At 52.4% G+C, this 57671-nt stretch carries 46 protein-coding genes and 2 tRNA genes; 26 read left to right on the forward strand and 22 right to left on the reverse strand.

Annotation, left to right across the window (positions count from 1 at the left end):
- The 18 genes from CUZ56_RS09510 to CUZ56_RS09595 all read left to right on the forward strand — a co-directional run.
- A partial coding sequence (locus CUZ56_RS09510) for an EF-Tu C-terminal domain-related protein (protein ID WP_201785588.1) occupies positions 1-76 on the forward strand: 76 nt, incomplete at its 5' end.
- 23 nt (positions 77-99) lie between these two features.
- Positions 100-175 (forward strand) — tRNA-Trp (locus CUZ56_RS09515).
- Between the two features lie 98 nt (positions 176-273).
- The gene (gene secE, locus CUZ56_RS09520) at positions 274-663 is read left to right on the forward strand and encodes a preprotein translocase subunit SecE (RefSeq protein WP_126980163.1); all 390 of its coding nucleotides are present in this window, start codon (positions 274-276) and stop codon (positions 661-663) included.
- A 2-nt stretch (positions 664-665) separates the two neighbouring features.
- Positions 666-1223, forward strand: coding sequence for a transcription termination/antitermination protein NusG (gene nusG, locus CUZ56_RS09525; RefSeq protein ID WP_126980333.1), 558 nt, complete (start codon positions 666-668; stop codon positions 1221-1223).
- Between the two features lie 157 nt (positions 1224-1380).
- Positions 1381-1815 carry a 50S ribosomal protein L11 gene (gene rplK / locus CUZ56_RS09530; RefSeq protein WP_126980164.1) on the forward strand — a complete coding sequence of 145 codons (435 nt, stop codon included), beginning with the start codon at positions 1381-1383 and terminating at the stop codon, positions 1813-1815.
- The gene (gene rplA, locus CUZ56_RS09535; protein ID WP_126980165.1) at positions 1812-2507 is read left to right on the forward strand and encodes a 50S ribosomal protein L1; all 696 of its coding nucleotides are present in this window, start codon (positions 1812-1814) and stop codon (positions 2505-2507) included. The genes rplK and rplA overlap by 4 nt, the downstream gene beginning before the upstream one ends.
- A gap of 302 nt (positions 2508-2809) precedes the next feature.
- On the forward strand, positions 2810-3307 hold the full coding sequence (rplJ, locus tag CUZ56_RS09540; protein WP_126980166.1) for a 50S ribosomal protein L10: 498 nt from the start codon (positions 2810-2812) through the stop codon (positions 3305-3307).
- Between the two features lie 90 nt (positions 3308-3397).
- Positions 3398-3772, forward strand: coding sequence for a 50S ribosomal protein L7/L12 (gene rplL, locus CUZ56_RS09545; protein ID WP_126980167.1), 375 nt, complete (start codon positions 3398-3400; stop codon positions 3770-3772).
- A gap of 353 nt (positions 3773-4125) precedes the next feature.
- Positions 4126-8247, forward strand: a complete 4122-nt coding sequence (rpoB, locus tag CUZ56_RS09550; protein ID WP_126980168.1) for a DNA-directed RNA polymerase subunit beta — start codon at positions 4126-4128, stop codon at positions 8245-8247.
- 23 nt (positions 8248-8270) lie between these two features.
- Positions 8271-12518 carry a DNA-directed RNA polymerase subunit beta' gene (rpoC, locus tag CUZ56_RS09555; protein ID WP_126980169.1) on the forward strand — a complete coding sequence of 1416 codons (4248 nt, stop codon included), beginning with the start codon at positions 8271-8273 and terminating at the stop codon, positions 12516-12518.
- 250 nt (positions 12519-12768) lie between these two features.
- A complete protein-coding gene (locus tag CUZ56_RS09560; RefSeq protein WP_126980170.1) occupies positions 12769-13368 on the forward strand; it encodes a LemA family protein in 600 nt (199 codons plus the stop codon).
- 77 nt (positions 13369-13445) lie between these two features.
- Positions 13446-15344: a M48 family metalloprotease gene (locus CUZ56_RS09565; RefSeq protein ID WP_162615312.1), complete on the forward strand. Its 1899-nt coding sequence runs from the start codon at positions 13446-13448 to the stop codon at positions 15342-15344.
- Positions 15345-15593: 249 nt separating this feature from the next.
- A complete protein-coding gene (gene rsmB / locus CUZ56_RS09570; RefSeq protein WP_162615313.1) occupies positions 15594-17018 on the forward strand; it encodes a 16S rRNA (cytosine(967)-C(5))-methyltransferase RsmB in 1425 nt (474 codons plus the stop codon).
- Between the two features lie 38 nt (positions 17019-17056).
- Positions 17057-17632: a DUF4390 domain-containing protein gene (locus tag CUZ56_RS09575; protein ID WP_162615314.1), complete on the forward strand. Its 576-nt coding sequence runs from the start codon at positions 17057-17059 to the stop codon at positions 17630-17632.
- Complete coding sequence (locus CUZ56_RS09580) at positions 17629-19905, forward strand: sensor histidine kinase (RefSeq protein ID WP_126980174.1); 2277 nt, start codon at positions 17629-17631, stop codon at positions 19903-19905. Before CUZ56_RS09575 ends, CUZ56_RS09580 begins: the two co-directional genes overlap by 4 nt.
- 12 nt (positions 19906-19917) lie before the next feature.
- Positions 19918-20685, forward strand: coding sequence for a response regulator (locus tag CUZ56_RS09585; RefSeq protein WP_126980175.1), 768 nt, complete (start codon positions 19918-19920; stop codon positions 20683-20685).
- A gap of 28 nt (positions 20686-20713) precedes the next feature.
- A tRNA-Phe gene (locus CUZ56_RS09590) sits at positions 20714-20789 on the forward strand.
- A 573-nt stretch (positions 20790-21362) separates the two neighbouring features.
- Entirely contained in the window at positions 21363-22751 is a 1389-nt protein-coding gene (locus tag CUZ56_RS09595) for an anaerobic C4-dicarboxylate transporter (protein WP_126980176.1), read from the forward strand.
- 128 nt (positions 22752-22879) lie between these two features.
- Here CUZ56_RS09595 and CUZ56_RS09600 read toward each other — a convergent pair whose 3' ends face one another.
- The 8 genes from CUZ56_RS09600 to CUZ56_RS09635 form a co-directional block, all read right to left on the reverse strand.
- Positions 22880-23647 (reverse strand): TIGR03915 family putative DNA repair protein, encoded by a 768-nt coding sequence (locus tag CUZ56_RS09600; RefSeq protein ID WP_126980177.1) that lies wholly within the window; start codon positions 23645-23647, stop codon positions 22880-22882.
- A gap of 11 nt (positions 23648-23658) precedes the next feature.
- The gene (locus CUZ56_RS09605; RefSeq protein WP_126980178.1) at positions 23659-24912 is read right to left on the reverse strand and encodes a putative DNA modification/repair radical SAM protein; all 1254 of its coding nucleotides are present in this window, start codon (positions 24910-24912) and stop codon (positions 23659-23661) included.
- A gap of 352 nt (positions 24913-25264) precedes the next feature.
- A complete protein-coding gene (locus CUZ56_RS09610) occupies positions 25265-26014 on the reverse strand; it encodes a phosphatase PAP2 family protein (protein ID WP_162615315.1) in 750 nt (249 codons plus the stop codon).
- A gap of 94 nt (positions 26015-26108) precedes the next feature.
- Entirely contained in the window at positions 26109-26936 is an 828-nt protein-coding gene (locus tag CUZ56_RS09615; RefSeq protein WP_204250872.1) for a MetQ/NlpA family ABC transporter substrate-binding protein, read from the reverse strand.
- A gap of 192 nt (positions 26937-27128) precedes the next feature.
- Positions 27129-28295 carry a murein transglycosylase A gene (mltA, locus tag CUZ56_RS09620; RefSeq protein WP_162615316.1) on the reverse strand — a complete coding sequence of 389 codons (1167 nt, stop codon included), beginning with the start codon at positions 28293-28295 and terminating at the stop codon, positions 27129-27131.
- A gap of 234 nt (positions 28296-28529) precedes the next feature.
- Positions 28530-29591, reverse strand: a complete 1062-nt coding sequence (locus tag CUZ56_RS09625) for a magnesium transporter CorA family protein (protein ID WP_126980181.1) — start codon at positions 29589-29591, stop codon at positions 28530-28532.
- A gap of 183 nt (positions 29592-29774) precedes the next feature.
- Positions 29775-30746 carry a threonine dehydratase gene (locus CUZ56_RS09630; protein ID WP_126980182.1) on the reverse strand — a complete coding sequence of 324 codons (972 nt, stop codon included), beginning with the start codon at positions 30744-30746 and terminating at the stop codon, positions 29775-29777.
- Between the two features lie 43 nt (positions 30747-30789).
- Positions 30790-31650 carry a PhzF family phenazine biosynthesis protein gene (locus CUZ56_RS09635; RefSeq protein WP_126980183.1) on the reverse strand — a complete coding sequence of 287 codons (861 nt, stop codon included), beginning with the start codon at positions 31648-31650 and terminating at the stop codon, positions 30790-30792.
- A 470-nt stretch (positions 31651-32120) separates the two neighbouring features.
- Here CUZ56_RS09635 and CUZ56_RS09640 point away from each other — a divergent pair, with 470 nt between their 5' ends.
- Entirely contained in the window at positions 32121-32678 is a 558-nt protein-coding gene (locus CUZ56_RS09640) for a protease inhibitor I42 family protein (protein WP_126980184.1), read from the forward strand.
- A 142-nt stretch (positions 32679-32820) separates the two neighbouring features.
- On the opposite strand, the gene CUZ56_RS09645 is transcribed toward CUZ56_RS09640, so the two are convergent.
- Both CUZ56_RS09645 and CUZ56_RS09650 read right to left on the reverse strand, forming a co-directional pair.
- Positions 32821-34017: an aminotransferase-like domain-containing protein gene (locus CUZ56_RS09645; protein ID WP_126980185.1), complete on the reverse strand. Its 1197-nt coding sequence runs from the start codon at positions 34015-34017 to the stop codon at positions 32821-32823.
- 73 nt (positions 34018-34090) lie between these two features.
- A complete protein-coding gene (locus tag CUZ56_RS09650) occupies positions 34091-34990 on the reverse strand; it encodes a DMT family transporter (RefSeq protein ID WP_126980186.1) in 900 nt (299 codons plus the stop codon).
- 142 nt (positions 34991-35132) lie between these two features.
- On the opposite strand from CUZ56_RS09650, the gene CUZ56_RS09655 reads away from it, so the two are divergent.
- Positions 35133-36596 carry an aminotransferase-like domain-containing protein gene (locus tag CUZ56_RS09655; protein WP_126980187.1) on the forward strand — a complete coding sequence of 488 codons (1464 nt, stop codon included), beginning with the start codon at positions 35133-35135 and terminating at the stop codon, positions 36594-36596.
- Here CUZ56_RS09655 and dinB read toward each other — a convergent pair.
- Together dinB and CUZ56_RS09665 are read right to left on the reverse strand one after the other, a co-directional pair.
- Positions 36569-37765, reverse strand: a complete 1197-nt coding sequence (gene dinB / locus CUZ56_RS09660; RefSeq protein ID WP_126980188.1) for a DNA polymerase IV — start codon at positions 37763-37765, stop codon at positions 36569-36571. The genes CUZ56_RS09655 and dinB overlap by 28 nt on opposite strands.
- 31 nt (positions 37766-37796) lie before the next feature.
- Positions 37797-38159 (reverse strand): hypothetical protein, encoded by a 363-nt coding sequence (locus CUZ56_RS09665; RefSeq protein WP_126980189.1) that lies wholly within the window; start codon positions 38157-38159, stop codon positions 37797-37799.
- A gap of 203 nt (positions 38160-38362) precedes the next feature.
- On the opposite strand from CUZ56_RS09665, the gene secA reads away from it, so the two are divergent.
- The 4 genes from secA to CUZ56_RS09685 all read left to right on the forward strand — a co-directional run bounded on the left by secA (position 38363) and on the right by CUZ56_RS09685 (position 43887).
- Positions 38363-41107 (forward strand): preprotein translocase subunit SecA, encoded by a 2745-nt coding sequence (secA, locus tag CUZ56_RS09670; RefSeq protein WP_126980335.1) that lies wholly within the window; start codon positions 38363-38365, stop codon positions 41105-41107.
- A gap of 241 nt (positions 41108-41348) precedes the next feature.
- On the forward strand, positions 41349-42578 hold the full coding sequence (gene argJ / locus CUZ56_RS09675) for a bifunctional glutamate N-acetyltransferase/amino-acid acetyltransferase ArgJ (RefSeq protein ID WP_126980190.1): 1230 nt from the start codon (positions 41349-41351) through the stop codon (positions 42576-42578).
- Entirely contained in the window at positions 42575-43462 is an 888-nt protein-coding gene (locus CUZ56_RS09680; RefSeq protein ID WP_126980191.1) for an ATP-binding protein, read from the forward strand. Before argJ ends, CUZ56_RS09680 begins: the two co-directional genes overlap by 4 nt.
- A complete protein-coding gene (locus CUZ56_RS09685) occupies positions 43462-43887 on the forward strand; it encodes an NUDIX domain-containing protein (RefSeq protein WP_126980192.1) in 426 nt (141 codons plus the stop codon). The genes CUZ56_RS09680 and CUZ56_RS09685 overlap by 1 nt, the downstream gene beginning before the upstream one ends.
- On the opposite strand, the gene CUZ56_RS09690 is transcribed toward CUZ56_RS09685, so the two are convergent.
- The 8 genes from CUZ56_RS09690 to fba form a co-directional block, all read right to left on the reverse strand.
- Positions 43869-44063 (reverse strand): DNA gyrase inhibitor YacG, encoded by a 195-nt coding sequence (locus CUZ56_RS09690; RefSeq protein WP_126980193.1) that lies wholly within the window; start codon positions 44061-44063, stop codon positions 43869-43871. The genes CUZ56_RS09685 and CUZ56_RS09690 overlap by 19 nt on opposite strands.
- A 47-nt stretch (positions 44064-44110) precedes the next feature.
- Entirely contained in the window at positions 44111-44869 is a 759-nt protein-coding gene (gene zapD, locus CUZ56_RS09695; RefSeq protein WP_126980194.1) for a cell division protein ZapD, read from the reverse strand.
- Positions 44870-44991: 122 nt separating this feature from the next.
- Positions 44992-45606, reverse strand: a complete 615-nt coding sequence (gene coaE, locus CUZ56_RS09700; RefSeq protein WP_126980195.1) for a dephospho-CoA kinase — start codon at positions 45604-45606, stop codon at positions 44992-44994.
- 63 nt (positions 45607-45669) lie between these two features.
- Positions 45670-46608: a prepilin peptidase gene (locus CUZ56_RS09705; RefSeq protein WP_239442363.1), complete on the reverse strand. Its 939-nt coding sequence runs from the start codon at positions 46606-46608 to the stop codon at positions 45670-45672.
- 38 nt (positions 46609-46646) lie between these two features.
- Positions 46647-47864 (reverse strand): type II secretion system F family protein, encoded by a 1218-nt coding sequence (locus CUZ56_RS09710; RefSeq protein WP_126980197.1) that lies wholly within the window; start codon positions 47862-47864, stop codon positions 46647-46649.
- Positions 47865-47931: 67 nt separating this feature from the next.
- The gene (gene pilB, locus CUZ56_RS09715; RefSeq protein WP_126980198.1) at positions 47932-49674 is read right to left on the reverse strand and encodes a type IV-A pilus assembly ATPase PilB; all 1743 of its coding nucleotides are present in this window, start codon (positions 49672-49674) and stop codon (positions 47932-47934) included.
- 217 nt (positions 49675-49891) lie between these two features.
- Complete coding sequence (locus CUZ56_RS09720) at positions 49892-50800, reverse strand: phosphoribosylaminoimidazolesuccinocarboxamide synthase (RefSeq protein ID WP_126980336.1); 909 nt, start codon at positions 50798-50800, stop codon at positions 49892-49894.
- A gap of 149 nt (positions 50801-50949) precedes the next feature.
- The gene (gene fba, locus CUZ56_RS09725; protein WP_126980199.1) at positions 50950-52014 is read right to left on the reverse strand and encodes a class II fructose-bisphosphate aldolase; all 1065 of its coding nucleotides are present in this window, start codon (positions 52012-52014) and stop codon (positions 50950-50952) included.
- A 301-nt stretch (positions 52015-52315) separates the two neighbouring features.
- Here fba and CUZ56_RS09730 point away from each other — a divergent pair, with 301 nt between their 5' ends.
- Positions 52316-53533 carry an MFS transporter gene (locus tag CUZ56_RS09730; protein WP_126980200.1) on the forward strand — a complete coding sequence of 406 codons (1218 nt, stop codon included), beginning with the start codon at positions 52316-52318 and terminating at the stop codon, positions 53531-53533.
- A gap of 101 nt (positions 53534-53634) precedes the next feature.
- Positions 53635-54132, forward strand: a complete 498-nt coding sequence (locus CUZ56_RS09735; protein WP_126980201.1) for a single-stranded DNA-binding protein — start codon at positions 53635-53637, stop codon at positions 54130-54132.
- Positions 54133-54189: 57 nt separating this feature from the next.
- Here CUZ56_RS09735 and CUZ56_RS09740 read toward each other — a convergent pair whose 3' ends face one another.
- Together CUZ56_RS09740 and CUZ56_RS09745 are read right to left on the reverse strand one after the other, a co-directional pair.
- Complete coding sequence (locus CUZ56_RS09740; protein WP_126980202.1) at positions 54190-55842, reverse strand: NAD(P)-binding protein; 1653 nt, start codon at positions 55840-55842, stop codon at positions 54190-54192.
- A gap of 11 nt (positions 55843-55853) precedes the next feature.
- The gene (locus tag CUZ56_RS09745) at positions 55854-57365 is read right to left on the reverse strand and encodes a polyamine aminopropyltransferase (RefSeq protein ID WP_126980203.1); all 1512 of its coding nucleotides are present in this window, start codon (positions 57363-57365) and stop codon (positions 55854-55856) included.
- Positions 57366-57671: the final 306 nt, after the last annotated feature.

The raw sequence follows: 57671 nt of genomic DNA on the forward strand, positions 1-57671 counted from the left end.
AGAAGGCCTGCGTTTTGCGATCCGTGAAGGTGGCCGTACGGTGGGTGCCGGTGTGGTCGCTAAAATTATTGAGTAATTGGTTTATTTTTGAAAAGGTGTAGGGGTATAGCTCAATTGGCAGAGCGTCGGTCTCCAAAACCGAAGGTTGAGGGTTCGATTCCTTCTGCCCCTGCCAGCAACACCTGATGTTCTCTTAAAAAGAGAAGCCCGCCACAGCAGAAAATGCCTCGGCGGGCTTGGTTGTTGTTCAGGAAGCTATTTTAGGTAACATACATGGCTAATCATCCACAAGTTGAAACCGTTCATTCTGGGGCAGACAAAGCCAAGCTTGGCGTGTCGCTGTTGCTTGCTGCTGCCGCATTTGTGGTGTTTTATGTGCTTTCCGGACAGGGAGTTGCTGTCTGGGCGCAATGGCTTGCATTGATTGTATTGCTGGCCGCAGCAGTAGGTGTGTTTTTGACCAGCTCCTGGGGTAAAGAATTTGTTGGTTATTGCCGCGACTCTGTCAAGGAACTGAAAAAAGTTGTATGGCCAACACGCAAAGAAGCCATGCAGATGACTTTGTATGTTTTTCTGTTTGTGTTGGTGATGGCTATTTTCCTGTGGGCAGCAGATAAGCTGCTGGAATGGATCCTGTATAGCCAATTTCTGGGGATGAAATGAGTATGGCAGACGCAGCAGCAACCAGCGGTAAACTTTGGTACGTTGTCCATGCCTATTCAGGGATGGAAAAAGCGGTTGAACGCAACTTGCGCGAACGGATTGACCGTGCAGGCATGCAGGACAAGTTTGGCCGTATTCTGGTGCCGACTGAAGAAGTGGTGGAGATTAAGAACGGCCGTAAACGGACAACACAGCGTAATTTCTACCCCGGCTATGTGCTGGTGGAAATGGCGATGGATGATGACTCCTGGCATCTGGTGAAGCATACCAATAAAGTCACCGGTTTTGTTGGCGGCGGACGCAGCAATCGCCCGACACCGATTTCCACTGCGGAAGTCGAGCGTATCATGGGACAGATGCAGCAAGGCGTTGAAAAGCCGCGGCCTAAAATTGAATTTGAGGTGGGTGAGCTGGTCCGTGTGAAAGAAGGCCCGTTTGCCGACTTTAACGGTACTGTTGAAGAAGTGCTGTACGACAAGTCACGGCTGCGTGTGTCTGTTACCATTTTTGGTCGGGCCACACCGGTGGAACTGGAATTTCACCAGGTAGAGAAGCTGTAACAGTTTTGTGCAGATGCGCGTTTGCACCTGCTAATGCGAATAAACGCATGAATATGTTTTTCCCCTGCATATTCATGGCTGATTAAACAGGGGAATTTGAAACGGGGAGTTTGCCTGCATTGCAGGTCAAACGTTGGACCCGTAAGGAGAATCAAGCATGGCGAAGAAAATCGTCGGCTTTATCAAGCTGCAAATTCCGGCTGGTAAGGCAAACCCATCACCACCCGTCGGCCCGGCACTGGGTCAGCGTGGTTTGAACATTATGGAGTTCTGCAAGGCATTTAATGCGCAGACTCAAAGTGTGGAGCCTGGTTTGGCATTGCCCGTGGTGATCACGGCTTATGCTGACAAGTCTTTTACCTTCATTATCAAAACCCCTCCTGCTGGCGTGCTGATCAAAAAGGCGATCAAGCTGGAAAAAGGGTCCAGCAATCCGTTGAAAGATAAGGTCGGTAAGATTACCCGTGCTCAGTTGGAAGAAATTGCCAAGACCAAAATGAAAGATCTGACAGCAGCCGATCTGGATGCCGCTGTGCGTACCATTGCTGGTACGGCACGTTCCATGGGTGTGACTGTGGAGGGTGTGAAATGAGTAAAGTTTCCAAACGCGTAAAAGCCTTTGAAGGCAAAGTGGACAGCACCAAGCTGTACCCGATTACAGATGCTTTGAATCTGGTTAAAGAATGTGCCAATGCCAAGTTTGACGAGTCTGTCGACGTGGCGGTGCAACTCGGTATTGACGCACGTAAGTCAGACCAGGTGGTTCGCGGCGCAGTGGTTTTGCCCAACGGTACCGGCAAAACCAAGCGTGTTGCGGTGTTTACCCAGGGTGCGAAAGCTGAAGAAGCCAAAGCTGCTGGTGCTGATATTGTCGGCATGGATGACCTGGCTGAGCAGGTTAAAGCTGGCAACATCAATTTTGATGTGGTGATTGCGTCTCCGGATGCGATGCGTGTGGTAGGTACACTGGGCCAGATTTTGGGTCCCCGTGGTTTAATGCCTAACCCGAAAGTCGGTACGGTAACGCCTGATGTGGCTACTGCGGTGAAAAATGCCAAGGCTGGCCAGGTGCAGTTCCGTGTTGACAAGGCCGGTATCATTCACAGCACAATCGGCCGTCGTTCATTTGACGCCGAGCAGCTCAAAGGTAATCTGGCAGCATTGGTTGATGCGCTGAATAAGGCCAAGCCTGCCAGCAGCAAAGGACAGTACCTGAAAAAGGTTGCTGTATCTTCGACCATGGGCATTGGTGTGCGCGTGGATGTGGCTTCCTTGTCGGCTTAATTGCAGGCAGGTAAAGACACATGTAGGTAAAGGGCAGGCGCAGCAGCAATGCTGCGTTAGCCGTAAAGAGTTTGGTGGGCTGGTTTTGCTGGATGTGAAGCCAGGTCATCGAAGACCGTTGGCGCAAAACAAGGTGTTTTGCTTAAAACAACAGCCAACGCAGATGGCGGTCCCGCTGGAATGGATGATGACAAAATGGATCAACGTGTAAACGCCATTTTGAATTGTTCCTGAACAGAGGTCTCGCTGCAACAGGTGCATGTATGGCTTTCGGGTGATACATGTTTTGAAAGGAGTAGACCTTGAGTCTTAATCGCAGTGAAAAAGAAGCGGTTGTGGCAGAAGTCCAATCGCTTGCCGCGAAAGCTCAAACACTCGTGATGGCGGAATACCGCGGCGTTGTGGTTGGTGATATGACCAACCTGCGTGCGAAGGCCCGTGAGCAAGGTGTGAACCTGCGTGTTTTAAAGAATACGCTGGTACGCCGTGCTGTGGCTGGAACACCATTTGAAGCCGCGGCTGACCAGATGGTCGGTCCGCTGATCTATGGTTTTTCTGAAGATGCAGTGGCAGCAGCCAAAGTGCTGGCTGACTTTGCAAAAGACAACACGGCTTTGGTGCTCAAAGCTGGTGTCTATGACGGAAAAGCACTGGATGTGAACGGTGTAAAACAGCTTGCCAATATTCCTACCAAGGAAGTTTTGTTGGCACAGTTGCTGGGCTTGATGCAGTCTCCCATTTCCGGCCTGGCCCGGGTATTGGCTGCTGTGGCAAAACAGAAAGAGGAAGCGGCCGCCTGATTTTTTCAGGGGTGCCGTTTGGCGCATGTCCTGCATGGCACTATGGCCTTGCAGAATATGAAAGAACTTATAGTTTAGGAAACGATTATCATGGCATTTGATAAAGACGCATTTTTGACCGCTCTGGAGAGCATGTCCGTTATGGAACTCAATGAAGTGGTCAAAGCAATTGAAGAAAAATTTGGTGTATCCGCTGCAGCTATGGCTGTTGCAGGTCCTGCTGCTGGCGGCGGTGCTGCTGCTGCTGAAGAAAAGACCGAATTCGACGTGATTCTGACTGAAACTGGCGGCAACAAGGTTGCAGTCATTAAAGCTGTCCGCGAAATCACCGGCCTGGGCCTGAAAGAAGCTAAAGACCTGGTTGATGGCGCACCGAAGCCCGTTAAGGAAGCTGCTTCCAAGGATGATGCTGAAGCTGCCAAGAAGAAACTGGAAGAAGCCGGCGCGAAAGTCGAGCTCAAGTAAGATACAGTTGTATCGACTGGCTGGAGGCCTTTTGAGGCCCCCAGCCTTTTGCGCTTTCTTTTTTTGTATAGATTTCTGAGGATCTCAAAAAGAGCGTAGTTGAAAGATTCCTGTTTGCAGGGATTTTGCAAGTGCCCTCTTATCCGACTGCAGAGGGACGACTTTGGTCGGACTGCCCGACGGGTTTCGTTGAAAACCGTCCGCGGCAGTTGTCAGCCAGAGGTTGGTAGTGGCCAACCGCCCGAGTCTCAACCGGATTTTAACGAGAAGTGCGCGCTTTTTGAAGCGCCTGTGAGAATTTTTGCACTTTCAACCCGGTCGCCAGTCGCTTCGTCAGCCCATCGGAGAAATCAATGGCGTATTCCTTCACTGAACGCAAGCGTATTCGCAAGAGCTTTGGCAAACGCGAAAGTGTTCTGGATGTTCCTTATTTGCTGAGCATGCAAAAAGATGCCTATCGCGCATTTTTGCAAGCCGATGTCCCACCCCGTAAGCGCAAGCCCGAAGGTCTGCAGGCCGCTTTTGAGTCTGCTTTCCCGATCGTGTCGCACAACGGGTTTGTGGAAATGAAGTTTGTTGAATACAACCTGGTGCGTCCGGTGTTTGATGTGCGCGAGTGTCAGCAGCGTGGTTTGACGTTCTCGTCGGCGGTGCGCGCCAAAGTGCAACTGATTATTTACGACCGTGAAGCTGCCGAAGGCCGCAACGGCACCAAAGTTGTGAAAGAGATTAAAGAGCAGGAAGTTTACATGGGCGAAGTTCCGCTCATGACCGATAACGGCTCTTTTGTGATCAATGGTACCGAGCGTGTGATTGTCAGCCAGTTGCATCGTTCTCCCGGCGTGTTTTTTGAGCACGACAAGGGCAAAACCCACGCTTCCGGCAAGCTGTTGTTCTCTGCACGCATTATTCCTTACCGTGGTTCCTGGTTGGATTTTGAGTTTGATCCGAAGGATCTGCTGTACTTCCGTGTTGACCGCCGTCGTAAGATGCCGGTGACCATTTTGCTGAAAGCCATTGGCCTGGATTCTGAACAGATTCTGGCAAACTTCTATGTCAATGACACCATGCATCTGATGGATGCCGGTGCGCAGATGGATTTTGTGCCGGAGCGTCTGAAAGGTGAAGTGGCGCGTTTTGATATCACCAACAAAAAGGGTGAAGTCATTGTTGCCAAAGACAAGCGCATTACCGCACGTCATGTGCGCGAAATGGAAGAGTCAGGCACCAAGACGGTCAGCGTGCCGGAAGATTACCTGTTGGGTCGTGTGCTGGCTAAAAACGTCATTGATGACAGCACTGGCGAACTGATTGCCCGCGCCAATGATGAGCTGACAGAGTCGCTGCTGAAAAAGCTGCGTGATGCAGGCATTGATAAGATTGAGTGCATTTATACCAATGATCTGGATCAGGGTGCTTATATCTCCCAGACGCTGCGTATTGATGAAACAGCAGACCAGTTTGCCGCACGTGTGGCGATTTACCGCATGATGCGTCCTGGTGAGCCGCCGACAGAAGATGCGGTGGAAGCGCTGTTCAATCGCCTGTTCTTCAGCGAAGACAGTTACGATCTGTCCCGCGTGGGGCGCATGAAGTTCAATGCCCGTCTGGGGCGCAGTGAGCTGACTGGTGCGATGACGCTGTCGAACGATGATATTTTCGAAGTGGTCAAGGTGCTGGTTGAGCTGCGTAACGGCCGTGGCCAGGTGGATGATATTGATCACCTGGGGAATCGCCGTGTACGTTGCGTGGGTGAACTGGCCGAAAACCAGTACCGCTCAGGTCTGGCACGTATTGAAAAAGCAGTGAAAGAGCGTTTGGGCCAGGCAGAAACTGAAGCGTTGATGCCGCATGACCTGATCAACTCCAAGCCAATTTCTGCCGCACTGAAAGAGTTCTTCGGCTCTTCACAGTTGTCGCAGTTCATGGACCAGACCAACCCGCTTTCGGAAATTACGCACAAACGCCGAGTTTCCGCTTTAGGCCCAGGTGGTTTGACACGTGAGCGTGCCGGCTTTGAAGTGCGCGACGTGCACCCGACACACTATGGTCGCTTGTGCCCGATTGAAACGCCTGAAGGTCCGAACATTGGTTTGATCAACTCTCTGGCGCTGTACGCACGTCTGAATGAGTATGGCTTCCTGGAAACGCCTTACCGCCGTGTGGTGGATCAGAAAGTGACCGCGCAGATTGATTATCTGTCCGCGATTGAGGAAGGCAAATACATCATTGCTCAGGCCAATGCCGCGCTGGATAAAAACGGCAAGCTGGTTGACGAGCTGGTGTCTGCCCGTGAAAACGGCGAATCTGTTTTGACGACACCAGAGCGTATTCAGTACATGGACGTGGCGCCAACCCAGATTGTTTCGGTGGCGGCGTCTTTGGTGCCGTTCCTGGAGCATGATGACGCCAACCGCGCATTGATGGGTGCGAACATGCAGCGTCAGGCGGTGCCTGTGCTGCGTCCGGAAAAGGCATTTGTCGGTACCGGTATTGAACGCGTGTCGGCCAAAGACTCGGGCACCGTGGTGGCTGCACGCCGTGGCGGTGTGGTGGATTATGTGGATGCCAACCGTATTGTGGTGCGTGTGAATGACGCGGAAACCACAGCCGGTGAAGTCGGTGTGGATATTTACAATCTGATCAAGTATCAGCGTTCCAACCAGAACACCAACATTCATCAGCGTCCTATCGTTAAGCGTGGTGATGCAGTTGAATCCGGCGATGTGATCGCCGACGGCGCTTCAACCGACCTGGGTGAACTGGCGCTGGGGCAGAACATGCTGATCGCGTTCATGCCCTGGAACGGCTATAACTTCGAAGACTCGGTGATGCTTTCCGAGCGGGTTGTCGCAGAAGACCGTTATACCTCGGTTCACATTGAAGAACTGGTGGTGATGGCGCGTGATACCAAGCTGGGTGCAGAAGAAATCACGCGTGATATTCCGAACCTGTCTGAGCAGCAACTGGCCCGCCTGGATGACTCCGGCATCGTGTTTGTCGGTGCTGAAGTGCAGCCTGGTGATGTGCTGGTTGGCAAGGTAACGCCCAAGGGCGAAACCCAGTTAACGCCGGAAGAAAAACTGCTGCGCGCCATCTTCGGTGAAAAAGCCTCTGATGTGAAAGACACGTCATTGCGTGTGGAGCAGGGAACGCAAGGTACCGTGATTGATGTGCAGGTGTTTACCCGTGAAGGTATTCAGCGTGATAAACGTGCGCAACAGATCATTGATGATGAGCTGAAACGCTATCGTCTGGACCTGAACGACCAGTTGCGTATTGTGGAAGCCGATGCATTCCTGCGTATTGAAAAACTGCTGTTGGGCCAAAAAGTCAACGGCGGTCCCAAGAAGCTGGCGAAGGGCTCCACCATTGACAAGGCTTATCTGGACAGCGTGGAAAAATACCACTGGTATGACATCCGCCCGACAGATGAAACCCTGGCACAACAGCTTGAGGAAATCAAGCATACGGTTGAGCAGCAACGCCACCTGTTTGATCTGGCGTTTGAAGAAAAGCAACGCAAACTCACACAGGGTGACGAACTGCCCGCAGGCGTGCTGAAGATGGTCAAGGTTTACTTGGCTGTTAAACGCCGTTTGCAGCCTGGCGACAAGATGGCTGGCCGTCATGGTAACAAGGGTGTGGTCTCCAAGATCACCCCGATTGAAGATATGCCTTACATGGCTGACGGTACAGCGGTTGACGTGGTTCTGAACCCGCTGGGCGTGCCTTCACGTATGAACGTCGGGCAGGTGCTGGAAGTGCACCTGGGCTGGGCAGCTAAAGGGCTGGGTGAGCGTATCAATGAAATGGTGCGCAAAGAAGCCAGCCGCAAAGAGTTACAGGCTTTCCTTGAGAAAATCTACAACGAGTCCAGCGGCAAGCGTGAAGAGTTCAGCGAGTTGACCGATGCGCAGTTTAAGGAAATGATTGGCAACCTCTCAAAGGGTATTCCGTTTGCCACCCCGGTGTTTGACGGTGGACAGGAAGAGGACATCTACAGCCTGCTGCAACTGGCCTATCCAGAAGATATCGCACAGGCCAAGGGTCTGAATGAACGTCGTACCCAGACCACTTTGTACGATGGCCGCACCGGTGAGGCGTTTGACCGTCAGGTTACCGTTGGCTATATGCATTACCTGAAACTGCACCATCTAGTTGACGACAAGATGCACGCACGTTCAACCGGCCCGTACAGCCTGGTAACGCAGCAGCCTCTGGGCGGTAAAGCACAGTTCGGCGGACAGCGTTTTGGTGAGATGGAAGTGTGGGCGCTGGAAGCTTATGGCGCCGCTTACGTCTTGCAGGAAATGCTGACCGTGAAGTCTGATGACGTGCAGGGCCGTACCAAGGTGTACGAGAACATCGTCAAGGGCGAGCATGCGATTGATGCCGGTATGCCGGAGTCGTTCAATGTGCTGGTTAAAGAAATTCGTTCGCTCGGTATCGATATCGAACTTGAGCGCAACTAACAGGGTTAAGGAGAGAAGTAAACATGAAAGCACTGCTCGACCTGTTCAAGCAATTTACGCCGGATGAACATTTTGATGCCATCCGTATTGGTGTCGCCTCGCCCGAAAAGATCCGTTCATGGTCTTTCGGCGAAGTGAAAAAACCGGAAACCATTAACTACCGCACTTTCAAGCCGGAGCGCGATGGTCTGTTCTGCGCCAAAATTTTTGGCCCAATCAAAGACTATGAATGCTTGTGCGGCAAATATAAACGTCTGAAGTATCGCGGCGTGATCTGCGAAAAATGCGGCGTGGAAGTCACTCAGTCCAAAGTCCGCCGCGAACGCATGGGCCACATTGAGTTGGCTTCGCCGGTTGCGCACATCTGGTTTCTGAAGTCGCTGCCGTCCCGTCTGGGGCTGGTGCTGGATATGACGCTGCGAGATATTGAACGCGTGTTGTATTTTGAAGCTTATGTGGTGGTTGATCCTGGCATGACGCCGCTGAAAAAGTTCAGCATCATGTCAGAAGAAGACTATGATGCCAACGTGCTCGAATACGGTGACGAATTTGTGGCGTTGATGGGCGCTGAAGGCATTAAGCGTCTGCTGACAGAAATGAATCTGGATGCGGAAATTGAGCGCCTGCGCGGTGACATGACCGGTGCCGAAATGAAGGTCAAGAAAAACTCCAAGCGCCTTAAAGTGCTGGAAGCCTTCAAAAAATCAGGCATCAAGCCTGACTGGATGGTGCTGGAAGTACTGCCTGTGCTGCCGCCGGACCTGCGTCCGCTGGTGCCGCTGGATGGCGGGCGTTTTGCAACATCCGATCTGAACGATCTGTATCGCCGTGTGATTAACCGCAACAACCGCCTGAAACGGCTGTTGGAGTTGAAGGCCCCTGAAATCATCATGCGTAACGAAAAACGCATGCTGCAGGAAGCCGTTGACTCATTGCTGGATAATGGCCGCCGTGGTAAGGCGATGACCGGTGCCAACAAGCGTGCGCTGAAATCTCTGGCCGACATGATCAAAGGTAAGAGCGGTCGTTTCCGTCAGAACCTGCTGGGTAAACGTGTGGACTATTCAGGCCGTTCGGTGATTACCGTGGGTCCGGATCTGAAGCTGCACCAGTGCGGTCTGCCCAAGCTGATGGCGCTGGAGCTGTTCAAGCCGTTTATTTTCAGCCGTCTGGAAAAAATGGGGGTTGCTACCACCATTAAGGCTGCGAAGAAAGAGGTTGAAGCCGGTACGCCAATCGTCTGGGATATCCTGGAAGAGGTGATTAAAGAGCATCCGGTGCTGCTCAACCGTGCGCCAACGCTGCACCGCCTGGGTATTCAGGCGTTTGAGCCGGTGCTGATTGAAGGCAAGGCATTGCGTTTGCACCCACTGGTGTGCGCGGCGTTCAACGCTGACTTTGACGGTGACCAGATGGCTGTGCACGTGCCGTTGTCGATTGAAGCGCAGATGGAAGCCCGTGTGCTGATGCTGTCTTCCAACAACGTGTTGTTCCCGGCCAGTGGCGAGCCTTCCATTGTGCCTTCGCAGGACGTGGTGCTGGGGCTGTATTATGCAACCCGTGAAAAGGTGAACGCGCTGGGTGAAGGCATGATGTTTTCCGACATTGCTGAAGTTCAGCGTGCGCTGGATAACCATGTTGTCGAACTGACGGCCAAGGTCTGGGTGCGTATTCCGGAATACACCAAGAACGCTGAAGGCGGTTACGACAGCAAACCGGTGGCGCGCCACACAACGGTGGGCCGTGCGCTGTTGTCTCAGATTCTGCCTAAAGGTTTGCCGTTTGAGCTGATTGACCGTGCACTGAAGAAGAAGGAAATCTCCAGACTCATCAATGCATCGTTCCGTCGCTGCGGCCTGAAAGAAACCGTGATTCTGGCTGACCAGTTGCTCAATCAGGGCTATCGCCTGTCGACCAAAGGCGGTATTTCAATTGCCATTGACGACATGCTGGTGCCCCAGGCGAAGAGCGCGATCATTGGTCGGGCTGAAAATGAAGTCAAGGAAATTGAGCATCAATACGCTTCCGGTCTGGTGACTGCAGGTGAACGCTACAACAAAGTGGTGGACATCTGGGGTAAAGCCGGGGACGAGGTCGGCAAGGTCATGATGGCGCATCTGGCCAAGGAAAAGGTTGAAGATCATACGGGTAAAGAAGTTGAGCAGGAGTCTTTCAACTCGATCTATATGATGGCCGATTCCGGCGCCCGTGGTTCTGCCGCACAGATTCGCCAGCTGGCTGGTATGCGTGGTTTGATGGCCAAGCCGGACGGCTCCATTATTGAGACACCGATTACGGCGAACTTCCGTGAAGGTCTGAACGTTGCTCAGTACTTTATTTCCACTCACGGTGCACGTAAAGGTCTGGCCGATACAGCGCTGAAAACCGCAAACTCCGGTTATTTGACGCGTCGTCTGGTCGATGTGACACAGGACCTGGTGGTGACCGAAGATGACTGCGGCACATTGGACGGTGTGAGCATGCGTGGACTGATGGAAGGCGGCGAAGTGGTTGAATCACTGCGTGACCGTATTCTGGGACGTGTGGCTGTCGCCGATGTGGTTAACCCTGAAACACGCGAAGTGCTGGTTCCGGCTGGGCAGATGCTTGATGAAGATGCGCTCGACAAGATCGAAGCAGTGGGTGTGGATGAAGTGAAGGTTCGCACACCGCTGACCTGCGGTACCCGCTATGGCTTGTGTGCCAAGTGCTACGGGCGCGATCTGGGCCGTGGCTCGCTGGTGAACATTGGCGAAGCGGTAGGTGTGGTTGCTGCCCAGTCCATTGGGGAACCTGGAACACAGCTGACCATGCGTACCTTCCACATCGGGGGGGCAGCTTCCCGTGCTGCCGTGGCTTCCAGCATTGAAGCCAAGGCAACCGGCGTGATCCGCTTTAACGCTGCTATGCGTTATGTGACCAATGGCAAGGGCGATCTGGTTGTGATTTCCCGTTCCGGTGAAATGCTGATTACCGATGAGCATGGCCGTGAACGTGAGCGCCATAAAGTACCTTACGGTGCCATCATGCAGGTGAAAGATGGCGATCAGGTGAAACCAGGTGCCATTTTGGCCAACTGGGATCCGCTGACACGTCCGATCATCACCGAGTTTGCCGGGACCATCCGGTTTGAAAATGTGGAAGAAGGCGTTACCGTTGCCAAACAGATGGACGAGGTTACCGGCCTGTCCACGCTGGTGGCGATTGACCCGAAACGCCGTGGCTCCAGTAAAGTGGTGGCACGTCCGCAGGTCAAGCTGTTGGATGCTTCTGGTAAGGAAGTGAAAATTCCTGGTACCGACCACTCGGTGACCATCGGCTTCCAGGTGGGCGCTTTGATCCAGGTGCGCGATGGTCAGGAAGTTCATCCGGGCGAAGTGCTGGCACGTATCCCGGTTGAAGGTCAGAAGACCCGCGATATTACCGGTGGTTTGCCCCGTGTGGCCGAGTTGTTCGAAGCACGCAGTCCGAAAGACAAAGGTATGCTGGCTGAAGTGACAGGTACGGTGTCGTTTGGTAAAGAAACCAAGGGCAAAGTACGGTTGCAGATTACCGATCTGGACGGCAATGTGTTTGAAGACCTGGTGCCTAAGGACAAAAACATTCTGGTGCACGAAGGCCAGGTGGTGAACAAGGGCGAGCAGGTGGTTGACGGTCCGGCAGATCCGCAGGATATTCTGCGCCTGTTGGGTGTCGAAGCTCTGGCAACCTATATTGTGGACGAAGTGCAGGACGTTTACCGTTTGCAGGGTGTGAAGATTAACGACAAACACATTGAAGTGATTGTGCGTCAGATGCTGCGCCGTGTGCAGGTCGATAATCCGGGCGATTCCACCTATATCATTGGAGAACAGGTTGAGCGCTCAGAAATCCTGGATACCAACGACAAGTTGCGCTCACAGGATAAGCTGCCTGCAACCTACCATGATTTGCTGCTGGGTATCACCAAGGCCTCTCTGTCGACGGATTCGTTCATCTCTGCGGCATCGTTCCAGGAGACGACCCGCGTGCTGACCGAAGCGGCCATCATGGGTAAACGTGATGAACTGCGCGGTTTGAAAGAAAACGTCATTGTGGGGCGTCTGATTCCGGCGGGTACGGGTATGGCCTACCATCAGGCACGCAAGTACAAGCTTGAGACAGAAGAGATCGAGCGGCGCTCTGTTGCTCTGGCCGAAGCCCAGGATGCCGCAGCCAAAGAGTTGCAGGCACTGGAAGAAAGTCAGCCGACAGCGGAAAATCAGGAAGATGCAGCACCTTCGCAGGAGTGATGCCATCAACGTGATTTTTTGAAAAAGCGGTTGATTAAAGGGAGTGGAAACACTCCCTTTTTCTTTTTCCAAAATACAACATGTAATTGATTACGCGTTGATAATTTATTTAAATTCATGTAATATTGTAAAATTTAATTACATGTGCGTTTGTACGCGTTATTAAACGTGTTGAAAATTATGCATTTCTGTGTACAATGGATATATAGAAATCAATCGACAATGGGCTTAACGGAAAAGGAGAGTTGCTATGGGAATCATTGGCTGGGTTTTGTTGGCTCTGGTCGTTATTGGCGTGATCTGGGGAATTTCCTCCTATAACAAACTGGTGTTTGCACGCAATGAAATCAATAACGCGTTTGGGCAGATTGATGTGCAGCTTAAAAGGCGTTATGACCTGATTCCGAATCTGGTCGAAGTAGCACGCAAATATGTGCAGCATGAGCGCGAAACGTTAGAGGCTGTTATTGGGGCTCGCAACCAGGCATCTCAGGCACGCGATGCCATTCATGGCCAACCTTCCGGTGCGGGGATAGGGCAGATTGCCGCATTGGCGGCTGCCGATGGAGCGCTGGGGTCTGCACTCGGGCGCCTGATGGCTGTGGTGGAAGGTTACCCGGAGTTGAAGGCAGACCAGAATCTGCGCGAGCTTTCTGAGGAACTGACGACAACTGAAAACCGCATTGGGTTTGCGCGCCAGGCATATAACGATGTGGTGCTGGACTATAACAACAAGGCTCAGCAGTTTCCCGAGGTGATTGTGGCTAACCTGTTTAGTTTCAAGCCCATGGAAATGCTGCAATCCACCGAGTCACCAGAAGAACGCCAGGCGGTTAAGGTTCAGTTCTGACAATGTGAGTTCACCAAAGAAAGGTAAATGCCATGCTGTTTCGCCAGCATCAACGTGTAGCTAAACAATCAACAAGCATGCTTGTTGTATTGTTTGCTGCGCTGATTCTGGGAATGGTGGTTGTTACCAATGCAGCGCTGGCCGTGGCATGGATCATCAGTACAGCAGGCTCAACCAATTTTCCTAAACTGTTTTTTGTCGTGAATACCGGCGTGGTGCTGCTGTATGTTTTTGGCAGCTATGCCATAGAGGCATGGCACTTGAGCGACGGCGGCGCTTATTTGGCGCTTCAGGCTGGCGGAGTGGAGATCACTGAGCCTCAGAACATTTACGAAAAACGCTTGTGCAATGTGGTTATGGAGGTTGCCATTGCTGCCGGCATACGTCCTCCGCGCATTTTTGTATTGCGCTCAGAAGAGGCCATCAACGCATTTGCCGCGGGGTGGGATATTCAGGACGCCATCATTGCAGTAACCCAAGGCTCGATCGAGCGGTTGTCGCGGGATGAGCTGCAAGGTGTGGTTGCGCACGAGTTCAGCCATATTGTGCACGGGGACATCCGTTTGAATATGACGCTGATGGGCATGGTTTTGGGACTGCAAATGGTTTATAACCTGGGGCGCGCGGTGGTTGCATCCCTTCGCGACGGTATTGGCTGGATCAGAGCAGTATTGGTGTTGACTGTCGGATTTGCCCTGATGCTGGTCGGCTGGCTGGGCTGGCTGGCCGGTCGGATATTGTATGCAAGTGTGTCGCGCCAGCGGGAGTTTCTGGCAGATGCTTCGGCGGTGAAGTACACACGTTTGACAAAAGGGCTTGCCGGCGCTTTGCAGAAAATTGCCTTTCAGCAGCAAACCGAACGTGATCAGATTCAACGCAAACAAGCACAGGCGCTGGCACCGCTGTTTTTGCATTTCAGCTTGAATTCCAGGTGGTGTGCAACGCACCCTCCGATTGTGGAAAGGCTGAAACGGCTGGGCGTTTCCTATGCACAACGCAAAGAGCTGCCAGCCGATGATGTGCAAAAGTTCAGCTCGGATGAGTTTTTTTCTGCCCGCCTGGTGCCAGATGCCGCGGTGACGCCTGCATTACGTGATGTTCCGGTACAGTGGGCAGAAGATTTGCCGTATGTGGAAAATGTTCTGAAGTATGACCTGCCGGATACACCATTGCCCGAAATAGAGTGGCCGGGGAACACGCCGATACAGCAGTTTGTGGCGGAAGAGCGGCTCCAAAATGGCAGGATTTTGTTGAGCAAAGCATTGCCTGTTGAATCGCTCATGGGAGCTTTGCTGGCATTTTGGGTCATAGAAGGTGGGGAAAAACAGCAAAAAATCTGGGAAGATTTGTGTCGCAACAATAAAGGACGGGTTCAAACCCTGATGCTGGAAAGTGTGCTCAGCCTGAATTTGAAAGTGCGTGAACCGATATTTGAGGGCTTGATTACCCAGATGGAAGGTTGGCCGCGCGAGCAGCATCAGCAACTGGTTGAGCGGGCACTGGTGCTTTTGCGCAGCTATGCTTATGCGGTGCCGCGTGGTTGGCTGCGTCTGGCTGTCACGCGGTATTGGCTGCGTGAAAACAAGAAACGCCAATCCATCATTTACCATTCGTTTGAGCAAGTGAAGGATGCCGTAGCTGTTTTGAGTACATTGCTGGCAAAATGCCTGGAAATTCCAGATGAAGCGCAATGGATGAAAAAAGTCTATAGCCGGCTTAAGCTCACAGATATGCCAGAGGTTAGTATGGATGCCGATCAATTACGCACCGCAGTTTTGAAGATGCATCGTCTGGCTCTCATGGTGATGCCGACACTGATCAAGGTGTGGATGCACGAATGGGAGGCGGTGGCAACCGATCGCAACCCGATACAACTGCAGCGGGATGCGGATACCTTCCGGCTCATGTGTGATCTGCTGGATACGCCACGCCCACCGCGCTTAATTGCGTGGCACGAAACGCCGTCTATGTATTAACAATGCCCTGATACACCCTCGGCAAAGATCAGAATGAATACTTGAATGTCAGAAAGCATCTGGCGGTGTAGGCTTTAAAACATAGGGGTAACTAACCTCTATGCCTGCAAATGCAGCAGTTGGGTCCCGGTGTTGTACCTGCACTTTTTAGTTGCTTGGCGGCATCAGGTAAAATTCCAGCGTTCTGCCGGTTCAGATGCTTTCATGTGCATAGATCCCGTAGTTCACTGTAGGCCTGATGTTCTGATCATGCAGCGCCAGTTATCCAATTTTCATGACGGCTTTATGCAACCTCCTGCTCTGGCGACACAGTTACTCAAAACGGCTGAAATTGTTCGGCAGGTTACGGGTGGGCAGTCGCTGGACAAAGCGCTGGACAGCGTTGACAGTGCTTTGCGGCCCGGGGTGCAGGCATTGTCGTTTTACACATTGCGGCATCTGGGGTTGTCCCAGGCCTTGCTTGTCGCTTTGACCCAAAAAGCGCCGCCGCCAGCTGTTCAGGCCTTGTTGTGGGTTGTGCTGGCTTTATGTGCCAGTGAGGAAAGCGAAGGTTCGCAAACGGCAACGCGCTCAGGGGAGCCTTATTACAAACCATACGTTCTGGGAAGTCAGGCGGTGCAGGCGGCAAAATCATTGCCGAAAACACGTGCATTTGCGCCATTGGTCAATGGCGTTGTGCGCCGGTTTTTACGTGAGCGGGATATTTTGCTGGCACAAGTCAGGCAACATAGTGAATCAGCCAGATGGGCGTTTCAACCATGGTGGATTGCCCGCGTGCGATCAGACTGGCCGGATGTGTGGCAGGCCATTTTGCGCACGGCGCAACAGCCCTCACCGATGACGCTACGTGTCAATGCGCAATGGGGCACAGCCCAGCAGGCCGTTAAGCTGCTGCAGGAAAAAGGGATTGAGGCGCATGTGGCCGGCCCTTACGCTGTTGAGCTGCAAACGCCGATGCCTGTAGAAAGCATCCCGGGATTTGCGCAAGGCCATTTTTCAGTGCAGGCGGCTGCAGCCCAATTGGCTGGGCCGTTGCTGTTGCAGCAGGAATGGGTGCGTCGGGTTGCTCGTTTGGGAACGCCCTTGCGTGTTCTGGATGCGTGTGCAGCACCTGGCGGCAAAACGGCACATATGCTGGAGATGATGCCAGAGGGTAGTATCGATGTTGTGGCGTTGGATGTCGACGCACAGCGGCTGCAAAAGGTAGAGGAAACACTGACCCGGATTCACCGGAGCGCTGAGTTGCGCGCAGCAGATGCGGCCAGTGCGGATGCATTTGGCGCAGATGAAATGTTTGATGCCATCTTGCTGGATGCGCCATGCACCGCCTCGGGTATTGTGCGCAGACACCCTGATATCAGGTGGTTGCGCCGGGAGAGCGATGTGGCGGAGCTGTCTGCCCAGCAACAGCGGTTATTGCAGACTTTATGGCCGCGGCTGGCTTCTGGTGGCAGGCTTTTGTACTGTACCTGTTCTCTCTTCAAGGCCGAAGGGGAAGAAAACGCACAAAACTTTGTTCTGGGGCACAATGATGCCAGCAGGTTACCAGCGCCCGGGCATATTTTGCCATTGGCTGCGACAGATCAACTCCAGATGGCCTGTGATCTCAAAAACGGGGAACAGGGCGCATTGACAGCGACAGACGGGTTTTATTACGCGTTGTTTGAAAAATGAGCTTAACGGCAAATCGGCACTCTTCGCAGAATGTGGGTATGCTCACCAGGTTATGGTGCTGGTGTGGCATTGTGCTGTTTTGTCTTTTGGGCGCATGGTCTGCTGGCGTATGGTCTGCGGAGCGCAGCAGAATCTCTTTATTACAGATACAGGCAGACCAGGGTGCACTTTATTTGAATGCCGAAATTGAGCTGGTTTTGCCTGACGTGGTACAGGAGGCTCTGCATAAAGGAATCGCATTGCACTTTAATGCATCGGCTGAAATTGAACGTGTGCGCTGGTACTGGTTTGATGCTGTGGATGCACAGGAAAGCAAATCGGTACGGTTGACTTTTCAGCCGTTGTTGCAGCGTTACCGGGTGACCATCGGCGGCTTGGGCCAGACGTTTGCCACCCTACCCGAAGCATTGAATTTTGTCGGACATATTTCGCATTGGCGGATTGCCGATGCTGATGTATTGAATAGCTCTGGAGATAAAAAACTGGTTTTCATTTTTGAACTGGATCGCTCCCGTTTGCCCAGGTTGTTTCAAGTGGGGGTGGCGGATCAGGAGGAATGGGGCCTGTCTTTGAAGCAGGAAGTTGATTTGCAGATTTCTGGAGATGGTCAATGAGTGACAATGAAGACCGCTCCAGACAGTCTGTCAAAAAAGCGATGCGCTGGGTCTGGATACTGTCCTTAAGCGCGACGGCGTGTCTGGTTGCTGCGCTGCTGTTTTTGCTGGCGCAGACGACAGGGAATCAGGACCTTTACATTAATTATTTTGGCTGGCTGGTTGGTATCAATATCACCATTGCGGCCATATTGTTGCTGGTGTTGGTCTGGGCCTCCGTGCGGCTGCTGGTGCGGCTGAAAAAAGGACGGTTTGGCAGCCGGCTGCTGGTGAAGCTGGCTGCTATATTTGTGATTGTCGGGTTTCTGCCAGGGTTGTTTGTGTATGCTGTGTCGTACCAGTTTGTATCGCGCAGCATAGAAACCTGGTTTGACGTCAAGGTGGAAGGCGCACTGGACGCCGGGTTAAAACTGGGGCGGGCATCTTATGATGCGCAGTTGAAAGACCTGGTGAACAAAACACAGGTGGTTGCGTATCAGCTGGCGCAAATGTCTGAGTCTGCCGCTATTTTGCAGATGGACCTGTTCCGTCAGCAATTGGAAGTGGACGACATGGCATTATTGAATCTCAATGGTGAGATTCTGGGTGCATCCGGCACGTCCAGCTATCGGTTGCAGCCAGCTAAACCATTGACATCTGTCATGCGGGCAGAGCTGATGCAGCAACGGGTCATGTCGGGCATAGAGGATAACGAAGATGGCGCTTCACCCAAAATGTGGGCGCTGGCTATTGTTCCCATCAGCATCTATGACGTCACGGGGCAGGTTCGTGTTCTGCGGGTTTCCAATAGCATGCCAGCGGCGCTGGCAGCGAATGCCCGGTCGGTTCAGGAAGCGTACCAGGAGTATCAGGAGCGCGCACTGGGCCGTGAAGGGTTGCGCCGCATGTACATTGGAACGTTGACGCTGGCGTTAATTCTGGCGGTTTTTGTGGCGGTTGTTCTGGCGGTTGTGCTGGGGCAGCAGCTTTTACGGCCCTTGCTGATTCTGGCCGAAGGGGTCAGGCAGGTGGGGGCCGGGGATTTAAGCCCCAAACAACTGGTGCATACACACGATGAGCTGGGCGGGCTGACGCATGCCTTTGCCGATATGACGGACCAATTGCGAGAGGCGCAGATCATTGCTGAAAAAAGCCTTAAGCAGGTTGCAGATGCTCGGGCGCACTTGCAGACCATTCTGGATAACCTGACAGCCGGGGTGATTGTGCTTGACCGCGCCGGCGCGGTCCAGAGCATCAATCCTGGTGCCGAGCGTATTTTGCGCCAGAATCTGCAGCCCAATGTCGGACAAACACTGCAGGCCGTGCCTGCTTTGGAAGCATTGGGTAAACGCGTCGCGGAACAATTTTCTACGTTGCCGGTCAACCAGGATGCGTATTGGCAGGAGACGTTTGAGCTTGAGGATACCCAGTCAGGCGATAACATTACCGTTGTTGCCCGTGGCGCCTGGCTGGGGGGAACGTTGCAGTTGCTGGTGATAGACGATATCAGTGACATTATTTCTGCGCAGCGCTCTGTTGCCTGGGGTGAAGTGGCGCGCCGTTTGGCGCACGAGATTAAAAACCCGTTAACGCCCATCCAATTATCAGCAGAACGTATTGAACACAAGTTTGCCAGTAAGCTGGAGGATCAGGACCGTGCCGTTTTGCAGCGGTCGGTCAAAATGATTGTGGATCAGGTGGACGCCATGAAGCGGCTGGTCAATGAATTCCGGGAATATGCACGTTTACCAGTAGCGGAATTAAAACCACTTGATCTGAATGTGCTGGTGCGTGATATTATTCAGCTATACATAGGTGCACAGCATAAACAGCAAACGCATATCGATGTGATGCTTGCTGCAGACCTTCCGCTGATCAAAGGAGATGCGGCACAACTGAGGCAGGTTCTGCATAACCTGCTGCAGAACGCACTGGATGCAACTGAGGAAAGCCAAACGGGTCAGAAAATTGTAGTGGCAACCCAATACAAGGCGGCTCAGGAAGATGCCCAGTCCGCAGGTCAGGTTTGTTTGATTGTGCGTGACAGTGGATGCGGGTTTTCTGAAAAAATACTGAAACGGGCATTTGAGCCTTATGTCACAACAAAACTGAAGGGTACTGGTTTAGGGCTGGCGGTTGTTAAGAAAATTATGGATGAGCATGGTGCCCGTATTGGTCTGAGCAACCATGTCGATGAGCAAGGAAATATCACAGGCGCACAAGTGCTGCTATCATTTCCAGCATTAGTGATTACTCCCACGCAGCATATGCAGGCATCGCATACAATAGAGTAAACTTTAACGTATATGGCAAAGATACTGATCATTGATGACGAGCTCGGTATTCGAGAGTTGCTTTCAGAAATTCTGAATGATGAAGGACACTCGGTAGAAACCGCACAGAATGCAACAGAAGCTAGGCAGGTTTTATCTGCATTTGGCCCGGATCTGGTGTTGCTGGATATCTGGATGCCCGATACCGATGGGGTTACGCTGCTCAAGGAATGGGGCAGCAGTGGTCAGTTGGTCATGCCTGTCATCATGATGTCAGGGCACGCTACCATTGACACGGCAGTGGAAGCCACCAAAATTGGTGCGATGGCATTTCTTGAAAAGCCCATTACGCTGCAAAAACTGTTGAAGGCTGTGGACCAGGCACTGAACCCGGCAAAACCAATGTTGGGCGTTGTGCCTGCATTGGCTGCCGCGGGCAATACAAACACCGTACAAATGGCAGGGGTTGCGATGCAGTCTGCTGCGCAGGCCATGCCGCAGGCGGGCATGCAAAACATGGCGCAGCAGATGGCTGCTCCTGTTGCGGCAACCAATATGCCCGGCAGCTTTGCTGTTGAAGACGAGCGCAACCAGCCGGTGCGCAGTTTTAACCTTGACAAACCATTGCGCGAAGCCAGAGATGAATTTGAAACGGTTTACTTTGAATTTCATCTGTACCAAGAAAATGGCAGCATGACCCGTGTGGCTGAGAAGACAGGCCTTGAGCGTACACACCTGTATCGCAAGCTGAAACAATTAGGCATAGATCTTTCTCGGGCAAAACGCACAAATCAAAATTAATCTGCTATACTCCTTCTTCTTTACGTAAGGCCAGATAGCTCAGTTGGTAGAGCAGCGGACTGAAAATCCGCGTGTCGACAGTTCGATTCTGTCTCTGGCCACCAAGTAAAATCAAAAGGTTAGATCATTTTCGATCTGGCCTTTTTTGTTTGTATGCCTGCCATATAAATAAGATCAAAACGCCGGGCATTTTGATATCCTGCTGTGGGTATCGCTTTTGACCACTGTTGCGGGGTAGATGGTGTTGACCAAGGTGCCTGCAATTTTCATGCTGACCATCCATCAGAAATAATAGATTGTTGGTTGAAAAGAATAAAGACCCTTGGAGAGTGGTTTTGTATTCTTAAAAAGGCATGCATATCAATCGTCTGCATGCGGTAAAGAAAAATACACCCACGGGCCGTGAAAAAAATAATAAGATATGCATGCTCAATATAGCGATCTCATCGCATAAGAATATTCAAATTCCTCATATATAAAATTCCTGGGTACGTTTTGAGCACAATGGCATTGGACAGATTGATGCGTATCAATGTTTCTTGAAACAATAGGCGATGGTGTTGCAAATAACACTTTTTATGAGACGCTAATAGCAATAAATTGCTTTTTCTCAAGGGCGGGTATCAGTACAATTTTAAATAGCCATATTGGTTTCTCACCGTATAAGGGAGCGTGATATGAGTTTTCTAACCAGCTTGAACGAAGGCACGCAGTTTGCCCTTCAATTAATCATTGTCCTCATTTGTTTGTTTTACGGCGCAAAGAAAGGTGGTATTGCGCTAGGGTTGCTGGGTGGTATCGGTCTGGTGGTTCTGGTCTTTGGCTTCAATGTCCAGCCGGGAAAACCTGCCATTGATGTCATGTTGACGATTCTGGCTGTGGTGGTTGCCAGCGCGACGTTACAGGCCAGTGGTGGTCTGGATGTGATGCTGCAGATCGCAGAGAGAATATTAAGGCGCAACCCCAGGTATGTCAGTCTTCTGGCCCCGTTTGTGACGTTCTTTCTGACTGTATTGTGCGGAACTGGGCACGTTGTTTATACCATGCTCCCGATTATTTATGATATTGCCATTAAAAATGGTATCCGCCCTGAGCGACCCATGGCAGCGTCATCAATCGCTTCGCAAATGGGGATTATCGCCAGTCCGGTTTCAGTGGCAGTTGTTTCACTGACGGCATTCCTGATCAATGCCAACCACCCGCTGGCCGGTTTTGATGGTTATCTTGATTTGCTGAAAATAACGATTCCTTCCTCACTGTGTGGTGTGTTGGGTATTGGTATTTTCAGTTGGTTCAGAGGGAAAGATCTGGATAAGGACCCTGTGTTCCAGAAGTTCATTTCTAACCCCGAAAACCGTCAGTATGTTTATGGTGAAACAGAAACCCTGCTGGGTAAAAAGCTGCCGCGTTCCAATTGGCTGGCCATGTGGATTTTCCTGGGTGCTATCGTCGTGGTTGCTTTGATGGGCGCATACGAAGATCTGCGGCCTGCATGGGAAGGCGCTAACGGCAAGATTACCCGCCTGAATATGGTGAATACCATTCAGATTTTCATGCTGCTTGCCGGGTCGTTTATCCTGATCTTCACACCGACCGATGCGGGCAAGATCGGTAAAAATGAAATTTTCCGCAGCGGTATGATTGCACTGGTGGCGGTGTTCGGGATTTCGTGGATGGCAGACTCCATGTTTGCGGTTCATACACCGATGATCAAAGCCGCTTTGGGTGAAGTGGTGACAGAGCATCCCTGGACGTATGCGGTCATGCTGTTGATCATCTCTAAATTTGTGAACTCACAGGCTGCTGCGATTGCTGCGTTTGTTCCGCTGGCATTGAGCATTGGCGTGCCACCGGGCGTGATTGTGGCGTTTGCACCAGCATGTTATGGTTATTACATTTTGCCAACGTATCCAAGTGATTTGGCTGCGATTCAGTTTGACCGCAGTGGTACCACCCGGATCGGCAAGTTTGTGATCAACCACAGCTTTATTTTCCCAGGGCTGATCGGTGTGATCACATCATGTATCTTTGGTTATATTCTGGCTGCGATGTATGGCTACGTTTAATGAATAGCCATATTGATGATCGGAGTCATCGACTGAGAGCGTATTCTCTCAACAGATCAAGAGGCCTGTACAGGCCTCTTTTTTTATTCAGAGGGGATATTCTTTCATGGACATGATGATGCGCTGTTTTACAGACTCTGCTTTTCTGTCAGATAGCGCCAAAAGCGCCTGGGCATATGCTGCCGGTGCAGTCTGGGGTTCAGCCGTTCCTGAATGGTCAGCGCCTTAAAGTATTTCTGCCACATGGTTTGCAGCAGTTTTTCATCATCGGCTAATGCGCTGGCTTTGAGTTGTCCCTGGGTAAAGTGTTCATCCCAATTCAGTGTGATTTCGGTGATACTGTTCAAGTCGTAAAAGTAACCATAACCGCGTCCCATATCGTAGATGATCCACTTCTGGTCGGCGAAACGGTCGCCAAAATGTGAAAGCGTCAGCGGCAATGCGTTATACACCGGGTTGACCGGGGCGAAGTAAATGTCATCTACCGTTTTCTGAAAACGTACAAACTGAATCAGATGCAGTTGTTCCTTGCTGACTTTTTTTGCCAGTTGCCACAATGCCAGAATATCTTCATCGCTCAGGTTGCCTTCAACGGACATGTCATTGTCAACGACTTTTTGGATGACTCTGAACACCAGGCTGGCACAGTCTGCATCTTCCGAAAACCAGGCACACAGTAACTGGTAGCAGGCCTGGTCAGAAAGCTTGTCATGCAACACATGCCATACACGTGTTGCCTTGTGTGTGTCTGTTTGAATGTTGGTGGCGTGGCTTGTAAACAAGGGCAGCACAGCGTTGTAAGGCAGCAGTTTTTCGGGAAAACATTTTTGCCGATATGCCTCAAAAACGCAGGTCAGCAAGCCGTCAAAAGTTTCATCAAATAAAAATACCTGCATGGGCGGTACGCCTAAAAAACCAGGTCCAGTTGCTGAGCAATCGGACGGACGGATTTTGTTTCGGTTAACTGCCGTCTGATTTGCAACGGATTGATATCAAGCCGGGATGATGCAGCAGAGCCGGGGCAGCGAATAAAGTATCGGGCACGTTTGGTAACGACTCCAATTTTGCGCAGCGTTTCCAGTGTGAGTGTGCCATGCCGTCTGGCGTTGATGATGATTTTGGCAGATCTCACACCAATACCGGGAATCCGTAAAATCTGCGCATAATCTGCCCGGTTGATATCGATGGGGAATATTTCCGGATGCCGAAGTGCCCAGGCCAGCTTGGGGTCAATGTCCAGATCAAGCTGGGCGGAATCGCCATCGACAATTTCAGCCGCATCAAACTGGTAAAACCGCATCAGCCAGTCGGCCTGATAAAGGCGGTTTTCGCGCAGCAAAGGGGCTTGTGTTACCACTGGCAGGCGCTTGTCATAAGCGTTGACAGGAATGAAGCCAGAGTAATAAACGCGCTTCATGCTGGCGCGATGGTACAGTGCAGAGGAAAGCAGCAGGATGTCCCGGTCTGTTTCCCCCGAGGCGCCGACAATCATCTGGGTGCTTTGCCCGGCCGGAACGAACCGTGGGGCAGAGCGGTATTTTTGTCTGGCTTCGCGGTTTTCTTCAATGCCGCGCTGAATGTAATGCATGGGGCGGTAAACGCTTTGGTGGTCTTTTTCCGGTGCCAGCAGTTTCAGATTGCGTTCAGACGGGATTTCAATGTTAACGCTCAGGCGGTCGGCGTACAGGCCTGCTTCATTGATCAGCTCCTGGCTGGCGCCTGGAATGCTCTTCATGTGAATGTAGCCATTAAAGTGCTCTACCAGGCGCAGTTCTTTGACCACGCGTACCATACGCTCCATGGTGTGGTCGGCATTTTTAATGATGCCGGAACTTAAAAAAAGGCCTTCAATGTAGTTTCTGCGGTAAAACGCAATGGTCAGCTCCACCAGTTCTTTCACGGTGAATGCCGCACGTGCCACATCGTTGCTTTTGCGGTTGATGCAATAGGCGCAGTCATAAATGCAGATATTGGTCAGCAGGATTTTCAGCAGTGAAAGGCAGCGGCCATCCTCAGTAAAACTGTGACAAATGCCCCAGCCTGAAGCACTGCCAATTTGCCCTTGCCGATGCTTGCGCGTAACGCCACTGGACGCGCAGGAAACATCGTATTTGGCAGATTCGGCCAGAATTTCGAGTTTTTTAACAAGCGTATCTTTCATGGTATCACTTGGGGCCAATGCGCCGCTCTACTCGTTTAACCACTGCACAAGTAAAGCAAAGAGGTGATGCAGGCCAACAAACCCAGGCAACCCGGCACAGTGGTCAACGGATAAAATATACCCCATTATACTGTATATTTATACAGTATCAAGTGCTTGAAAAACAGCAATGAATATAAAAAAGCTCACCGGAGGTGAGCTTGTGTCTGGCTTGCTGAATGCTTTTAGGGACAGGGCACATTAAATAGGGCGTTGCTCAGCTTGGCAAGGGTCCTTACCATTGCCTTCGCTTCGCGCCTTGTCCTACCCCCATTCCAGCAAACGCAATCTCTCTATTTAATGCGTCCTGCCCCTAAGGAACAGGAGCGTGGAAAACCCATTTGTTCCAGCAAATGCGGGCAATGTAAATCAGGATAAATGCCAGCAGACACGAAAGCATGACATCCTGTGGCCAGTGCATTCCAAGCAGCAGGCGGCTGGCTTCAATGGCACAGGCCCAGCACATGATCAATGTCATCATGATGTAGGCTTTTTTCCGCCATAACAACAGCCACAGCATCAGCATCCACTGCGCCACAAAGATGCTATGCCCGGACGGGAATGAAAATCCGGTTTCCTTGGCCCAATGGGCCTGCTGCCATGATGGAACGGTGAATTGTGAAAAGTCCTGCCGTGTCAGAAATTCTTTGCGTTCTTCACGCGTGAGCTGGTAAAAATCGCTGGCATTGATGTGGTTGCTTTTTTCCAGCCAGACGATATAGGGGCGGGGTGCCTGGGCCACGTTTTTGAGTGTGGATTTGACAAGCTGTCCGACCCCGAGTGTTGCGGCCATAATGACGACCAGCAACAGTTTTTTGCGTGCAGGTAGCTGCGGGTAATAAAACAGGGGAATGATACCCAGGACAATACAGGTCACAAATGCATAAGGCACGGTCCCGGTCTCTGTGACAAGGTACAGCGGAAACAGATAAGCCGGAATTTCAACTGGAGGAAGCCACTGCCAGTGCAGCACAACGGCGATGCCGGGCACCAGCAAAAGCACAAGCGTTCCGATGGTGAGCAGTGTCAATGTGGTTTTTGAGTTTCCTGTATTTAACTTCATGCGCCCGCAAAAATGAGATATCTTAATGAAACAAAAGGCATGACAGTCTGTCATGCCTTAGGCGGATTATAAATAGAGCCTTCTATTTATGCACTCAGAATGCCGGAATGATCGCGCCTTTGTAGTGTTCCAGAATATATTGTTTGGTTTGTTCGCTGTGCAGGGCTTCCATCAGCTTGGCAATGGCCGGGGCGTTGGCATTGTCTGAGCGGGATACCACCACATTGACGTAAGGCGAGTCCTGGCTTTCAATCAGCAAGGCATCCTTCAATGGATTCAGCCCGGCTTGCAGCGCATAGTTGGTGTTGATCAGCGCCAGATCCATTTCAGGCAATACGCGTGGTAACTGGGCTGCATCCAGTTCGACAAAACGCAGGTTTTTCGGGTTCTCAATCACATCTTTGGATGTGGCCAGCAGGTTGGTCGGGTCTTTCAACTGGATGATCTTGGCGGCATGCAACAGCAGCAATGCCCTGGCACCGTTGGATGGATCATTGGGCAAAGCCACTGTAGCGCCATCTTTCAGGTCTTCAATGCGGGTGATTTTTCTGGAATAAGCACCAAAGGGCTCAATGTGCACGTTGCCGTTGGGTACAACGACCAGTGTGGTGCGATGTTCATTGTTGAACGTGTCCAGGTAAGGTTTGTGCTGGAAGAAATTGGCATCAAGCTGCTTGTCTGCAAGTGCACGGTTAGGCAGCACATAGTCGGAAAACTCCATGATCTGCAAATCAATACCCTGCGCTTTGAGTGTAGGTTTCACAAATTCAAGCAGTTCAGCATGTGGTACCGCCGTGGCGCCGACCTTCAGTGTGGTGGTTGTTTGTGCCTGGGTGGCAAATGCTGTGAGCGAAAGTGCAACGGCGGCAACGCCACCGGAAAGCACGCGCCAAAAGGAGCGCCGCTGGTGTAATGTATTCATTCAAAAATCTCCTTTAAAAGGCTACAAAGTGATGGTAGATGTTCAGCGGCCCGGAATGCAGTTTTTCTGAAGCGTTCTGTATGCAGGCCGGCAGGTCATTTAAAGTGAATATATTAGCGCGAAATCTGATTGTGCGGCTAGAACATGTTTTCATGAGTTTATAACTAAAAATGTTATGCGCAGCGATATGGTTTATTCGGGTTTGGGTAAAAAGGCCCACATGAAAAGTGTCTGTTTGGTGCGGCCTGCCTGTTCACCGGCTTCATGGCCCTGGCCCCAGAAGTAGTCGGCCCGAACCGCGCCGACAATGGCCGAACCGGTATCCTGCGCCAGTACCAGCCGTTGTAAAGGCTGGGTCTGTCCGGAAGGGTCTTCACTTGCAATCCATACCGGTGTGCCGTAAGGAATGGCGCGCTTATCCACTGCAATGGAGCGCCCGGAAGTCAGCGGGACGCCCTGGGCACCAACCGGCCCCAGGGTAGGGTCGTCCAGCGGGACTTCATTAAAAAAGATGTAACGCGGGTTGGACCACAGAACTTCCTGCAGCCGTTCGGGGTGTTCGTCCAGCCAGGCTTTGATGCCAGGCCAGGTGGCATCGGTAATCAGATTGCGATCGAGCAGGTATCTGCCCACACTGCCGTAGCGGTGGTTGTTGCTGGCCGCGTAAGCAGCGCGTACGCGGTGGGTGGTGCCGTCAGGTTCCGTCAGTACCAGTTGCCCCGAGCCCTGAATGTGCAGAATCAGCGCATCCAGCGGGTCTGCCAGATAGGCAAATTCGTACCCCTGGACGGCGCGTTGCGCGCGCGGGTTGGATTCGATGTCTTTGCGGCTCCAGTAAGGGTTGGTGGGGTGCAGGTCGGGCGGAGGGAGGTAAAGCGGTACGGTAAAGTCGCCCTGTGGCTGACGGCGGGCCCGGAAAATAGGCTCATAGTACGCGGTCAGAATGCCTTTGGTGTTGCCGTTCAGCGCTTCAATGCGGTAGGGCTGGAGGTGGTCATACATCCACTGGCGTTTGGTATTTTCGCTGGCGTTGGCCAGATGAATGATCTGCCCGCAGGCCTGAGCCCAGGTTGCAGATGTCTGGCTGCAGCTCCAGACCCATGCCTGCCATGCCTCACCGACACGGTCATGGTTCCAGCCTGGTAAATCAGCCCAGCGCACAGGAACCCAGCGACTGCCCGGCATGTAAATCGTGCGGGCGGTAGGTGAAACCCTGTTGTAGTCAGACGGTAGGCGCAAAGGAATATCCGGCCCGTCCGCCGCAGGATAGTGGGCATAAGGGTCTGCATCGTCATACGTCCCGGTTGGCCCCATACAGGCTTGCAGCAACAGCGCCGCAGCGGCGCACATGGTGTACATGAGCCGGCGTTGCCAGGATGGGGGTTGGGATGATGAATGAGGTACAAGCTGTATAGGCTGCCGCTTAGGGTGAATGCGCGCGGAAAGGGCAGAGGTCATTTGAAAAAGAAACATGTTGCAACTAACGCCAGGTCATCGTCAAACAAGGGATGTGGGTAGAACTATACCGCATATCAGAGGCAGGGCTGGCGATACTGACAAAGCAGGCACAACAGCAAAAACATGTTCTGGCGGCTACCCCAGGTAGTTTTTGCGGGAGAAGTAATGCACCAGCACCGCAGTGTTCACCAGCATGACCACCAGCACCAGCCAGAAGCCCCATGAGTATTTGGTTAAAAACATATCGGCAAAGTTCATGCCAAACAAACCGGTCAGCAGATTCAGCGGCAGGAAAATGGCGGTCAGCACGGTGAGTGTACGCATCACATGGTTGGTACGGTTGGCGGTGGCAGAAAAATGCAGTTGAATCGCGCCTTCTAAAGAGGATTCCAGCCGGTGTACATGGGAGCGTGAGCGTTCAATGTGCTCAATGACATCGCGCGCGCGTACCTCTAGCAGTTCGGTGTTGCTGTCGTCCCCTTCATCTTCAATGGATTCCAGCCAGGCTTTGATGGCAACGCTCTGGTCTTCACACAAATCTTCCATCTGGTGTAGCGCATTGCGGGATTCGAACAGCGCCTGCCAGTTGGTTTGGGGCTGTTCGGTACTGAGCAGTGCGTTTTGCCAGCGGTCGAGCTGGTGTGACAGGTGCCGCCGCAGATCCACATAACCGTCAATCAAAAAGTCTACCAGCCGCAGCATGAGTTCATCCGGGCTGATGGGTAAATGCAGGCCTGTACGCCGCAGCCGCCCGGTAGATGCGGTATTGTCGTTAAGTAACTTGGCGGCAAACTGGTTGCGGTGTTCAATGTCGTCATGCACCGTCAATAAGATGCGGTCGAAAATGATAAAGCCGACCGGTGCCGTGCTGATATACCGCGCAAAACTCAATTCGCACGCATCCGGGTTTTCGTTTTCGCTGTCATCCATGTTATAGGCGGTCAGGCGCCGGAATACGATGACATCGTAATAGGAGGTAAAGTCATAATGCGACGGCTGTTGTGTGCTCAGCAGATCCTGGATGTGAAAATCGAGTAACGGACGGCCATCCAGATTCGTCAGAATCTCCTGAATATCGGGCAGACATTCTTCAAATTCACTCCGGGCGCAGGACAGCCATAAAAATTCGCTGCCACTGAGTGCCTGAGGTGCCTGAGTATACTCACGTGCCGTGTTTTCAATACCAATGATACGCATAGAGAACGCCCTGAAGATCTAAAGCCTTTTGTCTGGTGCTGACCAGAAGCACAAAAATGGCATGCTGCCATCAAAAACGATCAGCCTCTAATATACATGGAATGTGCAGGAAACAGAAGCAGCAGCCCGATTTTTTGCAGTATGGCCTGTGCCAAAACCATGACAAGGCGATTTGCTTTACGCTCAAAATGCCCGCGACAGAACCTGCGTGAACAATGCTGCATCCACATTGCCACCGGATAAGGAAACGCCAACGGTTTTATTTTGCCAGCGGTCTTTTTGCTGAATGGCTGCGGCCAGTGCGGCAGCACCTGCACCTTCAGCCACGTTATGTGTGTCGGTAAACAGAATACGCATGGCGTCGGCAACTTCCTGGTCGGTAACAGCAACAATATCGTCTGCTTCCCGCCAGATCAGTTCAAGCGCCTGTGGATCAGGCGTGCTGCATGCCAGGCCGTCGGCAAGCTGTGTTGTTGCCGGAACGACAACAGCGCGCTTTTCAATGAATGATTGCTGATAGGCGGAGGCATGTGCCGAAACCACGCCGATCAAACGCGTTTTCAGGTTGAGCAGGTTACGAACAGCCGCTGCAGCGCAGAAGCCCGAACCCTGCCCGATAGGAACAAAAAGCACGTCCGGTTGCACGGTTTTAAAAAACTCCAGCCATGCGGTGGCAACGCCTGCAATCAGGTCAGGGTGAAATGAAGGAACAAAGTGCAAAGACTGCTGGTGCTGGAGCGCTGTCGCGTACTCCTTCGCCTGTTGGAAGTCGTCGCCATGTTCCACCAGCTCGGCGCCTAAGGCCTGCATTGCCGCGTTTTTTTCTGCCGAGTTGCCATGCGGTACCACAATGGTTACCGGCAGATTGCACAGGCTTGCAGCCAGTGCGACGGACTGCCCATGGTTGCCCCGTGTGGCACACAATAAGCCCGCAGGCTTGGTGCCGGCTTGCAGCAGGCGGTTGGCATAAACCAGCCCGCCGCGAATCTTGAAGGCACCTACAGGCAGGTGGTTTTCGTGTTTGACCCAGACGGTGGCGCCAACCCGTTTTTTCAGTAACGGCCAGGCATATTGAGGGGACGCTGGCAAATGGGCATAAACGACCTGACCGGCATGGGCAAGCTGATCGGATGTCAGAATAGGCGAATGGCTCATATACGGATGTTTCTTTGGATGGTTATATGCAACAGCAAGCCGGTTAGAGCTGCAAGTTTCCTTCAGAACAGGTTGTTGTATGTCCTCCGACCCAGACCTGGTCGGCGTCATCCTGCTGAATATAGATGCGACCGGTCCTCCCCAGTACCGTGCCTTGTGCTGCCAGGTAGTGGGCAGGCGCCTGATGTGTCGCAATCAGCCATTGCGCCAGCGATGCATTCAGGCTGCCGGTGATCGGGTCTTCTGCAACCCCCATGACCGGCGCAAAAAAACGGACTTCAAATTGGGGTGAGTCTGCGTTTTCAGCAATGTTCTCGTGTGGGCCGATCAGCCCGACATCCAGCCCGGCCTCGCCAAGCATTTGCAGGTTGGGGATAACATTTAACACGGTTTGCGCACTGTCAAGCAAAAGGGCGTTGTAAGGACGCCCGGCATCCAGCCTCTGATGGTCTACAACTTGTGCGCGATCAAGGTCAAGTGCCCGGCAGATCAACTCCAGATCCGCTTTGGCCAATGGTGTGCGCTGAATTGGCGGCGCAGCAAAGCTGCGATACGCGGGATTCATCTGGCGTATTTCCACCAGGCCGACTTTGCATTGCTGAACTATTTTGCCGGCATGCTGTGGTTGAGCACCTGTTTGCAGCCAGGCATGGCAGGCGCCCAGGGTTGGGTGCCCTGCAAACGGCAGTTCGGTACCGTTGGCGGTGAATATGCGCATCTGATAATCTGCATCAGCCTGAGTGGGCGGGAGCAGAAATACCGTTTCCGACAGGTGCAGCCAACTGGCAATGCGCTTCATGGCGATTTCATCCAGTGCCTGCGCATGGTGCACAACGGCCAAAGGGTTGCCGCGAAATGGCTGCGAAGAAAAAACATCAACCAGATGAAAAGGATATGAAACCATCGTTGGCTTTCAAAAATAAATGGTTTAACTTTAAAAGTTCCACTGTAGCAGTGATTGATATGCCATGCTACCGGATTCATATTTTTTATGATGATCAGCGCAAAGTAGCCGTTGCAATCCATTTGAATTTGTGTTGACTTTTGGGCCACAGCAGCACGCATATGAGAGGAGATTTTGCGATGCGGAATTATTCTTTGAAATCGTTGATTGAGCCAGTTTTTTTCATGTATACTGAAACCGGTTACTTGGAAAAGCCTTACTTATTGCGGATTTGCTAAGTTTTCATCCCGATACGATTCCATACCTGAGATTATAAAAATGGCCGTTTTTTTGGCCAAACGTTGTATTGAAATATCCAGGGTAACTACGGAGTTGTAGTTTTAAATTCCATTCAACTGTGACATTTGGTATGTATTGAAGTACATGGCCATGCGTTGTCATATTTTAAATTTGTAAAACAGGAGACTTGGATGAAAAAGAATGTTGGTGAAGTATTTACAGTAGAGCGTGTAGAACAGGCTGGTACAGGATATAGCTACCATCTGGTCAAACTTGACGGCGGGTTGTCTTTGATCGACATGGATGTGGTATCCCAGTCATCTTTATCCGGAGGGCCTGTAAAACGGGTATTCAGCTTTGCAGGCATGAAGCCGGGGAAAGCAGTATTTCAACTGGCAAAATTCAGAGTGTTTGATCTTTCCAATGCTTTGTACGAAGAGGAAATGACCGTTGAAATTCAGCCTGCAGCAGGAAGCGCTAACAATGCCAATATGGTGGGCGGCTGGAGTGAACAGAAACCATTGACCAAAGAGGACAAGGCCGTATTTGACGAAGCCTTGACCGGCTTTGTCGGCGTTCAGTATGTACCGGTTTCTGTGGCAACTCAAATTGTTGCGGGTATGAATTACCGTTTTATTTGCGATGCAAAAATAGTCATTCCCAACGCACAACCTTATAAGGCAATGGTTGAAATACATAAACCACTGCAAGGAAAGGCGATGATAACCAATATTCACCGCCTTCCATAACGCCGTACATTCACAAAACAGGTGTGCAACATGCTTGTTTTGTGAAATGGAAGGGAATAATTCCCTGTAAAAAACAATTAACAGACTGGTCAAGCAAGTATTGATCCAGTCTGTTATTCAATGAAGTACGGCGTGCAAGGGCTTAAGAGCGTGCCAGTTCTTCTTTAATGGTGGTTGCCAAAGCCGCAATTGCTGTATTGATCTGTTCCACCGATGCGGTAACATAAGACAAGCGCATGTGGTTTTGTTCCGGGGCATTGGCGTAAAACGCTGCGCCGGGCACATAGGCCACATTGTGGGCAATGGCACGCGGGAACATGTCCATGGTGTTGATCTGTTTGGGCAGATCCAGCCACAGGAACATGCCGCCAACGGGTCGTGTCCATGTCACACCCAGCCCGGTCATTTCACGCTCCAGCGCTGCCAGCATGGCGTCGCGTTTTTCTTTGTAGAGCGCGCGGATGGTCGGCACGTGCTGGTCCAGGAAACCGTCTTTAATGACTTCATATACAATGCGCTGGTTGAAGGTCGGGGCGTGCAGGTCTGCGGCCATTTTGGCAAACAGCAGTTTGCTGAAAATGGCTTTTGGTGCAACCAGATAACCCATGCGCAGGCCTGGTGCCAGCACCTTGGAGAATGAACCCAGATAGATATTTTGCTCAGGTGCGCGCGAAGTCAGCGAGGCCGGTGGCGGCGCTTCAAACCACAGGTCGCCATAAGGGTTATCTTCAACCAGCGGAATGCCAAGCTGCTGTGCTTCCTGTGCCAGGGCGGCACGGCGCTCATCATTCATGAAGCGGCCGGTTGGGTTCTGGAAATTGGGCAGAACATACATGAAGCGCGCTTTTTGTGCGCCGGTTCCGGCTTTTTCTCTTAGGTCTGCAGGGATGGGGCCGCAGTCGTCACTTTGCACACTGTCCACGACCGGCTCCATGGGGCAGAATGCCTGTAGGGCACCCATATACGTCGGGGTTTCAACCAGAATGCGGCTGCCGCAATCCAGCAATACTTTGGCAATCAGGTCCAGCCCTTGTTGCGAGCCGGTTGTGATGATGACCTGATCGGCATCCACTTTCATTCCCTGCTTTTTCAGGTCGTTGGCAACCCATTCGCGCAGTGGGGCGTAACCTTCTCCGGCGGAGTATTGCAATGCGTCAGACCCTGCACTGGACAGCACCTGCTGGCAGGCACGCGCCATCATTTCAACCGGGAACGTCTGTGCGGCTGGCAAACCGCCAGCCAGCGAAATGATCTGAGGGTTTTCTGTCAGCTTGAGCAACCCCTGGACGATGCCCGGATCAAATGTTTTAACGCGTTGTGCTAGTGTCCATTCTGTCATGCTAATTCCTGTTTTTATATAAAAGTGAGATGATGAAATGTTTTGTTAATGATAGTGCGGCCTTGAAAACTGCTTATTTCGGTATGGCATGGCGTTTGCCGATCATAACGACGATCACAACGGCTGCGGCAAACACCAAAGCGGTCGGGTCAAACGCTTCTCCCAGCAGGGGAATCGCTATCAGAATGCTGAGAAAGGGTTGAAACAACTGCAACTGGCTGACGCGCAGCGGCCCGCCTAGGTGAAGCCCACGGTACCAGGCAAAAAAGCCAGCCCACATCGAAAAAATACCGGTATAGGCAAAACCGATCCAGGCACTGGTGTCCACCGGGGCTTGCGGCCAGCTCATGAGTGTGCCCGGAATGGTGATGGGCAAACCGAGGATGCATATCCAGCAGATGGTTTGCTCTGCACCCAGTGCCGGGGTGACTCGTGCGCCGTAAGCATACCCGATCGCGGCAAAAATGATTGCAGCAATCAGGTACAGGTCTGCCGTTTCCAGCGCAAAACCATGCCCTTGCTGATAAGCGCGCAGCATCGAAAAGCCCATGGTCAAAGCGGCGCCCAGAAAGGCACAGACCCAGAACAGCGGGCGCGCCCTGAGCTTGAGAATGCAGGCCACAACAATGGCCGTTGCCAAGGGTGCCAAAGCGGTGATAACGGCGGCGTGTGTTGCAGACACCTGCCGCATGGCCATTCCCAGAAACAGGGGCCAGCCAATGACATTGCCAACGACCGCCAGGCTCAGCGATGTCCATTGCATACGCCCTTTGGGCCAGGGGGAGCGTACAGCCGCCAGAAAGATGATGGAAAGCATACCAGCCACAAAGGCGCGCCCGAAGGCAATGAACCATGGAGAGAGTTGCGGGTTGGAGGCATCTCCGGTTGCCAAGCGCGTCATAGGTACGGTTGCCGCAAAAATAGCAACACCTAAAAAACCAAGCCAAAGTCCACGGGTTTCACTGCGCATCATCAACGGGAGTCAAAAAAGTGTTTTGTATGAAGGCTTTACTTTATAAAAAGAAACCAGTACAGTCCCAATACAGTAATGCAATCAATTCCCGACTCTGTATTGGTTAATTTACCAATACAGAAGGGGAAAGGATAAAGATCCGATGTTAACGAGAACCTCTTCCCAAACGTTGACCGAACAACTGGTCAACCGGTATACATGGCAGATTCAGGAGGGCGTATTGCTGCCGGGTGCGCGTCTGCCTTCTGTGCGCGAGTGTGCCCGGCGCCATGGCGTCAGCCCGTATACCGTGGTTGCCGCTTATGACCAGTTGCAGGCGCAAGGGTTGGTGGAAGCGCGAAAACAACGCGGGTTTTATGTGCGTGATGTGTCCCATGATCTGCAGCATAACCATGCTGCGCATAACCGGTCTTCTGCCAATAGCGCAGATGTGCATGCGCCGGTCAATGCGGTGGCATTGATTCGTGGCATGATGCAGCCGTGGCCCGGCTTTCAGGACCGCCCGATGCCGGGTTCCGGAGCGCTGCCGGTGGAGTGGCTGGAGAATTCATTTTTGGGCATGGCTTTGCGCCGCGCCAGCAGTGCCAAGCTGTTCAATGACATGAGCCTGCGTTATGGTGAGCCCGCCGGAGACCGGCTGCTGCGTGAAATGCTGGCACATCGCCTGGCACAGTATGATGTGGTGGCGCATGCTGACCAGATTGTGACGACCATTGGCGCCACCCAGGCGCTGGATATCATCACGCGCACATTGTTGCAGTCGGGCGATGCGGTGATGGTGGAAGAGCCGGGCTGGTCGGTGGAGTTTGCGCGGCTGGTTTCTTTGGGGATGCGCGTGCTGCCGGTGCCGCGTGGCCCGCAGGGGCCGGACTTGAGCGTGGTGCAGCATTATTGTGAAGAGTTTCATCCGCGCCTGTATGTCAGCGTCAGTGTGTTGCATAACCCGACCGGTACCTGCCTGTCGCCGATGACGGCGCATCAAATGCTGCAACTGGCGCAGCAATACGATTTTTATATTGCAGAAGATGATACCTATGCCTCTTTTGCCCCAGCACATATGACGCGTGTGAGTGTACTCGATGGATTGGTGAGGACGATCTATGTGGGCGGGTTTTCCAAGATACTCGCGCCCAACTGGCGCGTAGGTTATTTGGCTGCTGCGCCGGCGCTGGTTGACCGGCTGATTGCCACCAAACTGATTTCAACGCTGACCACACCTTCGCTGATGGAGCGTGCACTGGCATACAGCCTGGAGCAGGGGCAGGTGCGCCGACACGCTGAACGGCTGCGCGAGCGGCTGGATGCCGCACGGGTGCGCAGTGTCCGGTTGGCGGAAAAAGCCGGCTGCCAGTTTATTTTTGATCCGGCCGGTCTGTTTGGCTGGGTGGATACCGGCGTTGATACGGCAGCGCTTGCGCAGCGCATGGCCGATATGGGCTGGCTGCTTGCGCCGGGGGCGCTGTTCATGGTCAACTCGGGCGCTTCTACCTATATGCGTATCAACTTTGCAACCTCCCAGGATGCCCGGTTCTGGCAGGATTTTGAGCGTGCACGCGATGCCATGTGCAGCAAAGCGCCTCAAAACAGGGGTAAAGTATCGCCCTGATCAAGTGCCGTGGTGTTTTGTTCCGGCGAGTAGGGCGTCAACGTGCCTATCCGTACCCCCAGCAGGCGCAGTTTTCGGCTGAACTCAATGCGTTTAAGGCATTGGCCTGCCACTTGCCGGATCACTCTGGCGTCCCCCGTAGGGTAAGGAATGGTGATGGCGCGTGTTACGGTCTGAAAGTTGTCAAACTTCAGCTTCACGCCAATATTGCGCCCGACAAAACCTTTTGCACTTAGGTCCTTGGCCACCTGCTGGCACAGGCGGGTGAAGGTTTCTCCCAGCAACTGTTTATCGCGCTTAACGTGCAGGTCGTGTTCAAAAGTCGTCTCGCGGCTGACACTTTGTATCAGCCGTTCGGTTTCTATGATGCGTTCATCATGCCCCAGTGCCGTTTCGTGCAGCCAGACGCCATAACGGTGCCCGAAGTGCTGCATCAGCGTTGTGACAGGTGTTTGAGCCAGTTCGCCAATGGTGATGATGTTCAGGTCATGCAGTTTCTGGGTGGCGCGCGGGCCAATGCCGTTGACACGCGCCACCGGCAGCGGCCAGATGCGCTCAGGAATATCCTGCGCGCGCAGCAGGGTCAGGCCATTGGGTTTTTCCAGGTCGGAACACAGTTTAGAGAGGAGTTTGTTGGGCGTAATGCCAATAGAACAGCTCAGTTGCGTGGCCTGCCTGACATTATCCTTGATTGCCTGCGCAATGCGTCTGGCGCCGGCCATAGGGTCGGTTGGGGTGGAGGCGTCAATGTCGGGGATATCGGTCAGGTCAATGTAAATCTCGTCAATTCCACGGTCTTCAATCACCGGGGCAATCTCTCGCACGGCAGCTTTGAATAAACGGGAAAAATGCCGGTAGCGGTCAAAATCTGCCGGCAGTAAAAACGCGTCTGGCGCAAGCGCAGCTGCCTTCATGATGCCCATGGCCGAGTGAACCCCGAATGCTCTGGCTTCATAAGTGGCCGTGGTGATGACACCACGCCCGGTATAGTCTTTCAGGCGTGGCCATTGGGCCAAAGGCAGATCTGTTTCGGTGACTTCTCCAGCATGTCTTTTGCGCCCGCCGATGACAACCGGCAGGCCTTTGAGCTGTGGGTAGCGTAGCAGCTCGACAGATGCATAAAAAGCATCCATATCCAGGTGAGCGATGTAACGTTGTGGGCCGGTCATGGTTGTTACTGCTTTGCAAGGCACAGAATCGCTACGTTGTAGGGGGAACAACCTGTATGCGGATTTCCTGTAGGGAGATACCGGTTTTTCCCAGTGATTGCAGCATGAGGGGCTGCAATTGGCGTAGTTTAGCTGCCACAGCCGCATTATCGGCTAAAAGTACCCAGTAAGCATGAGGCGCGGCTGCGGTTTCGCCGCCAGAGGCGGGCGTAGTGTCGGTGCTAAATTCCACCGGGCCGGCATGTACGGCTTTGCGCATGGCCGGGGCGATAAGGGGCAGCACGGCCTGCAGGCATTGTTTTGATAGCTGCAGGCGCGCAGTTAATTGTGTCAGTGCGGGGGACTGGTCAAGCACTTGCTGAACAGTTCGGGCACCGGGATGACGGGATTTCATAAAAAGACGAACTTTTGCAGGTAAAAATGCACAGATATATGTGAAATATAGCAGTTATGACCAGATAATTGGCTACAGGCTGTAAAATCGACAGATTGACTGGGTGGCAGGTGGCAAACCCCTTAAGGTTTAAAGTCTGACATATTATTTAGTTTTTAATTGAAAGAACACCGGGGGTGATGCCTGATGGATCACTTTCGAGCATTATGGCCAATTTCCTTACCAAGATTTTCAGTAGTCGCAATGACCGTTTGTTGAAACAGTACCGCAAACTTGTTGCCAAGATCAACGTGCTGGAGCCTCAACTGGAAAGCCTGACAAATGAACAGTTGCGGGCGAAAACAGATGAGTTCCGTGACCGGCTGCAAAAGGGTGAAACTCTGGACAGCCTGCTGCCCGAAGCGTTTGCCGTTGTACGGGAAGGCAGCAAGCGGGTTCTTAAAATGCGGCATTTTGATGTGCAGATGCTCGGTGGCATCGCGCTGCATCAGGGCAAGATTTCGGAAATGGGCACCGGTGAAGGTAAAACGCTGATGTCCACATTGCCGGTGTATCTGAATGCGCTGGCCGGTAAGGGCGTGCATGTGGTGACAGTCAATGATTACCTGGCACGGCGCGATGCGACCGATATGGGGCGGCTGTATAACTTTCTGGGGCTGACGGTGGGCATCAACATGGCCTATATTCCCAAAGAGGACAAACAGGCTGCTTACGCTGCGGATGTGACCTATGGCACCAACAATGAGTATGGGTTTGACTATCTGCGCGACAACATGGTTTATGACAAGAATGAGCGTGTACAGCGCAAGCTGAACTATGCGATTGTCGACGAAGTGGACTCCATTTTGATTGACGAGGCCAGAACGCCGCTAATCATCAGCGGCCAGGCCGAAGACCAGACAACGCTGTATTTGCAGATGAATCAGATTGCACCGCTGCTGAAAAAGCAGATTGGTGAAGAAGACCCGCGTACTGGTGAAGGCGTGATTGAGCCGGGCGACTTTACCATTGATGAAAAGTCGCGCAATGTGACGCTGACGGATCAGGGCTACGAAAAAGCGGAAAGCATTCTGGTACAGCAGGGGCTGATTACCGAAGGCGCGTCGCTGTATGACCCGCAGCATATTGCGCTGATTCACCATTTGTATGCAGCACTGCGGGCACATAATCTGTATTTCCGCGACCAGCACTATGTGGTGCAGGATGGCGAAGTGATCATCGTGGATGAATTCACCGGGCGTTTGATGCAGGGGCGGCGCTGGTCGGAAGGGTTGCACCAGGCAGTGGAAGCCAAAGAAGGGGTGAAGATTCAGGCCGAAAACCAGACCATGGCCTCGATCACATTCCAGAACTACTTCCGTATGTATGAAAAACTGGGCGGCATGACCGGGACGGCAGATACCGAAGCGTATGAGTTCCAGCAGATTTATGGTCTGGAAACCGTCATTATTCCGCCGAACAAGCCCAGCCAGCGGGTGGACAATCTGGACCGCGTGTATAAAACCTCTGATGAACGGTATGAGGCGGTGCTGGAAGATATTCGCGAATGTTACCAGCGCGGGCAGCCGGTGCTGGTTGGCACCACATCGATTGAAAACTCGGAGCTGATTTCCGCCATGCTGACCAAGGCCAAGCTCCCGCATCAGGTGCTGAATGCCAAACAGCATGAAAAAGAAGCGCATATCATTACCCAGGCCGGGCGTCCGAAGATGATTACCATTGCGACCAACATGGCTGGCCGTGGTACCGACATTGTGCTGGGGGGCAATATCCAGAAAGATATTGAAGCCATTGAGGTGGATGAAAGCATTTCAGACACCGAGAAGGCACAGCGCATTCAGGCTTTGCGTGATGAGTGGAAGCAACTGCATGAGCAGGTGATCAGCCTGGGCGGTTTGCGCATCATTGCGACCGAGCGTCATGAAAGCCGTCGTATTGATAACCAATTGCGTGGCCGTTCAGGGCGGCAGGGTGATCCGGGGTCGTCACGCTTTTATCTGAGTCTGGATGATCCGTTGCTGCGTATTTTTGCCGCAGACCGGGTACGTGCGATCATGGAGCGTCTGAAGATACCGCGCGGCGAAGCCATTGAGGCGGGCATTGTGACACGCTCTATCGAGAGCGCGCAGCGCAAGGTCGAAGGGCGCAACTTTGACATCCGCAAACAGTTGCTGGACTTTGATGATGTGGCCAATGACCAGCGCCGTGCCATATATGAACTGCGCAATGCGATTCTGGACACCGAAGATGTGACGGAGCATATCAGTACCATGCGTGAAAACGCGGTGACCGATATGGTCCGCATGTATGTGCCTGAGCAAAGTCTGGAAGAACAATGGGATCTGGCCGGGCTTGAGCGTGCCTTGCACGATGAGTTCCATCTGGATGTGTTCCTGAAAGCCATTATCGGGGACAGCTCGGATTTTGATGCGCAGGATTTACTGGAAAAAGTGCTTGAGGCTGCCAATGAGGCCTTTAACGGTAAAGTGGAACTGGTAGGGAAAGTCAATTTCATGCCTTTTGAAAAAGCGATTCTGCTGCAGACACTGGATAACGACTGGCGTGAGCATCTGGCTGCACTTGATTATCTGCGTCAGGGGATTCACCTGCGCGGGTATGCCCAGAAGCAGCCTAAGCAGGAATACAAACGTGAGGCATTCCAGTTGTTTGGCCTGATGTTGGACCGGGTCCGCGATGAGGTCACGCGTGTGCTGATGCGGGTCAAGATCCAGATGCCGGAAGAACAACAACCGGTGAACCTGAGTGCGCCACCGGCACCTGCTGTACATAACCTGACGTATACCGCGCCGACCGATACAGGCGGGGTCGAGTCATTGACAGACCCGTCCACCATGGTGAATGATATTTACGCAGGCGTCGGGCGCAACGATCCCTGCCCGTGCGGCAGCGGCAAAAAATTCAAACAGTGCCATGGACGGCTGCGTTGATGCGTGCCATTGTTTTGAAACGGGAAAAGGGGCGCAAGCCCCTTTTTTCATGTGCGCTGAATTTAAAGTAAAACGCATGTCATCATTGCAGGCGTGACAGAAGGCATCAAGTTGAATACGTTAAATGGATGCGATTTGTATCACGGCAATACAGCTTTTTACCACGCAAACTATTTAACGGGCAGGCGGCTGTAAGCGTTGTAAAATAATAAACTTTGAGAGGTCATAAAGGATATCAAAAATGGCGGTTAATCTCAGCACCCCTGATCCCAAGGCAATTTTTCCCGTAGCTGGTGTCAAACTCGGCGTGACGCAGGCGGGTATACGCAAGGCAGGGCGAAAAGACCTGACGGTGATTCAACTGGCTGAAGGCAGTTTGGCTGCTGGCGTTTTTACGCAAAACCGTTACTGCGCGGCACCGGTACAGGTATGCCGGCAGCATCTGGCGCAGAGTGCCGCAGTACGTGCACTGGTGATCAATACCGGCAATGCCAATGCCGGAACAGGGGAAGCCGGACTGGCTGCGGCGCAACAAAGCTGTGCGGAACTGGCTCAGCTTTTGAAGGTCAATGCGCAACAGGTGTTGCCTTTTTCAACCGGGGTGATCATGGAAATGCTCCCGCTAGATCGGTTGGTTGCTGGACTGCCTGCGGCGGTTGCTGATGGGCGAGAAGCCGGCTGGCTGGACGCCGCGACCGCGATCATGACGACCGATACCATCCCCAAGGCGGCATCGGTACAGATTGAACTGGATGGTGAGACGGTCACGGTGACGGGTATCAGCAAAGGCTCGGGCATGATTCACCCGAATATGGCGACCATGCTCGGGTTTGTGGCAACAGATGCCAAAATTTCAGCCGAAGCATTGGAGCAGCTGGTGCAACAGGCTGCCAATGCATCATTTAACCGCATTACGGTGGATGGTGATACGTCGACCAATGATTCATTCATTGTCATGGCAACCCAGCGGCGTGGAAAGACGGTGATTGACAGTCTGGCCAGTGAAGCAGGCCGGAAACTGTATGCCGCAGTGAAGCAGGTGGCGCAGACACTGGCCCAGGCCATTATCCGTGATGGTGAAGGTGCGACCAAATTCATCACCATCACTGTTGAAGGTGGAAACAACGAGCAGGAATGTGCTCAGGCGGCATATGCGATAGCGCATTCGCCCCTGGTGAAAACCGCATTCTTTGCCAGTGACCCGAATCTGGGGCGCATTCTGGCGGCTGTGGGCTATGCGGGTATTGCAGACCTTGACCAAAACCAGATTGAACTATTCCTTGATGATGTGCATGTGGTGACCCGTGGCGGGCGTCATCCGGATTATCAGGAAGAAGACGGACAGCGTGTCATGAAGCAGGCAGAAATTGCAGTGCGGGTGCAACTGGGGCGCGGTGCGGCATCAACAACCGTATGGACGTGCGACCTGAGTCATGATTATGTATCCATCAATGCGGATTACCGATCATGACACCGGAATTGAAAGCGTTTTTATTGCGGGCAGAGGAGTTGATGGCGCGCATTGAAGATGCGCTACCAGGGCCATTGCGTGCGCCGGACTGGAATGCATCCACGGCATTCCGGTATCGCAAGCGCGCTTCAGGCCATGGCGTGTTGGAGCCGGTGCGGCATGTTGCTGAAATTCTATTGAGTGATATTGCCGTGACCGATGCGCAGAAAGAGAGGCTGGTACGCAATACGGAGCAGTTTGTACAGGGCCGGCTGGCCAATAATGTGCTGTTGACCGGAGCGCGCGGGACGGGGAAAAGCTCCTTGGTGAAAGCCTGCCTGAATGCTTTTGCGGGCCAGGGGTTGCGTCTGATTGAGGTGGACAAGACTGACCTGATGGATCTGCCTGACCTGGTCGAATGCGTAAGCGAGCGACCGGAAAAATTCATTATTTTTGCCGATGATCTTTCGTTTGACGAAGGAGAAGTGGGTTACAAGGCGCTGAAGTCCATACTGGATGGCAGTGTCAGTGCAACAGGTGCCAATGTACTGATCTATGCGACATCCAACCGGCGCCACCTGATGCCTGAGTACATGTCAGACAATGACAGCTACCGCCATACCGCAGATGGTGAACTGCATCCGGGTGAGGTGGTTGAAGAGAAAGTGTCTTTGTCCGAACGCTTTGGCCTGTGGCTGAGTTTTTATCCGTTCAACCAGGATGAGTATCTGGCGATTGTCCGGCAATGGCTGCTGCATTTTGAGGTGTCGCCCCAACATATTGAACAGGCGAACGCTGAAGCGCTGGTGTGGGCTTTGGAGCGTGGATCGCGTTCGGGACGGGTGGCCTACCAGTTTGCGCGTGATTATGCCGGGCGTGCCCAGGCAACGGAAAGACCTTTTTGATGAACAGTGAAAAAACGCAAAAGCGGATTGATGTTGCCGTAGGTATTTTGATTTCTGCTGATCGCCAGTTATTGCTGACGTCACGCCCGTCAGGAAAGCCCATGGCCGGTTACTGGGAGTTTCCCGGCGGTAAGCTGGAAGCGGAGGAAACGGTGGAACAGGCGTTGCGCCGCGAGCTGCAGGAGGAGCTGGGGGTGCTCATCGGTGCGGCACAGATTTGGAAAGTGACGGAACATGATTACCCGCACAATCTGGTTCGGCTTCACTGGTGCAAAGTGAATGCCTGGACAGGAGCGTTACAGATGCGGGAAGGGCAGCAATTTGCCTGGCAACATCTTCCTTTAACCGTAGCACCTGTTTTGCCGGGTGCATTCCCGATATTGGACTGGCTGTCAGCGGAGGGGGTTTACGGTTCTTCCTGCTGAGGTGAATCCGTGCCTTCTTTTTCGCTGATCCGGTAGTTCTCGCTGGCCCATGTTCCCAAGTCTAGTGTATAGCAATGTTCACTGCAAAACGGACGCCAGCGGTTGTCTTGGCTGTATAACGTCGTTTTACCGCAGCGAGGGCATTTGACTTGGCGTGAAGTAGGTGGTGTGGTCATTGTTTTTTCGCTTTTATTCAGGGCAATAACAGATCACTGACACAGGTTCAAGCACACAATGCAAATTCAAAATCAACATCTTCTTTGACAGAGAGTAATTTCCAGTTGGCATCCTGTCTGACCCAGCGTAATGAAATCAACAGGCGGTTGGCGCTGATTTCCGGCAATAAGCCTGTACGCTCATCAATCATGATGCGCAGGAGCTGGAAAGTACGACCAGGGGGTAACGAAAGTTCAAACTGCCCCTGTGTTGCCAGGGCTTTTTGAAAAATACCACCATCACGCAATAATTGCAGCAGGTTGGTCACCGAATCAGCCAGAGGAGCCATTTGTGCGACCCATCCATAAAGATTGGCCAGACGCTCCTTGGCCGGGTAATGCAGCCAGGCATGGTAGGCCGGCAGGTCGAACTCACACGTACCCCCTGGAATGGACATGCGATTGCGGACCGCCATCAGCCATTCGTTATTGGCAAGTTCGGTGCCGGCCCGGATGCTGCCCTGCTGGTTGAGGGAGTCATAGCATGCTTGCAACTGGCCAATGACTTGGGCCAGCGTTTCTTCCGAAATGGCCGGGTTGCCGTGCAGTGAATTCAGCATTTGCTTTTGCTTATCCAGTTCAGTCAGAATATCTGCTTTGAGGTCTGAGCGGGAAGCCACATCCATGATTTCAAACAAGGTATGCAAAGCATAATGGTGGTCGATCAGTTCTTCGCGCCTGATCAGTGTTCCCAAATAGACAAACAGGCGCTCCAGCCGGAGCCAGGTACGGATACGTTCATTGAAGGGGTGTTCGTAAAGAATCACAAAAGACCTTTATTTCAAATGCGTAGGGACAAAGCTTATTTTGACATATTGTGCACAATCTGATGCATGCATGTGTATTGGAGGGTATGTGTATGTTAATTTGCGGTTGATTGGGTTGCTGGTTAAACCGTGCCGGGCTGGCGCCACTGGTCCAATATGCCTTGAACCTGACGCTCCAGTTGATCCAGCGTGATATGATCATTGACAATCACATCGGTGGCAATGCTCAGGCGTTGTTCCCGGCTGGCCTGTTGTGCAATGACGGCCTTGACCTGCTGGGCAGACCAGCCGGAACGGGAAACCACACGCTGAATCTGAGTTTGCTCCTGACTGTCGATGACAAGGATACGTTGCAAGCTTTGCAGCCAAACACTGCCAGGTGCAAGCAGTGGAATATCAAATATGACGACATCGGACTGATGAGCATATTGCGTAAATTGTTTTTCGGCTTCTTCCCGGATGAGAGGATGCAAAATACCTTCTAATTGCTTTTTATGAGCGGGAGAGCCAAAAATCAGTTCTCTCAACCGCTGGCGGGATAAGCTGCCATCTGCGTCAAATAATGTATGACCGAAAACAGCTCTGATGTGCGGGATGGCGGCACCTTGAAGCTGGGTCAGATGGCGTGAGATCTGGTCGGTATCAATGACGGGAACACCCAGGCGCTGAAACATAGCGCTGACGGTGCTTTTCCCGCTGCCTATGCCGCCTGTCAGGCCGGCACGCAATATTGTCATTGCACAGTCTCCTCCATCATGTAGAAATGATCAAACGCTCCTGAAAATATCTCTATTGGGTCTTTAGAAAAAGAGAAAAGGAAACCATGCCTGAATTCGGCTGGGAGAACAGATCAAAATGAGAAGGCCTGCCCCGGCAAGAAAAGGGCCGTAAGGAATATATTTGCCTTCAAACAGGCCGGTTTTACTTTGAATGGCCTTCAGTGTCAGGCCGATAATGGCTCCTACCAATGAAGACGCCAGCAAAATAGGTAATAAAAATTCCCATCCAAACCACGCACCCAGTGCAGCCAGCATTTTAAAGTCGCCATTGGCCATGGCGATACGCCCGGTTAACAGCTTGAACAGCGTAGCCACGATCCATAAAATCATGTAGCCAAATACAGCACCCCACATTGCACCGGCTACAGGGATACTCCAGCCTATCAAGGCTGCCAGCAAACCTGCCCACATCAATGTCAGGCTGAGAGAGTCCGGCAGCCAGGTGGTATCCCAGTCGATCATGGCAATGGCGATGTTCATGGCCACAAAAAAACACCACAGAATGGTTTGTATGGTGGCTCCATAGTGCCAGGCGACCACACCAAAAAGAATACCGGTTAACAGTTCGATCAGAGGATAACGAAAACTGATGCGTGCCTTACACGATGAGCAGCGGCCACGCAGGAATAGCCAGCTGATGACAGGAATATTTTCCCACCAGCGGATTTTGTGACCACAATGCGGGCAGGCTGATGGCGGGTAAGTCAGACTAAATGACTTTTTTGGCGCAGTTTCTGTGGCAGAGACCGCAATGCCCTGGCTCCAGCGGAATGTGTGCTGACAATTCGGGCAGGTTGATAATAGCGGGAGAAAGTCCAGATCAGCGTTGCCTGTGATTTTCTGTTCAATGACTTCTGCAATAGCCTCATCCTGATCGCGTTCGATCATCTTGGGCAGGCGGTAAATCACAACATTGAGAAAGCTGCCGATCAGCAATCCCAAAATGACAACAAGAGCCACGAAGGCCCCTGTCGGTAAAGCAATTAGCGCTTCAATCATTACATGATATTTCCGAGGTTGAAGATCGGCAGGTACATGGCAACGACCAGCGCCCCAACAACACCCCCAAGAAGAATAATAATCAGTGGTTCCATCATTGATGACAGTCCCTTGACCATTTCGTCTACTTCTGCTTCATAAAAATCAGCGACATTGCCCAGCATATCATCCAGCGCGCCGGACTCTTCGCCAATGCCAGTCATCTGCAGCACCAATGGAGGGAATACATCGGCAGTGCTCATTGCCATGGTCAGGCTGGTACCGGTGGTTACATCCTGCTGAATTTTACGGGTTGCCTCCCGGTAAACCGCGTTGCCAGAGGCTCCTCCCACTGAATCGAGTGAATCTACCAATGGAACCCCAGCGGAAAACATGGTGGCCAGTGTTCTTGTCCAGCGGGCAATGACAGATTTGGTGACCAATGGGCCGAACATGGGCATGTTCAATAAGAATTTATCGATGCGGTTGCGCAGTTTTTCGGAGCGTTTATATGCTTGAAAAAAGAAGTAGCCACCACCAATGATAATCCCCAGCATGACCCACCAGTAAGCCACAAAAAATTCAGACATGCTCATGACAAACTGGGTTGGTCCAGGAAGTTCTGCTCCCATGCCTTCAAAAACGGTTTTAAACGTAGGGATCACAAAGATCATCATCACTGCAACCACAACAATCACCGCTAAAATGATAACGGCAGGATACATGAGAGCGGATTTGATTTTGCGCTTAAGGTCTTCCGTTTTTTCAAGGTATTGCGCCAAGCGGTCTAACAGGCCTTCCAAAATACCGGCGGCTTCCCCTGCTTCTACCAGGTTGCAGTAGAGCGCATTGAATTGCATTGGGTGCTTGCGAAAAGCATTGGCCATACTGGTACCGGTTTCAATGTCTTTACGGATAGAGTCCAGCAGGCGTGACATGCTGGGGTTGGGGTGCCCTTGCCCGACAATGTCGAAGGCCTGCAGCAAAGGAATACCGGCCCGCATCATGGTCGCCAATTGTCGGGTAAATACGGTAATATCCGCAGTCGTGATCTTTTTGCCACGGCTGGTGCGGCGTTTGCGTATTTTGGTGACAATAATGCCTTGCCTGCGAAGCTGTGCGGTAGCCGCAGCTTCACCACGTGCACGCAACTCACCCTTGATGACTTTGCCGCGCCGGTCTTTTCCGGTCCAATCAAAATACAATTCTGGCACTTGTCTTGATCTTGCTGTGGCCATATATCACTCCCGTTCCCTCGAGTATATTGCAACTATTATATAAAATTCCCAATCGGCACCATTTGTTTTATTCGTTGGTGCACCCTTCCACTTCCTCCAAGGAGGTTAATCCTGCTTTGACTTTGACCAGCCCCGACTGGCGTAATGTTCTGATGCCTTCTTTGATGGTTTGCGCTTCAATATCCATGGCTGTGCCATCAGAGAGAATCAGGCGCTGAATTTCTTCTGAAATCGGCATGACCTGGTAAATACCTACCCGGCCTTTATACCCATTATTGCATGCAGGACAACCAACCGGGCGATACGGCTGCCAGGTGCCATCAATTTCATCCGGGCGAAAGCCGGCCTGTACCAGGGTTTGCCTTGGAATATTTGCCGGGGTCTTGCATTTTGGACACAGGCGCCGAGCCAGACGCTGAGCCGTGATCAGTAGGACGCTGGATGCAATATTAAATGGGGCAACACCCATGTTGCGCAAACGGGTCAGGGTGGTGGGCGCATCGTTGGTGTGCAGCGTAGACATCACCAAGTGACCTGTTTGGGCCGCCTTAATCGCAATATCGGCCGTTTCCAGGTCACGAATTTCCCCCACCATGATGATGTCAGGATCCTGACGCAGGAAAGACCGTAACGCCGCCGCAAACGTCAACCCGGCTTTTTCATTCACATTGACCTGGTTGATGCCGGGCATGTTGATTTCAGCAGGGTCTTCTGCGGTGGAAATATTGACCTCGGGTTTATTCAGCAGGTTTAAACAGGTATACAGTGAAACCGTTTTACCGGAGCCGGTCGGGCCGGTCACTAGAATCATGCCGTAAGGCCTGGCAATCGCATCCAGCAGGCGTTTCTTTTCTTCCGGCTCATAGCCCAATGCTTCAATGCCCAGTGTGGCAGATGACGGATCCAAAATACGGATCACAATCTTTTCGCCAAACAGCGTTGGCAAGGTGCTGACACGAAAGTCGATGACTTTATCTGCACTGATGCGCAGTTTCATACGACCATCCTGGGGAACACGTTTTTCCGAGATGTCCATGCGCGAAATCACTTTGATACGCGACGCCAGTTTTTCTTTAATTGCAACCGGCGGGTGGACAATTTCCCGTAACTCGCCGTCCACACGATAGCGGACCCGGTAAGAAAACTCATACGGTTCAAAGTGCAAGTCGGAAGCCTTCATTTCAATGGCGTCAACCAGCATCTTATGCAGAAAACGCACGATAGGCGCGTCTTCTTCATCAACCTCATCTTCCTGCGGTGGTGGTTCGTCTGCTGAAGCTGCGGCAATTTCACCAAAATCAAAAGGCTCATTGCCAACAATCTGTTTGAGTGATTCGGTTGTCGATTTTGTCGCGCCGGTAACGGCTGTTTTAAGCTTGTCGGCCTCGGCAATGACCCAGTCTACCGGCATCTGCGAAGTGAATTTGATTTTTTCCTGTACTTCGCTCAGCGTCGGATCTGCAGTCGCCATGACCAGATTGCTGCCCCGGATACTCAGGGGCAGAATCTGAAAGTCTCTCATCAGTTTGACGTCAACTTTGTCCTTGGGTATTTTTTGCAGGTCAATGGCACTGATATCGACCAAAGGCATTGAAAACAATGTGGAGATGGTGTGCGCGAGGATAGCTTCATTGACGATATGGGCATCTATCAGTTCGCCAATGAAACTGCCATTTTTCCCATGGGCTTTCGCCAGCAATTGCTCAGCTTGCTGTTGTGTCAGTTGCTTTTCATCGATGAGCTTACGCGCGACAGGGGGGATTTGAATATTGCCCTCCTGCGGACTGGCAAAAGAAGTTGAATCAGCCATAACCGTTACAGGTAAAAACAAAATAACGCAAACTAAATGATATGCTAAATTAAGCGCAAAGCATAGGTTCGCAAGCAATATAAAGGGGGATACGTGTCAATCACACCTCAAAAATGCGCAAAAATGCACCAAAATAACAATTTATCTGTAACACAATGATGCAAAGTAAAAAGAAGGCATCTGTTGACCAAGCCAGCCCTTTTCCGGCTTTGCAGCATCAGCCCTGCAGCTTTGTAAATGCTTCCTGATACTTCATTGCAGTTTGTTGCATGACCTGCTCGGGCAGGGTGGGGGCTGGAGGTTGTTTATTCCACGGCTTTCCGTCAATGCGGACGGCTTCCAGCCAGTCACGTACAAACTGTTTGTCGTAGCTGGGCGGGTTTTGTCCGGCAGCATGCGCGGTTTCATAACCATCCACAGGCCAATAGCGGGAAGAGTCCGGGGTCAGGATTTCATCCATCAGCGTCAACTGGCCATTGTCATCAATGCCAAACTCAAATTTAGTGTCGGCAATGATAATGCCTTTGGTTAAAGCAAAGGCGGCTGCCTGCTGGTACAACTGGACGGAAATATCCTGAATCTGCCGGGCTAAAGAAGCGCCAATGCGGTTGGACATTTCTGCAAAAGTGATGTTTTCATCATGCTCTCCCACTGCCGCTTTGGCTGCGGGAGTGAAAATGGGTTCTGGCAACTGATCGGCATTGTGCAGACCGGCTGGCAGGCCAACGCCGCAAATGGTTTGAGATTGCTGGTATTCTTTCCAGCCGCTGCCGGCCAGATAGCCTCGCACCACCGCTTCAACCATGACTGGCTGTAACCGTTTAACCAGCATAGCCCGCCCTTGAATCTGGGGGATCTCTTCTTTCGTCACAACAGTCTGAGGGTCAATCCCTGTCAGATGGTTGGGCACAATGTGTTTGAGCCGCTCAAACCAGAACAAGGCCATCTGGGTCAATAAAATGCCTTTGCCTGGAATCGGCTGATCCAGAATGACATCAAAAGCGGAAAGCCGGTCACTGGCAACCATCAGAATCTGGTGCTTTCCTACAGCATAGTTGTTACGGACCTTGCCTTTGGACAGCAAGGGCAAAGAAGAAATGGCAGGATCAAGAACGGTGGAGTTCATCATGGTCTTTCAGGCAGTCAAAAGCGCATGATGCATTCGCCGAAGTGTTGTTGTAAAAATGAAACACAAAGCAAATGCATACGTGAGCAAAGTTCAGTTAAAAATGTGTTGTGCCTGTCATGAAGTCAACATGGCAGATACGCCAGAAATCATTTAATAACCTGGGTTAATTCACCTTTGGCATAGCGGGCTGCCATGTCTGTCAGTGCAATGGGCTTGATTTTTGCGCCTTGTCCCTCGCAGCCAAAAGCCAGATAGCGTGCTTTACAGACGGCTTTAGCGGCTTCGCGGGCGGGCTTCAAAAAGTCACGTGGGTCAAACTTGTCTGGGTTTTCCTGCAGGTATTTGCGTACAGCCCCGGTCATCGCCAGGCGAATGTCGGTATCAATATTGATCTTACGCACACCGTATTTGATCGCTTCCTGAAGCTCCTCTACCGGAACGCCATAGGTCTCTTTCATATCACCACCGTACTGGCGAATAATGGTCAGCAATTCCTGCGGTACGCTGGAAGAGCCGTGCATCACCAGGTGGGTATTGGGAATGCGGGCATGAATCTCTTTAACCCGCTGGATCGAAAGAATGTCGCCGGTGGGCTTGCGTGTAAATTTATAGGCGCCATGGCTGGTGCCAATGGCAATCGCCAGCGCATCCAGTTGCGTTTGTCTGACAAAGTCAGCCGCCTGTTCGGGGTCTGTAAGCAACTGTTCTGCGGTCATCGTGCCTTCGGCACCGTGTCCGTCTTCCTTGTCGCCTGTCATGGTTTCCAGAGAGCCCAGGCAACCCAGTTCACCTTCTACCGTGACGCCTAACGGATGCGCCATTTTCACCACTTCCTGGGTGACTTTGACGTTGTATTCGTAGGAGGAAATGGTTTTGCCATCAGCCTCAAGGGAGCCGTCCATCATGACGGACGAAAACCCGAGGTCAATCGCACCCCGGCAAACTGCGGGGTTTTGACCATGATCCTGATGCATGGACAACGGCACATGCGGGTAGGCTTCCACGGCAGCTCGGATCAGGTGTTTGATGAAACTCTCTCCTGCGTATTTCCGTGCGCCGGCACTGGCCTGCAAAATAACAGGCGCTCCCGCTTCATCTGCCGCAGACATCACAGCCTGAACCTGTTCCAAGTTATTGACGTTGAAAGCCGGAATGCCATAGCCATTTTCGGCGGCATGATCCAAAAGCTGGCGCATTGAGACAAGAGCCATGGTGAGAACCTCTCAGAAAAAGCGATACAGAAAAACCGCAGATTAAATAACCAATCTCTGCACCTGAAGGCTGCAGAGAATCATTGGTTTTATTTTACCGTTTTATCTAAAACGGCGTAAAAAGGAGAGGTCTGCAGGTAATCCGGGCAGTAATGCCGGAATAATAAAATTACGCTACAGTATGTTTTATTCATAAATTCAACCACGATGCATTGCGAAGACATGAAATGTCTGTCAAAAACCATTTAAACAGAGACTTCTGTTTGGCTGACTGGTGGCCGGGTCATTGGGGGGCAGAACCATGACTTCTGTAAAAGACCTGCGTTTAACGCCACTGGAACGCCGTGCCAGCATCTCACTGGCGGGTATTTTTGCATTGCGGATGCTGGGGCTGTTTCTGGTGCTGCCGGTATTGTCTTTGTATGCCGATACATTGCCTGGCAGTAACAACTCGCTGCTGCTGGGTATTGCTCTGGGGATTTATGGCCTGACGCAGGCTTTGATGCAGATCCCTTTGGGGCTGGCAAGCGACCATTTCGGACGTAAGCGCATCATGGTGATCGGGCTGCTGATTTTTGCCTTCGGCTCATTTGTGGCAGCCGAGGCAGAGACGTTGCGTATGATGGCTGTGGGCCGTGCACTGCAAGGTGCGGGGGCTATTTCTGCGGCCATCACCGCCATGGTGGCAGATACCACAAGGGCAGAAGTCCGCACCCGCGCGATGGCGATGATCGGCGCTTCCATCGGGTTGACATTTGCCTGCAGCCTGGTGTTTGGCCCCATTCTTTATGATCGCATTGGTATGGACGGGTTGTTCTGGGGCACCGGAGTACTGGCACTGCTGGCGATTGCGGCGGTGCTGTTTGTGGTTCCTGCTGAAGTACCCCGGGAAGATCAGGCACGGCAGCAAAGTGACAAACCGCACTGGCGCGATGTGTTGCTGATGCCAGAATTACTGCGTCTGAACCTGGGTATTTTTTTGCTGCACCTGATGCAGGTGGCCATGTTTGTTGTGATTCCGGTTGCGCTGGTTAAATATGTCGGGCTGGCGCAGGGCGCGCACTGGAAAGTGTATCTGCCTGCGCTGGTGGGCAGCCTGGCGCTGATGGTGCCCGCGATCATCATGGCGGAAAAATATGGCCGGATGCGGCTGGTGTTTATCAGCGCCATTGTGGTCTTGCTGTGCACACAGACATTGCTGGCTTTTGGGTGGGAAACCCCGACAGTGCTGCTGTCAGCGGTATTTTTGTTCTTCCTCGGGTTCAATATTCTGGAGGCCTGTTTGCCCTCGCTGGTCTCCCGTGTGGCGCCGCCACAGTCCAAAGGGCTGGCGCTGGGGGTGTATAACACCACCCAGTCACTGGGTTTTTTTGCCGGCGGTATTTTAGGTGGGCATATCAGCGCCTTTTTTGGTAACAGCGTGGTATTTTCCGTATGTGCCATACTGGTGTTGATCTGGCTGGTGGTGGTGTGTATTGCGCCACCTCTGGAAAAAAGCCAGTTATTGCGCAATTCTTAAAATGACCTGAGTGGGCGTTTTATGGCTGCCCTGGGTAATTTTTGATGGGTCAGGCATAATCTAGACAAGTATCAAAGTAAGTAACAGGAGAGCACAGGCTCATGGCATCGGTAAATAAAGTGATTCTGATTGGAAACCTTGGACGTGATCCCGAAATACGGTACGCGGCATCGGGCTCGGCGATATGTAATCTGACGCTGGCGACGTCACGCCAATGGAAAGATCGCAATACGGGTGAGCGGCAGGAAGAAACCGAATGGCATCGCGTTGTGCTGTATGACCGGTTGGCCGAAATTGCAGGCGAGTATCTGAAAAAAGGCAGTTCCTGCTACATTGAGGGTCGTTTGCGTACCCGCAAATGGCAGGATAAAGAGGGGATGGACCGCTATACCACTGAAATCATTGCGGAGAGCATGAAGCTGCTGGGCGGCAGAGGCGATGGCGGCGGCTCCGGCGGTGGCGGTTATGATGGCGGTTATGCACCCAGAGCAGCGCAGCAGCCGGCAAGCAAACCCGCTTCGGCTCCGGCGCGCCAGCCCGCCAGTTCTGCCAATGAAGGCTCGGGTTTTGACGATATGGACGACGATATCCCGTTTTAAACGGATCAGCGCAGAATGCCAAACCTTGCCAAAACGCTGGCAAGGTTTTTTTATGGGTTACAGTATGCGTAAAGCCGCCTGATAACCCCACCATGCCGCCTCTTCAAACACCGAGTAGCCAGACAAATCGGAGTGCGCAAACAGCATGCGGCTGTTATTTTGTTGCAGCGCTTTGAGCCCTTCGTTGTTCAGATAGCCCGGTGTCGGGCTGGCCATGGCATGGCCGCGCAGGGTAATGTCAATTTGCTGCAGATGCCGCGATAAATCATCCGGGTAAGCCAGTTTCAGATCGCTGATGGCCTTGTCAACCAGCTTTTGCTCGTTGGCCTCTATCATCCAGTTGCGCACGGCTGAGGGCTCTGCCTCGTCCATTGCATAGTAGGCGGTGAAGGCCGTGCGTTCCGGCTTGGCCGCGCGGATCAGCTGGTGGGTGGAGACAACATAACCCAGTCCCGGCCCGTTGTGCACAACGTTATCCCAGGATAAGGGGGCGCCTTCTGACTCGTTGGGGAAAGAGGTGAATACAAAATTGGAAATCATCCAGGGGGCGTATACCGGCATATGTATGGCTGGTTCAAAGCCGTATTGTTTGATATTTTGCACAACATGCGAAGCAATATACAGCGGCATGGCACAAATGACTTTTTGGGCCTGTACACGCACCGTCTGCAGTTGCTGCTGGTTCATGATGCCGATCAGCAGCTCCACATGATCCGGGTGCTCCTGTGCCTGCAAAAGCGTGCCGGCCATGTTGACGGGGCCTATATCCAGTTGCGGCTCAAAAGCAGATTGCTTTTGAAAACCAACAAAATCACGCAGCTTGTTGCTCAGCGTGGCCAGTCCGTCGGGCCAGGTCAGTACCGCGCCTTTGCCGGCGTGCTGGGCATGTCCGGTACGGCAGGCGAAGTAGTGCAGTCCGGCCCATGCGGAAACTTTTTGAATACCCTGGCCGTAATCGTCGCGGCAGCAGTAATTTAAATACCACAGCAGAGAAGGTGACTGGTAATGGTTGTCCTGCAGCCATTGTTGGAAGGTCATGCCGTCCAACGCACGCCACTCAGTATCACGTGATGAAAGCGCCAGCGGAATGGCAAACAAGGGCCTGCCATCGTTGCCCCTGGTCTGGCTAAGCTGCTCGACCAGCGCAAAAAAACGGGCGCTGTCCGCATCCTCTTGCGGCAGCATGGCTTCTTGCCAGGTGCCGTTGTGCAGCAGTCTTTCTTCCGGGGCATGTACCAGGACCATTTCATCATATACCGGCGCCAAGGCATAGGGGTCGCTTTGCAGCACGCCAATATCTGCGAGCATTTCACGGATGTGGCGCGATTCCTGCGATGGCAGTGCCAGATAGTGTGCGCCGCTCGGGTAATTGAGCTCCCGGTTGGTGATGCCTGCATTATTGCCATTGGGTTCGGGGCCTTCTAGCATGACAAAGCGCGTATATCCCTCACGTTTGAGTTTCCAGGCGGCAGTTAAGGCGGCAGCGCCACTGCCGACGATCATGACGTCACATGACCAGGTATGCTCGGGCGCTGGAAATGACCGATGGTCACGTACCTGGTGCCCCATGGTGATGCCCGGACGATGTACGTTGATCCGGGGCGGCTGGGGCCTGAGGTAGGTATACCAGTACCATGGAAAAGCACTGGCAGCCGCAAGCCCTAAAGCGTTGCCTGCCAGGCGTCTGCGGGTCCAGGTGGGTTCAGTCATGGTGTGATATGTCAGCGGATAGAGTTATTCCAGTCGGCTTCAAAATAATTCACCAGTGCCTGGGTGTTAAGGTAATTGGGCTGAACCTCCATGGCCTGCATATCGGGCGGAAAGTCAAACATCAGCCTGGTCGTGTAGCCATTGAGAAAGCGGGCCGGCACGCTGTAGCGTTCCGGTGGTGTAAACGGTTGTGCCTTGCTGACCAGCACATAACCCCATTCTCCAAAAGATGGCACATACGCATGGTAAGGCCAGGTGGTAAACCCGGCCGTTTTTAACGTTTCCACAATGCACCAGTAGGCGCGGGGCGCAAAATAAGGCGAGGTGGACTGCACCACCATGTACCCATGGTCGCTTAACGAGCGTGAGAGCTGGCGGTACATCGGTACCGAGTACAGTTTGCCCAATGCAAAGTTGGAGGGGTCCGGCAGGTCAACAATGATCAGGTCATAGACCTGCCGGTTGGTTTCGATCCACTTCCCGGCATCGTCGTTGATCACCTGAACTTTAGGATTGCTCAGTGACTGCCGGTTCAGCTCAGATAAGTCAGCCGACGTTGTGAACAACTGAGTCATGGCCGGGTCCAGGTCAACCAGCGTAATGCTTTCTACCTGAGGGTATTTGAGTATTTCACGCACGGCCAGCCCGTCGCCGCCACCCAGCACCAGAATGTGCCTGGCTTGCGGAGAGGCTTCCATGGCGGGCAATACCAGCGCTTCGTGATAGCGGTGTTCATCTTTGGAGGAGAACTGCAGGTTGCCGTTCAGAAACAGGCGGGTGTCATCTTGCCAGCGGGTGATGACAATGCGCTGGTAGGGGGTTGTGGTGGTATAGACAATCGGGTCGCCAAAATAGGATTGTTCGGCCCAGTAGGTGACCTTGTTGGCAAATACAAAAGCGGTGATGAGCAATGTCAGCACCACTGTGGAGCGGACATGTATTTTCCGGTAGCCGGGCAGTTCCCGGCGGAAAATATGGGTAGCCAGAAAAGCGACTGCGGCATTGAGCACGCCAAACAACAGTGCGGTGCGCGACATGCCCAGCCGCGGCGCCAGCACCAGCGGGAACAGCAACGAAACTGCCAGCGCTCCCAGGTAATCAAATGTCAGCACCTTGCTGACCATTTCCTTGAAGTCCGTTTCGCGCAGATTGAGCACACGCATCACGAGTGGAATTTCCATGCCGACCAGAATACCGATGATCAGTACCAGCGCATACAGCACGGTGCGAAATGGCGCGGCAGCCCAGGCAAATACCACAAACAAAAATAAAGCAGACAGGCCGCCAATCAGGCCAACCAGCAACTCTATGTCGATGAACCGGGCGAGTGCGTCTTCGTCTTTGACATATTTGGACAGATGCGCGCCAATACCCATGGCAAACAGGTAGCTGCCGATGATGGAGGAGAACTGCAGGATGGAGTCCCCCAGCAGATAGCTGGACAACGCGCCGGCAATCAGTTCATAGGCCAGTCCGCAGGAGGCAACAATGAAAACGGAAATAATGAGTGTGCGGTTTAACATACAGGATTGCAACCGGGGGCATCAGTGGGCAAATGTGAAAAAAGATGCATAAATGCGGCTGTTTGATGCAAAAATGATTTTGAAGCGTTAAAAAATAGTTTACCTTGACGTACACATGGTATCATCGCCAAAATCCATGAGCGTTTCTGTCATTTCATGTAAGAAAATGCGATGCAGATCCAGCTTTTGATGTTGCGACAGGATTTTGAAGTGCGAAAGAATTATCGCATTGTATGGCATTGACGTCAGTATTTATCGTTTCGGTTACATGTGAATGCCGGATTGTGAAAAAGAGCAGGACAAACA

Source organism: Saezia sanguinis (assembly GCF_003991585.1).
In the GTDB taxonomy this organism is placed as follows: Bacteria; Pseudomonadota; Gammaproteobacteria; order Burkholderiales; family Burkholderiaceae_C; genus Saezia; species Saezia sanguinis.

Excerpts from the sequence above, each read along its gene's own strand:
- CUZ56_RS09635 (WP_126980183.1), bottom strand. The coding sequence starts at position 31,650 with ATGGTTTCATATCCTTTTCATCTGGTTGATGTTTTTTCTTCGCAGCCA.
- CUZ56_RS09630 (WP_126980182.1), bottom strand. The coding sequence starts at position 30,746 with ATGAGCCATTCGCCTATTCTGACATCCGATCAGCTTGCCCATGCCGGT.
- rplK (WP_126980164.1), top strand. The coding sequence starts at position 1,381 with ATGGCGAAGAAAATCGTCGGCTTTATCAAGCTGCAAATTCCGGCTGGT.
- CUZ56_RS09585 (WP_126980175.1), top strand. The coding sequence starts at position 19,918 with ATGGCAAAGATACTGATCATTGATGACGAGCTCGGTATTCGAGAGTTG.
- rsmB (WP_162615313.1), top strand. The coding sequence starts at position 15,594 with ATGCAGCGCCAGTTATCCAATTTTCATGACGGCTTTATGCAACCTCCT.
- CUZ56_RS09560 (WP_126980170.1), top strand. The coding sequence starts at position 12,769 with ATGGGAATCATTGGCTGGGTTTTGTTGGCTCTGGTCGTTATTGGCGTG.
- rplL (WP_126980167.1), top strand. The coding sequence starts at position 3,398 with ATGGCATTTGATAAAGACGCATTTTTGACCGCTCTGGAGAGCATGTCC.
- CUZ56_RS09615 (WP_204250872.1), bottom strand. The coding sequence starts at position 26,936 with ATGAATACATTACACCAGCGGCGCTCCTTTTGGCGCGTGCTTTCCGGT.
- CUZ56_RS09610 (WP_162615315.1), bottom strand. The coding sequence starts at position 26,014 with ATGAAGTTAAATACAGGAAACTCAAAAACCACATTGACACTGCTCACC.
- CUZ56_RS09680 (WP_126980191.1), top strand. The coding sequence starts at position 42,575 with ATGACACCGGAATTGAAAGCGTTTTTATTGCGGGCAGAGGAGTTGATG.
- CUZ56_RS09735 (WP_126980201.1), top strand. The coding sequence starts at position 53,635 with ATGGCATCGGTAAATAAAGTGATTCTGATTGGAAACCTTGGACGTGAT.
- CUZ56_RS09685 (WP_126980192.1), top strand. The coding sequence starts at position 43,462 with ATGAACAGTGAAAAAACGCAAAAGCGGATTGATGTTGCCGTAGGTATT.
- argJ (WP_126980190.1), top strand. The coding sequence starts at position 41,349 with ATGGCGGTTAATCTCAGCACCCCTGATCCCAAGGCAATTTTTCCCGTA.
- CUZ56_RS09690 (WP_126980193.1), bottom strand. The coding sequence starts at position 44,063 with ATGACCACACCACCTACTTCACGCCAAGTCAAATGCCCTCGCTGCGGT.
- CUZ56_RS09740 (WP_126980202.1), bottom strand. The coding sequence starts at position 55,842 with ATGACTGAACCCACCTGGACCCGCAGACGCCTGGCAGGCAACGCTTTA.
- CUZ56_RS09565 (WP_162615312.1), top strand. The coding sequence starts at position 13,446 with ATGCTTGTTGTATTGTTTGCTGCGCTGATTCTGGGAATGGTGGTTGTT.
- CUZ56_RS09625 (WP_126980181.1), bottom strand. The coding sequence starts at position 29,591 with ATGCGTATCATTGGTATTGAAAACACGGCACGTGAGTATACTCAGGCA.
- CUZ56_RS09605 (WP_126980178.1), bottom strand. The coding sequence starts at position 24,912 with ATGAAAGATACGCTTGTTAAAAAACTCGAAATTCTGGCCGAATCTGCC.
- CUZ56_RS09650 (WP_126980186.1), bottom strand. The coding sequence starts at position 34,990 with ATGATGCGCAGTGAAACCCGTGGACTTTGGCTTGGTTTTTTAGGTGTT.
- CUZ56_RS09720 (WP_126980336.1), bottom strand. The coding sequence starts at position 50,800 with ATGAACTCCACCGTTCTTGATCCTGCCATTTCTTCTTTGCCCTTGCTG.
- CUZ56_RS09595 (WP_126980176.1), top strand. The coding sequence starts at position 21,363 with ATGAGTTTTCTAACCAGCTTGAACGAAGGCACGCAGTTTGCCCTTCAA.
- CUZ56_RS09575 (WP_162615314.1), top strand. The coding sequence starts at position 17,057 with ATGCTCACCAGGTTATGGTGCTGGTGTGGCATTGTGCTGTTTTGTCTT.
- rpoB (WP_126980168.1), top strand. The coding sequence starts at position 4,126 with ATGGCGTATTCCTTCACTGAACGCAAGCGTATTCGCAAGAGCTTTGGC.
- rpoC (WP_126980169.1), top strand. The coding sequence starts at position 8,271 with ATGAAAGCACTGCTCGACCTGTTCAAGCAATTTACGCCGGATGAACAT.
- CUZ56_RS09710 (WP_126980197.1), bottom strand. The coding sequence starts at position 47,864 with ATGGCCACAGCAAGATCAAGACAAGTGCCAGAATTGTATTTTGATTGG.
- coaE (WP_126980195.1), bottom strand. The coding sequence starts at position 45,606 with ATGACAATATTGCGTGCCGGCCTGACAGGCGGCATAGGCAGCGGGAAA.
- CUZ56_RS09580 (WP_126980174.1), top strand. The coding sequence starts at position 17,629 with ATGAGTGACAATGAAGACCGCTCCAGACAGTCTGTCAAAAAAGCGATG.
- fba (WP_126980199.1), bottom strand. The coding sequence starts at position 52,014 with ATGGCTCTTGTCTCAATGCGCCAGCTTTTGGATCATGCCGCCGAAAAT.
- CUZ56_RS09745 (WP_126980203.1), bottom strand. The coding sequence starts at position 57,365 with ATGTTAAACCGCACACTCATTATTTCCGTTTTCATTGTTGCCTCCTGC.
- pilB (WP_126980198.1), bottom strand. The coding sequence starts at position 49,674 with ATGGCTGATTCAACTTCTTTTGCCAGTCCGCAGGAGGGCAATATTCAA.
- nusG (WP_126980333.1), top strand. The coding sequence starts at position 666 with ATGGCAGACGCAGCAGCAACCAGCGGTAAACTTTGGTACGTTGTCCAT.
- CUZ56_RS09655 (WP_126980187.1), top strand. The coding sequence starts at position 35,133 with ATGTTAACGAGAACCTCTTCCCAAACGTTGACCGAACAACTGGTCAAC.
- mltA (WP_162615316.1), bottom strand. The coding sequence starts at position 28,295 with ATGTACACCATGTGCGCCGCTGCGGCGCTGTTGCTGCAAGCCTGTATG.
- secE (WP_126980163.1), top strand. The coding sequence starts at position 274 with ATGGCTAATCATCCACAAGTTGAAACCGTTCATTCTGGGGCAGACAAA.
- CUZ56_RS09645 (WP_126980185.1), bottom strand. The coding sequence starts at position 34,017 with ATGACAGAATGGACACTAGCACAACGCGTTAAAACATTTGATCCGGGC.
- CUZ56_RS09730 (WP_126980200.1), top strand. The coding sequence starts at position 52,316 with ATGACTTCTGTAAAAGACCTGCGTTTAACGCCACTGGAACGCCGTGCC.
- dinB (WP_126980188.1), bottom strand. The coding sequence starts at position 37,765 with ATGACCGGCCCACAACGTTACATCGCTCACCTGGATATGGATGCTTTT.
- CUZ56_RS09600 (WP_126980177.1), bottom strand. The coding sequence starts at position 23,647 with ATGCAGGTATTTTTATTTGATGAAACTTTTGACGGCTTGCTGACCTGC.
- rplA (WP_126980165.1), top strand. The coding sequence starts at position 1,812 with ATGAGTAAAGTTTCCAAACGCGTAAAAGCCTTTGAAGGCAAAGTGGAC.
- CUZ56_RS09665 (WP_126980189.1), bottom strand. The coding sequence starts at position 38,159 with ATGAAATCCCGTCATCCCGGTGCCCGAACTGTTCAGCAAGTGCTTGAC.
- CUZ56_RS09640 (WP_126980184.1), top strand. The coding sequence starts at position 32,121 with ATGAAAAAGAATGTTGGTGAAGTATTTACAGTAGAGCGTGTAGAACAG.